Origin of the sequence: Cryobacterium sp. PH31-L1, assembly GCF_030063145.1 — a bacterium.
Classification (GTDB): domain Bacteria; phylum Actinomycetota; class Actinomycetes; order Actinomycetales; family Microbacteriaceae; genus Cryobacterium.
Genome location: NZ_JASISM010000006.1, coordinates 285968 through 343638, shown reverse-complemented (window position 1 = coordinate 343638; position 57671 = coordinate 285968). Strand labels below are relative to the sequence as shown.

General features: G+C 65.7%; 55 protein-coding genes and 2 tRNA genes (2 of these 57 running past the window's edge). 26 read left to right on the top strand and 31 right to left on the bottom strand.

All coding sequences use genetic code 11. The features are described from left to right. The 5 genes from QMF22_RS14140 to QMF22_RS14120 form a co-directional block, all read right to left on the bottom strand. Positions 1-1177: the 5' portion of a tyrosine-type recombinase/integrase gene (locus QMF22_RS14140; RefSeq protein ID WP_283454657.1), read on the bottom strand. Its footprint begins 29 nt before the window's first position; only the first 1177 of its 1206 coding nucleotides appear in the window; its start codon is at positions 1175-1177; the stop codon falls past the left edge of the window. Next, positions 1170-1298: a DNA-binding protein gene (locus QMF22_RS14135; RefSeq protein WP_283454655.1), complete on the bottom strand. Its 129-nt coding sequence runs from the start codon at positions 1296-1298 to the stop codon at positions 1170-1172. Before QMF22_RS14135 ends, QMF22_RS14140 begins: the two co-directional genes overlap by 8 nt. 262 nt (positions 1299-1560) lie before the next feature. Continuing rightward, a tRNA-Gln gene (locus QMF22_RS14130) sits at positions 1561-1632 on the bottom strand. Between the two features lie 104 nt (positions 1633-1736). Beyond that, positions 1737-3260, bottom strand: a complete 1524-nt coding sequence (gene gltX / locus QMF22_RS14125) for a glutamate--tRNA ligase (RefSeq protein ID WP_283454654.1) — start codon at positions 3258-3260, stop codon at positions 1737-1739. Positions 3261-3385: 125 nt separating this feature from the next. Beyond that, positions 3386-4327 (bottom strand): LysR family transcriptional regulator, encoded by a 942-nt coding sequence (locus QMF22_RS14120; protein WP_283454652.1) that lies wholly within the window; start codon positions 4325-4327, stop codon positions 3386-3388. Positions 4328-4409: 82 nt separating this feature from the next. On the opposite strand from QMF22_RS14120, the gene QMF22_RS14115 reads away from it, so the two are divergent. After that, the gene (locus QMF22_RS14115) at positions 4410-5549 is read left to right on the top strand and encodes an aminotransferase class V-fold PLP-dependent enzyme (protein ID WP_283454650.1); all 1140 of its coding nucleotides are present in this window, start codon (positions 4410-4412) and stop codon (positions 5547-5549) included. 53 nt (positions 5550-5602) lie between these two features. On the opposite strand, the gene QMF22_RS14110 is transcribed toward QMF22_RS14115, so the two are convergent. Both QMF22_RS14110 and QMF22_RS14105 read right to left on the bottom strand, forming a co-directional pair. After that, on the bottom strand, positions 5603-6310 hold the full coding sequence (locus tag QMF22_RS14110) for a type 1 glutamine amidotransferase domain-containing protein (protein ID WP_283454649.1): 708 nt from the start codon (positions 6308-6310) through the stop codon (positions 5603-5605). Positions 6311-6362: 52 nt separating this feature from the next. Further along, on the bottom strand, positions 6363-7397 hold the full coding sequence (locus QMF22_RS14105; protein WP_283454647.1) for an NADP-dependent oxidoreductase: 1035 nt from the start codon (positions 7395-7397) through the stop codon (positions 6363-6365). A gap of 101 nt (positions 7398-7498) precedes the next feature. Between QMF22_RS14105 and QMF22_RS14100 the strand changes: the two genes are divergently transcribed. Continuing rightward, positions 7499-8125 (top strand): TetR/AcrR family transcriptional regulator, encoded by a 627-nt coding sequence (locus QMF22_RS14100; RefSeq protein WP_283454645.1) that lies wholly within the window; start codon positions 7499-7501, stop codon positions 8123-8125. 115 nt (positions 8126-8240) lie between these two features. On the opposite strand, the gene QMF22_RS14095 is transcribed toward QMF22_RS14100, so the two are convergent. From QMF22_RS14095 to QMF22_RS14085, 3 genes are read right to left on the bottom strand one after another with little or no spacing between them, the layout of a single operon-like run. Further along, the gene (locus QMF22_RS14095; protein ID WP_349357098.1) at positions 8241-8981 is read right to left on the bottom strand and encodes a fumarylacetoacetate hydrolase family protein; all 741 of its coding nucleotides are present in this window, start codon (positions 8979-8981) and stop codon (positions 8241-8243) included. 25 nt (positions 8982-9006) lie between these two features. Then, positions 9007-10104 carry a branched-chain amino acid aminotransferase gene (locus QMF22_RS14090; protein ID WP_283454641.1) on the bottom strand — a complete coding sequence of 366 codons (1098 nt, stop codon included), beginning with the start codon at positions 10102-10104 and terminating at the stop codon, positions 9007-9009. Further along, positions 10101-11171, bottom strand: coding sequence for a 3-isopropylmalate dehydrogenase (locus tag QMF22_RS14085; RefSeq protein ID WP_283454638.1), 1071 nt, complete (start codon positions 11169-11171; stop codon positions 10101-10103). Before QMF22_RS14085 ends, QMF22_RS14090 begins: the two co-directional genes overlap by 4 nt. 112 nt (positions 11172-11283) lie before the next feature. On the opposite strand from QMF22_RS14085, the gene QMF22_RS14080 reads away from it, so the two are divergent. Further along, positions 11284-11535, top strand: coding sequence for a DUF6458 family protein (locus QMF22_RS14080; RefSeq protein WP_283454636.1), 252 nt, complete (start codon positions 11284-11286; stop codon positions 11533-11535). A 76-nt stretch (positions 11536-11611) separates the two neighbouring features. Here QMF22_RS14080 and QMF22_RS14075 read toward each other — a convergent pair whose 3' ends face one another. Further along, positions 11612-13099: an MFS transporter gene (locus tag QMF22_RS14075; protein WP_283454709.1), complete on the bottom strand. Its 1488-nt coding sequence runs from the start codon at positions 13097-13099 to the stop codon at positions 11612-11614. Positions 13100-13379: 280 nt separating this feature from the next. On the opposite strand from QMF22_RS14075, the gene QMF22_RS14070 reads away from it, so the two are divergent. Next, on the top strand, positions 13380-13943 hold the full coding sequence (locus QMF22_RS14070; protein ID WP_283454634.1) for a TetR family transcriptional regulator: 564 nt from the start codon (positions 13380-13382) through the stop codon (positions 13941-13943). Positions 13944-14018: 75 nt separating this feature from the next. Here the strand turns inward: QMF22_RS14070 and serA are convergent, their stop codons facing one another. Further along, entirely contained in the window at positions 14019-15611 is a 1593-nt protein-coding gene (serA, locus tag QMF22_RS14065; protein WP_283454631.1) for a phosphoglycerate dehydrogenase, read from the bottom strand. Positions 15612-15697: 86 nt separating this feature from the next. On the opposite strand from serA, the gene QMF22_RS14060 reads away from it, so the two are divergent. Then, entirely contained in the window at positions 15698-16093 is a 396-nt protein-coding gene (locus QMF22_RS14060) for a DoxX family protein (protein WP_283454629.1), read from the top strand. Here the strand turns inward: QMF22_RS14060 and QMF22_RS14055 are convergent, their stop codons facing one another. From QMF22_RS14055 to QMF22_RS14020, 8 genes are all read right to left on the bottom strand, one after another. Beyond that, positions 16094-16465, bottom strand: a complete 372-nt coding sequence (locus QMF22_RS14055; RefSeq protein WP_283454627.1) for a bacitracin resistance protein — start codon at positions 16463-16465, stop codon at positions 16094-16096. Beyond that, the gene (locus QMF22_RS14050; RefSeq protein WP_283454625.1) at positions 16462-16977 is read right to left on the bottom strand and encodes a DNA polymerase III subunit gamma/tau; all 516 of its coding nucleotides are present in this window, start codon (positions 16975-16977) and stop codon (positions 16462-16464) included. Before QMF22_RS14050 ends, QMF22_RS14055 begins: the two co-directional genes overlap by 4 nt. Further along, entirely contained in the window at positions 16974-17687 is a 714-nt protein-coding gene (locus QMF22_RS14045) for a DUF998 domain-containing protein (RefSeq protein ID WP_283454623.1), read from the bottom strand. Before QMF22_RS14045 ends, QMF22_RS14050 begins: the two co-directional genes overlap by 4 nt. An 81-nt stretch (positions 17688-17768) precedes the next feature. Then, complete coding sequence (gene ilvC, locus QMF22_RS14040) at positions 17769-18797, bottom strand: ketol-acid reductoisomerase (RefSeq protein WP_283454621.1); 1029 nt, start codon at positions 18795-18797, stop codon at positions 17769-17771. 46 nt (positions 18798-18843) lie between these two features. Beyond that, a complete protein-coding gene (gene ilvN / locus QMF22_RS14035; protein WP_283454619.1) occupies positions 18844-19353 on the bottom strand; it encodes an acetolactate synthase small subunit in 510 nt (169 codons plus the stop codon). 2 nt (positions 19354-19355) lie between these two features. Continuing rightward, positions 19356-21173: an acetolactate synthase large subunit gene (locus QMF22_RS14030; protein WP_502846963.1), complete on the bottom strand. Its 1818-nt coding sequence runs from the start codon at positions 21171-21173 to the stop codon at positions 19356-19358. 57 nt (positions 21174-21230) lie between these two features. Next, positions 21231-22925, bottom strand: coding sequence for a dihydroxy-acid dehydratase (gene ilvD, locus QMF22_RS14025; RefSeq protein WP_283454616.1), 1695 nt, complete (start codon positions 22923-22925; stop codon positions 21231-21233). Between the two features lie 31 nt (positions 22926-22956). Beyond that, complete coding sequence (locus tag QMF22_RS14020; RefSeq protein ID WP_502846962.1) at positions 22957-25236, bottom strand: bifunctional alpha,alpha-trehalose-phosphate synthase (UDP-forming)/trehalose-phosphatase; 2280 nt, start codon at positions 25234-25236, stop codon at positions 22957-22959. A gap of 105 nt (positions 25237-25341) precedes the next feature. On the opposite strand from QMF22_RS14020, the gene QMF22_RS14015 reads away from it, so the two are divergent. The 3 genes from QMF22_RS14015 to QMF22_RS14005 all read left to right on the top strand — a co-directional run bounded on the left by QMF22_RS14015 (position 25342) and on the right by QMF22_RS14005 (position 27957). Further along, on the top strand, positions 25342-25530 hold the full coding sequence (locus tag QMF22_RS14015; RefSeq protein ID WP_283454614.1) for a hypothetical protein: 189 nt from the start codon (positions 25342-25344) through the stop codon (positions 25528-25530). A 115-nt stretch (positions 25531-25645) separates the two neighbouring features. Continuing rightward, positions 25646-26080: a hypothetical protein gene (locus QMF22_RS14010; protein WP_283454612.1), complete on the top strand. Its 435-nt coding sequence runs from the start codon at positions 25646-25648 to the stop codon at positions 26078-26080. Positions 26081-26142: 62 nt separating this feature from the next. Further along, positions 26143-27957 carry a glycoside hydrolase family 15 protein gene (locus QMF22_RS14005; protein ID WP_283454610.1) on the top strand — a complete coding sequence of 605 codons (1815 nt, stop codon included), beginning with the start codon at positions 26143-26145 and terminating at the stop codon, positions 27955-27957. A 203-nt stretch (positions 27958-28160) separates the two neighbouring features. Here QMF22_RS14005 and QMF22_RS14000 read toward each other — a convergent pair whose 3' ends face one another. After that, positions 28161-30086: an HNH endonuclease signature motif containing protein gene (locus QMF22_RS14000; protein ID WP_283454608.1), complete on the bottom strand. Its 1926-nt coding sequence runs from the start codon at positions 30084-30086 to the stop codon at positions 28161-28163. Between the two features lie 811 nt (positions 30087-30897). Beyond that, a complete protein-coding gene (locus tag QMF22_RS13995) occupies positions 30898-31068 on the bottom strand; it encodes a hypothetical protein (protein WP_283454606.1) in 171 nt (56 codons plus the stop codon). A gap of 27 nt (positions 31069-31095) precedes the next feature. Here QMF22_RS13995 and QMF22_RS13990 point away from each other — a divergent pair, with 27 nt between their 5' ends. The 6 genes from QMF22_RS13990 (at position 31096) to QMF22_RS13965 (ending at position 35734) form a co-directional block, all read left to right on the top strand. After that, complete coding sequence (locus tag QMF22_RS13990) at positions 31096-31977, top strand: PKD domain-containing protein (RefSeq protein WP_283454604.1); 882 nt, start codon at positions 31096-31098, stop codon at positions 31975-31977. A 90-nt stretch (positions 31978-32067) separates the two neighbouring features. Next, entirely contained in the window at positions 32068-32676 is a 609-nt protein-coding gene (locus QMF22_RS13985) for a biotin transporter BioY (protein WP_283454602.1), read from the top strand. Continuing rightward, on the top strand, positions 32673-33353 hold the full coding sequence (locus tag QMF22_RS13980; protein WP_283454600.1) for an energy-coupling factor ABC transporter ATP-binding protein: 681 nt from the start codon (positions 32673-32675) through the stop codon (positions 33351-33353). The genes QMF22_RS13985 and QMF22_RS13980 overlap by 4 nt, the downstream gene beginning before the upstream one ends. Positions 33354-33378: 25 nt before the next feature. Next, entirely contained in the window at positions 33379-33972 is a 594-nt protein-coding gene (locus QMF22_RS13975) for an energy-coupling factor transporter transmembrane component T family protein (protein ID WP_283454598.1), read from the top strand. A gap of 139 nt (positions 33973-34111) precedes the next feature. Further along, positions 34112-35113, top strand: a complete 1002-nt coding sequence (locus QMF22_RS13970; protein WP_283454596.1) for an FKBP-type peptidyl-prolyl cis-trans isomerase — start codon at positions 34112-34114, stop codon at positions 35111-35113. Positions 35114-35380: 267 nt separating this feature from the next. After that, entirely contained in the window at positions 35381-35734 is a 354-nt protein-coding gene (locus QMF22_RS13965; RefSeq protein ID WP_283454594.1) for a DUF1801 domain-containing protein, read from the top strand. Between the two features lie 66 nt (positions 35735-35800). Here QMF22_RS13965 and QMF22_RS13960 read toward each other — a convergent pair whose 3' ends face one another. The 4 genes from QMF22_RS13960 to QMF22_RS13945 form a co-directional block, all read right to left on the bottom strand. Next, positions 35801-36700, bottom strand: coding sequence for a glycine betaine ABC transporter substrate-binding protein (locus QMF22_RS13960; RefSeq protein WP_283454592.1), 900 nt, complete (start codon positions 36698-36700; stop codon positions 35801-35803). Positions 36701-36814: 114 nt separating this feature from the next. Next, complete coding sequence (locus tag QMF22_RS13955) at positions 36815-37762, bottom strand: ABC transporter permease (protein WP_283454589.1); 948 nt, start codon at positions 37760-37762, stop codon at positions 36815-36817. Next, positions 37759-39075 carry a quaternary amine ABC transporter ATP-binding protein gene (locus tag QMF22_RS13950; RefSeq protein ID WP_283454587.1) on the bottom strand — a complete coding sequence of 439 codons (1317 nt, stop codon included), beginning with the start codon at positions 39073-39075 and terminating at the stop codon, positions 37759-37761. Before QMF22_RS13950 ends, QMF22_RS13955 begins: the two co-directional genes overlap by 4 nt. Before the next feature lie 346 nt (positions 39076-39421). Further along, entirely contained in the window at positions 39422-40828 is a 1407-nt protein-coding gene (locus QMF22_RS13945) for a cation:dicarboxylate symporter family transporter (RefSeq protein WP_283454584.1), read from the bottom strand. 152 nt (positions 40829-40980) lie between these two features. On the opposite strand from QMF22_RS13945, the gene QMF22_RS13940 reads away from it, so the two are divergent. Next, positions 40981-42651, top strand: coding sequence for a sensor histidine kinase (locus QMF22_RS13940; RefSeq protein WP_283454582.1), 1671 nt, complete (start codon positions 40981-40983; stop codon positions 42649-42651). After that, positions 42644-43357, top strand: a complete 714-nt coding sequence (locus QMF22_RS13935; protein WP_283454580.1) for a response regulator — start codon at positions 42644-42646, stop codon at positions 43355-43357. Before QMF22_RS13940 ends, QMF22_RS13935 begins: the two co-directional genes overlap by 8 nt. Here QMF22_RS13935 and QMF22_RS13930 read toward each other — a convergent pair. The 3 genes from QMF22_RS13930 to QMF22_RS13920 all read right to left on the bottom strand — a co-directional run bounded on the left by QMF22_RS13930 (position 43354) and on the right by QMF22_RS13920 (position 45632). Beyond that, entirely contained in the window at positions 43354-44172 is an 819-nt protein-coding gene (locus QMF22_RS13930) for an enoyl-CoA hydratase (RefSeq protein WP_283454578.1), read from the bottom strand. The two genes, QMF22_RS13935 and QMF22_RS13930, sit on opposite strands and share 4 nt — an antisense overlap. Next, positions 44169-45332 (bottom strand): enoyl-CoA hydratase/isomerase family protein, encoded by a 1164-nt coding sequence (locus QMF22_RS13925; RefSeq protein WP_283454576.1) that lies wholly within the window; start codon positions 45330-45332, stop codon positions 44169-44171. Before QMF22_RS13925 ends, QMF22_RS13930 begins: the two co-directional genes overlap by 4 nt. Before the next feature lie 224 nt (positions 45333-45556). Continuing rightward, a tRNA-Lys gene (locus QMF22_RS13920) sits at positions 45557-45632 on the bottom strand. Positions 45633-45757: 125 nt separating this feature from the next. On the opposite strand from QMF22_RS13920, the gene QMF22_RS13915 reads away from it, so the two are divergent. Continuing rightward, entirely contained in the window at positions 45758-46591 is an 834-nt protein-coding gene (locus QMF22_RS13915) for an inositol monophosphatase family protein (RefSeq protein WP_283454574.1), read from the top strand. Here the strand turns inward: QMF22_RS13915 and QMF22_RS13910 are convergent. Then, entirely contained in the window at positions 46588-47331 is a 744-nt protein-coding gene (locus QMF22_RS13910; protein WP_283454572.1) for a trimeric intracellular cation channel family protein, read from the bottom strand. The genes QMF22_RS13915 and QMF22_RS13910 overlap by 4 nt on opposite strands. Positions 47332-47386: 55 nt before the next feature. On the opposite strand from QMF22_RS13910, the gene QMF22_RS13905 reads away from it, so the two are divergent. The 3 genes from QMF22_RS13905 (at position 47387) to QMF22_RS13895 (ending at position 50683) form a co-directional block, all read left to right on the top strand. Continuing rightward, complete coding sequence (locus QMF22_RS13905; protein WP_283454570.1) at positions 47387-47830, top strand: RrF2 family transcriptional regulator; 444 nt, start codon at positions 47387-47389, stop codon at positions 47828-47830. 115 nt (positions 47831-47945) lie between these two features. Continuing rightward, positions 47946-49109 carry a globin domain-containing protein gene (locus QMF22_RS13900; protein ID WP_283454568.1) on the top strand — a complete coding sequence of 388 codons (1164 nt, stop codon included), beginning with the start codon at positions 47946-47948 and terminating at the stop codon, positions 49107-49109. A 56-nt stretch (positions 49110-49165) separates the two neighbouring features. Then, positions 49166-50683, top strand: coding sequence for a CYTH and CHAD domain-containing protein (locus QMF22_RS13895; RefSeq protein ID WP_283454565.1), 1518 nt, complete (start codon positions 49166-49168; stop codon positions 50681-50683). A gap of 10 nt (positions 50684-50693) precedes the next feature. Here the strand turns inward: QMF22_RS13895 and QMF22_RS13890 are convergent, their stop codons facing one another. Next, positions 50694-51668 (bottom strand): LysR family transcriptional regulator, encoded by a 975-nt coding sequence (locus QMF22_RS13890; RefSeq protein WP_283454563.1) that lies wholly within the window; start codon positions 51666-51668, stop codon positions 50694-50696. A gap of 63 nt (positions 51669-51731) precedes the next feature. On the opposite strand from QMF22_RS13890, the gene QMF22_RS13885 reads away from it, so the two are divergent. The 6 genes in view from QMF22_RS13885 to QMF22_RS13860 are tightly spaced (at most 30 nt apart) and all read left to right on the top strand, a layout consistent with a single transcriptional unit that may run on beyond the window. Further along, positions 51732-52685: an FAD binding domain-containing protein gene (locus QMF22_RS13885; RefSeq protein ID WP_283454561.1), complete on the top strand. Its 954-nt coding sequence runs from the start codon at positions 51732-51734 to the stop codon at positions 52683-52685. A 12-nt stretch (positions 52686-52697) separates the two neighbouring features. Then, a complete protein-coding gene (locus QMF22_RS13880) occupies positions 52698-53198 on the top strand; it encodes a (2Fe-2S)-binding protein (protein ID WP_283454559.1) in 501 nt (166 codons plus the stop codon). After that, a complete protein-coding gene (locus QMF22_RS13875) occupies positions 53195-55588 on the top strand; it encodes an aerobic carbon-monoxide dehydrogenase large subunit (protein ID WP_283454557.1) in 2394 nt (797 codons plus the stop codon). Before QMF22_RS13880 ends, QMF22_RS13875 begins: the two co-directional genes overlap by 4 nt. Positions 55589-55590: 2 nt before the next feature. Beyond that, positions 55591-56505: an XdhC family protein gene (locus QMF22_RS13870; RefSeq protein WP_283454555.1), complete on the top strand. Its 915-nt coding sequence runs from the start codon at positions 55591-55593 to the stop codon at positions 56503-56505. Between the two features lie 30 nt (positions 56506-56535). Continuing rightward, positions 56536-57438, top strand: coding sequence for an AAA family ATPase (locus QMF22_RS13865; RefSeq protein ID WP_283454553.1), 903 nt, complete (start codon positions 56536-56538; stop codon positions 57436-57438). Continuing rightward, on the top strand, positions 57431-57671 hold the 5' end (the start) of the coding sequence (locus QMF22_RS13860; RefSeq protein ID WP_283454551.1) for a vWA domain-containing protein. The gene runs 1034 nt beyond the window's last position; 241 of the gene's 1275 nt are visible here — the first part of the coding sequence; the start codon lies at positions 57431-57433; its stop codon lies beyond the right edge, outside the window. The genes QMF22_RS13865 and QMF22_RS13860 overlap by 8 nt, the downstream gene beginning before the upstream one ends.

Here is a 57671-nt window from a genome sequence, read left to right as displayed (position 1 = left end):
CGGCCGTCACCGGATCAACCATGTCGGCCGTGACCACGTAGCTGTTCCTGGTGGTCTGCTCGTTCGCGTGACCGAGGAGTCGTGAGGCCAGCGTGATGCCGGCCGCCCGCTGGATCAGCGTCGCGGCCGTGCGCCGGTAAATGTGCGTCGTGTACTCGTCCACGTCGACGCCCATCCTGACCAATTCGACGCGCTCGTCTTCCACGAATGCGCGGAGAAGGCGTTCGTAATTGCTGACGCTCAACGAGCGGCCGGTCTTCGTTGGGAACAGGAACGCCTCCGGATCCGCCTCGGCAAGTGCCAGCCGTCGCCGCACAGCTGCTGCTGCCATCGACGGCAGCGCAATGGTCCTCCGTTGCCGGGACCGCTTGGGCGAGTTCTTGCGATGCGTACCCTGCGCCTTGGTGCTGACGATCGTTCCGTTCACGATGAGGGTCGGCGGCAGCGTCGTCATGTCCACGTCGCAGCGCCGCAAACCGATGCATTCACCGACGCGCAGCGAGGTGCCGATCATGATGTCCATGCCGTCGATTAGCGCCCGATAGTTGGGGCGGGGCCCGTCGTCGCGGGTGAGCCTCCAAACCTGCATGCGCCCTCGAATGGCGGTGATTTGCACCGGCGAGAGTGCGGATTCTTTGCGCGGCGACATAGGCAGGCGTTGTACGTCGCGCACCGGGTTCTGCACCAGAGCGTCGTCGCGAACGGCGTAACCGCATACGAGACTAAGCACGGCACGTGCGCGCCGAGCCTTCGAGATCGTCTCCTCCTCCAGAATTCGCTGCAGGATGCGATCGCAGCGACCGACCGTCAGGTGTTCGAGCCGCACTCCCCCGCACCGTGGCACGATGATGACGCGGGCCGTGGTCTCGTACGATTCGTAGGTCGAGTACGACAGGCTGCCGGCCTTAGCCCGGGTGAGTACCTGTGACAGCCAGAGCTCAACCGCGTCGGCGACCGTGTTCGACGGTGAAAGTGCCCCCGCACCACCGGTAGCCAGCGCCCTCGCCTGTCGATGGATCTCGGCGATGGCTTCGTCGCGCGTATCGGCCGTCACGGCGTGGCGATGCCGGGTACCGCTATCGTCACGGCTGGTGCCGCGGGCGCGGTATCGGCCGCTCGCCAACTGTTGCACGTCGATTGAGCCCACTTCACCGGCTGCGATCTGTGGCCTAACCATGGCGGTGTTCGTGAACCCAGGTGAGCACGTCCTGCACGTCGTACCGCACGAGCCGGCCGAGCTTGATATAGGGCGGCCCGGTCTGCATCAGGCGCCAGTCTTCGAGAGTGCGTTCGGGCATTCGCAGCAACTCGGAAAGCTCGCGCTGCGTGAGAAACGAAGGAGTGGTTTGCGTCGTCGCGTCCATGCACAACAGGTGCACGGCGAATGCCGTGAGCAGCCCGCCTATGCCGCGACGAGGCCGTATTTGCCCGGGCAACAGAGCGCATAACCCACTACTGAAGGGGGTTATTGGTCTGTTTCTGGTCACAGAGCCTGTTTCAGGCCTGTCGGACAGGGTGGGCGATAAGTGATTTCGCCGCGGAATCCTGCGCCTGTTAGTGCTGGGGTACCTGGACTCGAACCAAGAACAAATGAACCAGAATCATCCGTGTTGCCAATTACACCATACCCCAATGCCTTATCCGAAGATCGGGCCGAGTAGTAGCCTAGCTCAATCGGGCCGGAGAGGCCAAACCGAGGCTTTCCTCGGCGCGTCCCCGGCCCGGTGGCGGTCAGGTCAGGCTGCCGAAATTGTAGCCAGGGCCCGATCCAGGCGGCCCAGGGTCTCGGCCTGACCGAGGATTTCCATGGATTCAAACAGCGGCGGCGAGATCTTACGGCCCGACAGCGCGACGCGCAGCGGTCCGAAAGCGACGCGAGGCTTGAGGCCCAGGCCCTCGATGAGGGTCTCTGCGAGCAGCGCGTGCACCCGGTCGGTAGTCCATTCCGCAGACGGAATACCTTCCAGTGCGGTGCGGCTTGCGCCGAGAATGTCTACGGCGTTCTGCGGGAGGGAGGTGAGAGCATCCGCTTCGAGAACCAGGTCGGCGCCGGTCACGAACAGAAAACCGAGCATGGCGGGCGCTTCGCCGAGCAGGGCGATGCGCTCCTGGATGAGCGGTGCGCCCTGGGCGAGCAGGGCCAGTTCGGCCTCGCTCGGAGTCTCGCCGAACACGCCGGCGGTCACCAGGTAGGGAACCAGGCGGGCGGCGAAGTCGGCAGCGTCGAGCTGGCGAATGTGGTCGCCGTTGATCGATTCGGCCTTCTTGAGGTCGAAGCGGGCCGGGTTGGGGTTGACGTTCACGACGTCGAAGGCGGCCGTGAACTCGTCGATCGAGAACACGTCACGGTCGTGAGAGAGCGACCAGCCCAGCAGGGCGAGGTAGTTGAGCAAACCCTCGGGGATGAATCCGCGGTCCCGGTGCAGGAACAGGTTCGCCTCGGCGTCACGCTTACTGAGCTTCTTGTTTTTATCGCCCATGACGTAGGGCAGGTGGCCAAAACGCGGCACGAACGTGGTCACGCCGATGTCGATGAGCGCGTGGTACAGCGCGATCTGGCGAGGGGTCGAGGAGAGCAGGTCCTCGCCGCGCAGCACGTGGGTGACTCCCATGAGCGCGTCGTCGACGGGGTTCACGAAGGGGTACAGCGGGTGACCGTTGGGGCGCACCACGACGAAGTCACTGAACGATCCGGCCGGGAAGGTGATCTCGCCGCGCACGAGGTCGTCGAAGGACAGCTCGGTATCGGGCACCCGCAGGCGTAGCGCCGGGGAGCGGCCCTCGGCCCGGTACGCCGCCTTCTGCTCGTCGGTGAGGTCGCGCTCGAAGTTGTCGTAGCCCATCTTGGGGTCGCGTCCGAGATCGCGGTTGCGCTTTTCGATCTCTTCGCCGGTGACGAAACTCTCGTAGATGTGGCCGCTGGCCTTGAGCTGCTCGATGACGCCGAGATAGATGTCATGGCGCTCGCTCTGGCGGTACGGCGCCTGGGGGCCGCCGACATCGACGCCTTCGTCCCAGTCCAGCTGGAGCCAGCGCATAGCGTCGACGAGCTGCAGAAAGCTCTCTTCGCTGTCACGGGCGGCGTCGGTGTCCTCGATGCGGAAGATCATCTTGCCGCCGTTGTGCCGGGCGTAGGCCCAGTTGAACATGGCGGTACGAATGAGGCCTACGTGCGGCGTTCCGGTCGGCGAGGGGCAGAACCGCACGCGAACGTCGGTTCCGGTGGCGGTAGAAAACGGGTGTGCAGTGGTGTCAGACATTACTCATGATTCTAGTTGCGCGATCCCTGACCCACTTCTTTCCGGGCCCGGGCCCGGAAAGCGGGACCATGATCAATCGTGGGCCTGCTTTCGTAAGGTGGGCCTGGGATCCGGGCGGGCGTCGCCTAACGTCTATCCACCGCGATGGCCGACAGCGCGCGCAACGCTGCGGCCAGCGCCGGTACGCGCTCGGCGCCAGCGGCCGTGACGGCGTGAAGGGTGCGATGGTCACGCCCGGTCGTGGCCCGTATCGAGACGCCTGAGCGCGCGCCAACCGACTCGATCGCGAGGGCGGGCAGCAGCGCCACGCCGATGCCCGCCTCGACCAGGCCGAACACGGCAGCGACGTTGTCGGTCTCGTAGGTGATCCGCGGGGCGAACCCACGGCGATCGCAGAGGTCGAGCAGGTGCCCGCGGCAGCGCGGGCAGCCGGCCACCCAGTTCTCATCGGCGAGGTCGCCCAGATCAATGGGGTCATTGCCGTCAAACGGATGCCCGACCGGCAGCACGAGCATCATCTCGTCTCGCCGTAAGGTCGCCACCCGTAACCCCTGCGCGCTTTCCCTGTGCGGATCCACTCGATCCCCCGGGTAGCTGAAGGTGATGGCCAGGTCGGCCCGGTTGTCACGAACGGCGGCGACAGCCTCGGGCGGTTCGGCCTCGAGGTAGGTGATGCTGATCTCGGAATGGCGGGCCTTCATGCGCGCCAGCAGATTCGGAACGAGCGTAGCGGATGCCGACGGGAACGCCACGAGACGCACGAGCCCGGATCTCAGCCCCTGAAGTTCGGCGATCTCCCCTGCCGCCGCATCCAGCGCGGTGGCCACCGTCACCGCGTGCCGCGCCAGCACGAGACCCGCTTCAGTGAGACGAACGCCACGGCCGACCCGCTCGACGACGGAGAGTCCGAGCCGCTGCTCGAGCCGTTTCAGCTGCTGGCTCACGGCGGGCTGGCTATAGCCCAGGGCGACCGCGGCGGCCGTGATGGACCCGGTCTCGTGCACCGCGCGCACGACGCGCAGGGCCTGCGCATCGAGGGCGGGGCTCGCCCCGGGGAGGTGGATCATGCGCTTAATCATAATCAACGGTTATGCATTACATCGGATACTGGCCGTTGTCGCATGAATGCTCGGTGATCACACTGGAATCATGAGCCCCGCAGCAACGAGCACCAGCCACACCACCACCCATTCGGCCCCCAACCCGGGCGCCAGCAGTAGCGTGGCCACGCGCGGGACGGCCCTCTCCCTCGCCGAAGCCCGCACCCGCTACACGTCCGGCCGCGGCTACCTCGCCGCCTGCACCCTCGGGCTGCCGACGATCGACACGATCGCTGCGATGCGAGCCGATACCGAGGTCTGGGCCCGCGGCGAGGCATGCGCCTCCCGCTACGGTGAGGTTGTCGAGCGGGTGCGCGTTGGATACGCCGATTTGGTCAATGTAACTCCCGACCGGGTGGCCATCGGCTCTCAGACCTCGGTAATGGCGGGCCTGGTCGCGGCGAGCATTCCCGATGGCGCCGAAGTCGTACTACCGCGCGGCGACTTCAGCTCGATGGTGTTCCCGTTCCTGGCCCAGGCCCACCGTGGCGTGACTGTTCGGCAGGTGGACCTCGCCGATCTGGCCGTGAGCCTCACCCCGAACACCTGGCTGGTGGCATTCTCGCTCGTGCAGTCCGCCACCGGAACCATCGCCGACAGTGCGGTTATCCGGGCCGCCGCGAGCGCAACGGGCACCTTCACGCTCTGCGACACGACCCAGGCCACCGGGTGGATGCCGGTCGACGCCTCGTTGTTCGACGCGACCATCTGCCACAGCTACAAGTGGCTCGGCGCCCCACGCGGCGTTGCGTTCTTCACTGTCGCTGAGTCGTTCGGCGCGCAACTGCACCCGATCAATGCCGGCTGGTACGCGGGAGACGACCTGTGGGCATCCTGTTACGGCCCGGCGATGGCGCTCGCTCCCGACGCCCGACGCTTCGACGTGTCGCCGGCCTGGCCTGCCTGGGTCGGTGCTGAACCGGCCATCGATCTGTTTCGCAGCCTGGACATGACCGAAGTGCGCGCTCACAATACCGGGCTCGGAAACGCGTTGTGTGACGGCCTAGGCCTGCCCCGGCTCGACCAGGCGATCGTCAGCTGGCCGGATGATGACGGCCGCGACCTCGCGCGCCTCACCACGGCGGGCCTCACCGCCTCAGGTCGGGCCGGTCGAGCGCGCGTCGCCTTCCATCTCTGGAACGATCGAGACGACGTGGACGCCGTGCTGGACGCGCTGCGCCACGGCTAGACAACGCCAGGCTGTCGGCGACGCCGGAACGACGGTCCCCACATCGCCCGACGTCATGCCTTGTCGGCGACGGCCGCGATGATCGCCTCGGCGAGGGCGCCCGATGATGCGGGGTTCTGTCCGGTGTAGAGGTTGCGGTCGATTTCCATGTGCGGTGCGAACGATTCACCCGCGATGAAGTCGGCACCCAGTTCGCTCAGTCGGCTCTGCACGAGCCAAGGCGCCTTGGGGGCCAGCCCGCCAAGAACTTCCTCAGCATCTGTGAAGCCGGTCATGCGGTAGCCGGAGAACGGCCAGCTGTCGTCGGCCCGCTTGGCGGCAAGCAGGGCGGCCGGGGCGTGGCAGAGCACACCGAGGATGCGACCGCTGTCGAGCGCTTCAGTGAGGATTCTCCCCGAGACGGCGTCGACCGCAAGGTCTTCCATTGGGCCGTGACCGCCGGGATAGAAGACCACATCGTAATCGCCAACGTTGATGTCATCGAGGCTGAGCGGCTCGTCGAGCTGACCGGAAATGGTTCCGATGTAGTCGATGATCTGCGCAACGCGCTCCTCTCCCCCGGCAGCGTCCGCCCGCAAGCTGACCGCATCGATGGTCGGGGCGATTCCGCCCGGCGTGCCGATGCTGATCTGCCAGCCCGCCGCGGTGAACAGGCGGTGCGGCTCAGCGAGCTCCTCAGCCCAGTAACCGGTGGGGTGCTGGGTGCCGTCGTTCAGGGTCCAGTGGTCAGCGGCGCTGACGACGAAAAGTACGTGGGTCATAGTGTCTCCGTTTTCAATGAATTCGTGTGCGGGATTGTGCGGGATGTTCGACTCAGACAGCCGGGGCGACCTCACTCGTGCGCACGACCATCTTGCCGGTGTTCTCGCCGCGCATGAGGCCGAGGAACGCGTCGACGGCGTTCTCGACGCCGTCGACGACGGTCTCGTCGAAGACGATCTGGCCGGAAGCGAGCCAGGCGGCCATCTCGCCGGAGAACGCCGGAAGGTGGCCCCAGAAGTTGCCGATCGTGAAGCCCGTGAGGGTCAGGCCGCGGGTGACGATGTTGGACATGTTGTTCGGCCCGGCGGGGGCATCCGTGCTGTTGTAGAGCGCGATGGCACCGCACAGGGCCGCGCGACCACCGTCGTTGAACGAGGCGAGAGCCGCCTCGAGGTGTTCGCCGCCGACGTTGTCGAAGTACACGTCGATGCCCTCGGGTGCCGCGGCGGCGAGCTGGTCTTTGATGGCACCGTCCTTGTAATTAAACGCGGCGTCGAAGCCGTACTTTCTCGTGAGCAAGGCCACCTTTTCGGCTGATCCAGCGGAGCCGATCACGCGCTTGGCGCCCTTGAGTCGCGCGATCTGGCCCACCATGCTGCCCACGGCACCAGCGGCGCCGGAGACGAATACGGTGTCGCCTTCCTTGAGCTTGGCGATCTCGAGCAGGCCCACGTACGCCGTGAGGGCAGTCATTCCGAGCACGCCGAGGTAGGCGGAGAGCGAGATTCCGGGGAGTTCAGGAACAACCCGGAATCCGGCGCCGTCTTCCTGAACCAGGTCGCGCCAGCCATAGCCGTGGGTAACGACATCGCCGACGGCGAAGGCATCGTCGGCGGAAGCGACGACGCGGCCGACAGCCCCGCCGCCCATGGTCTCGCCGAGAACGAACGGCGGCACGTAGCTCTTGACGTCATTCATGCGGCCGCGCATGTAGGGGTCGACGGAGATGAATTCGTTGGCGACTCGAACCTGGCCGGCCTCAAGTTCGGGCAGCTCGACGGTCACGCTGCGAAAGTCCGAATCCGTCGGCCAGCCAACCGGGCGATTCACGAGCTGGATCTGGGTACTAATGGTAGATGTCGCCATGGTGGGCTCCTCTGCTGGTTTTGTAACGATCGTTTTACTATATAGTGGACCTATCGGTACACAAAATTGACCGAGAGTTCGACACGAATCAAGGAGTGGACATGGGGCGGCTGCAGACCTTCGACCACGGCGTGGTCGTGCAAGCTGCACGGGACCTGTTCTGGAATAAGGGCTACGACGCGGCGTCCCTGGCCGATTTGGAAGCAGCCACGGGTCTCGGCCGCTCCAGCCTGTACCACGCCTTCGGCAGCAAGCGCGGTCTCTTCGATGCCGCAGTGACCGACTATCTCGAGACGATCATCCGGCCCCGGTTGTCCGGGCTGCGCTCCGGCGCAACGGATGCCTCGGCCCTGCTCGATTATTTCGGCAGCCTCGCCCGGGCGACGGCCGCGCAGGCGTCCGACTCGGTGCAAATTGGATGCCTGCTCGTCAATTGCGCCGCCGGTCTCGCCGCCCACGACGATCCAAGCCGAGCGGTCGTTGAGGGTTACCGCATCGAACTGTCGGCTGCCCTCCGGCACGCACTCGTGTCGGCCTCCGTCGCAGCGCCGGCTGCAGCGGCTGCCCCAATTGACGCGAATGCCGTGCTCGACGAGCGTGTGCGCACCCTGGCGTCCTTGTCAATGAGCGCCATGCTGATAGCCAGGGTCAACCGAACCGAAGCGATTGCCTTGCTGAACACCGCATCGAACCAGGTCAGAGTCTGGTTCCCTGGCCCCACGCACTGAGGCCAATTTACGCACGCGGGCCCGCTCACGCTCCCGGGGCCACCTTATGCAACTGGGCCCACGATCTATCACGGGCCCAGTTGCATACGGTGGGCCCCGCGCAGAGCCCTCAGACTTAGGCCGGGCGAACCACTGAGTTCACGAGGGTTCCGATGCCGGCGATCGACATCGTGACCGTGTCGCCGTCAACGACGGCCGCGGCGGTGTCCATCTGGCCGGCCAGAATTACGTCGCCAGGCAGCAGGGTGAACACGCTCGAGGCGAACGCGACGAGGGCCGCGACGGTGTCCTCTGTCGGGGTGGAGTCATCGTCACCGATCTCCGCAGCCTGAAATTCTTCGTCGTTGATCAGCCCGCGCAGCGGCGTCGCCGCGTCGTCGAAGTCGGTCTCGATGATGGGTCCGAGCGGCAGGAAGGTGTCAAAGGCCCCGGCCCGGGTGGCGTCACGGTCGGCGAGATCGGCCGCGGTGGCAACCGTCGCGACGGTGTAGCCGAAGACGCGGCTCACGGCATCCGCTGCGGTGACGTTTTTCGCGATCTTACCGATAATGATGGCCAGCTGGCCATCGACCTCGACCCGCTCGGCGGCGGCCGGCAGCACGATGGCGTCACCGGGGCCGACGACCGCGGTGTTGGGCCGAAGCACGAACGCGTCAGAAGACTGCATCGCCACGATCTTCGAGCGCGGAATCACCGGCGCCAGCAGCTTCACATCGCCCAGGGCAACCCGGTCGCCGGTGGTGTCGAATCCGGCGAACATCGGGTCACTCGTGAGCACGACCAGTTCGTCGTCGTCAACAATGCCGAACGCGATGGCGCCCTGGTAGCTGTAGCGTGCGATCTTCACGTGTCTCATTCCCGCCGATAAACGGCCAAAAGGTTCAGTTTAGCCGAGTGAGCCAGCCGTGGCGGTCGGGCACGCGGCCGTACTGAATGTCCGTGAGCTCCTGCCGCAGCGACAGTGTGATCGCGCCAGCGGGGGCATCCGCTTCGCCGATCGTGAAGTCGCGAGCCTTGAGCTGGCCGATCGGCGTGACCACGGCGGCGGTTCCGCAGGCGAAGACCTCGGTGATGGCACCGGATGCGACACCCTCACGCCACTCCCCCAGCGTCACCTCGCGCTCTTCCACGGTCATACCGCGGTCGCGGGCGAGCTGCATGATGCTGTCGCGGGTGACGCCCTCGAGGATGGATCCGGTCAGGCGCGGCGTGACGAGCGTGTCGGTGCCGTGCACGAAGAACACGTTCATGCCGCCCAGCTCGTCGATGTGGCTGCCGGTTTCACCGTCGAGAAAGAGCACCTGGGCGCAGCCGTTCTCGTACGCTTCCATCTGGGGCAGCAGTGAGGCAGCGTAATTGCCGCCACATTTGGCCGCACCGGTTCCACCGCGACCGGCGCGGGAGTACTCGGTGGAGAGCCAGATCTTCACTGGGGCAACGCCGTCGGCGAAGTAGGCGCCGGCCGGGCTGGCGATCACGTAGAAGCTCACCTTGTGGGCAGCCCGCACGCCCAGGAAGGTCTCGTTGGCGATCATGAACGGGCGCAGGTAGAGGCTGGTCTCGGGAGCGGACGGAACCCAACCGCCGTCAATGGCAACCATCTGCTTGACCGACTCGATGAAGTCCGCAACCGAGAGTTCGGGGAGCGCGAGGCGGTGCGCTGAGCGCTGCAGCCGCTCGGCGTTCTTCTCCGGCCGGAAGGTCCAGATCGAGTTGTCGGCGTGCCGGTAGGCCTTGAGGCCCTCGAAGATCTCCTGGCCGTAGTGCAATACCGACGACGCGGGGTCGAGCAGCAGCGGACCGTAGGGGGTGACGCGGGCGTCGTGCCAGCCGGCCTCGACCGACCAGTCGATCGTGACCATGTGGTCGGTGAAGTGCTTGCCGAATCCCGGGTCGGCCAGAATCTCCTCGCGTTCGGCCTCGGCGCGCGCGTCGGTCGACGGAGTGAGAGCAAAAGTCAGGGGAAAAGTCACGGTCATTTCAGTACCTTGTCTGTCAAAAGGGTCACGATGGCGTCTCCCACCTCAGCGGTGCTGCGTCGCCCGAGAGAGGAGCGGCGAGCAAGGTCGTCGGCGATCGCCTCGTTGACGCGAGCCGCGGCATCCGTCAGCCCGAGATGATCAAGCAACAGTGCCACCGAGAGGATGGCCGCGGTCGGGTCGGCGAGTTGCTGGCCGGCGATATCGGGAGCCGAGCCGTGCACCGGCTCGAACATGCTGGGAAAGCGACCCGTCGGGTTTATATTGCCGGAGGCCGCCAAACCGATGCCGCCGCTGATTGCCGCTGCCAGGTCGGTGAGAATGTCGCCAAAGAGGTTATCGGTGACGAGTACATCGAATCTACTCGGATTCGTGACGAAGAAAATGGTCGCCGCGTCGACGTGCAGGTAATCAACCGCAACCTGGGGGTACTCGGCGGCCACCTGGTTCACGATGCGCTGCCATAGGCTGCCGGCGAAAACGAGCACGTTGGTCTTGTGCACGAGAGTGAGGCGTTTGCGCTCACGACCCTGGGCCACCTCGAAGGCGTACCGCACGACGCGTTCTACCCCGTAGGCAGTGTTCACCGACACCTCGTTGGCGACTTCTTGTGGAGTGCCGCGACGGATGGCACCGCCGTTGCCCACGTAGGGGCCCTCTGTACCTTCGCGCACGACAACGAAATCGACCACGCCGGGCGCTGCGAGCGGGCTCGTGACGCCCGGGTAGATCGTGCAGGGCCGCAGGTTCACGTAGTGGTCGAGGGCGAAGCGCAAACCAAGCAGCAGCCCGCGTTCGATGTTCGCGTCTTTCAGGCGTGGGTCGCCGGGAACGCCGCCGACTGCACCGAGAAGAATGGCATCGTGCTCACTGATCGACGCGAGGTCGGCACCCGTGAGCACGTCACCGGTCTCAAGGAACCGCGCGGCGCCCAGCTGAAAGGTGCTCGTCTCAATCGTGACGTCATCGAGGGCAGTGACTGCGCCGAGCACTTTCACTGCCTCCGCGACAACTTCCGGTCCAATCCCGTCTCCGGGAATGACAGCGAGTTTGATAGTACGAGACATGCGGCTCCGAAACAGTCAATGATCACCTGAATTGCGTATAGTCAAACCTTACCTTTCTCACCGAAGTGCCTAGGCTTGTCCCTAGTGCACCACAAACGGAAAGCAGGAAATCATGAGTATCGGACTAGGAATCTTTCTGCTCGTCGTCGGCGCCATTCTGGTATGGGCCCTCGACGTGACCGTCACCGGCATTGATCTGACGCTCGTCGGCTACATTTTGCTCGCGGCCGGAGCGCTCGTGACGATCCTCGGCCTTGTGCTGATGACCCGTCGCCGCAACAGCGTGAGCACCACCCGCACGATCGCCGACCCGGCGAACGGCGAGCAGGTCACCCGCCGCGAGAACTCGATCGACGACCTCTAACCCACAGCTCGCGAAAGTGGGTGAACGGATGCTTCGCGACTACTGAAGCAACCGTTTACCCGCTTTCGCGGAATCGCTAGCGCGCGCGACGCAGCGACACCAGTGCCACTGCGGCCGCTCCGAGTACGAGCGCGACTCCGATCCACGCGGTCAGGCCCACGCCGCTGTCGAAGGCGTGCCGGGCCGACTGGAGCAGTTGCTGGGCGGCCGCGGGCGACAGGTGCCCGGCCACGGACACCGCACCGCCGAGAGTCTCTCCCGCCGCCAGCCGGTCGGCCGCGCTCAGGCCGTCGGGCAACAGCACCGCCGCCCGGTAGGAGACGGTGAGAATGGTGCCGAGAACGGCCGTTCCCAGCACCGCCCCCAGTTCGTAGGCTGTCTCTGACACAGCGGATGCCGCGCCCGCCTTGTCGGCCGGCGCTGTCGCCACGATGAGCTCGTTCGAGACGGTCTCGGCCGCGCCGATTCCGATGCCGAGCAGAACGAAGGCGACGCCGATCCAGAAAGCATCGATCGCTCCACCACGCAGCGCGATCGACGCGAATCCGGCCACCGACACGAGCAGGGCCACGGGCACCACCCGAGACGGCCGTACCCGGCGGGCAATCGGCACGATCAGAAGTCCGGCCACGATCATCGCGGCCAGGCCTGGTACAAGAACGAGTCCGGCATTCAACGGCGACAGCCCGAGCACCAGTTGCAGGTGCTGCGAGATGAAAAACAGGCAGCCGACAAGCGCTGTGACACTGAGCAGATTCACGCCAACGGCGCCGCTGAACGCGCCGCGCCGGAACAGGCCCATGTCGAGCATGGGGTTACCGACGCTCAGCTGTCGACGTACGAACCAGACGCCGAGCCCCACTCCGAGCGCGATCGGGGCGACCGTGAGCCAGGTCACACCGTGCTCGGCGATGCTTTTGATGCCATAGACGATCGGCAGCATGGTGCCGAGCGAGAGGGCAATGCTGAGCAGGTCGATGCGCCCGGGGTGCGGATCTCGCGATTCGGTCACCAGAATCGGCGCCAGCACGAGCAGCGGCAACAAAACGGGAACGGCGAGCAGAAACACCGAGCCCCAGGCGAAATGCTCGAGAAGAATACCGCCGACCACCGGGCCGAGGGCGCTGCCAGCCGCAAAGCCGGTGGCCCAAATCGCGATGGCAAGGCGACGCTGGTCGCGGTCGACGAAGGTGGAACGCAGCAGCGACAGAGTCGACGGCATGAGCATCGCGCCGAAGAATCCGAGCGCGGCGCGGGCGATGATGAGCCCCTCGATGCTCGGGGCGAAGGCGGCGAACACCGAGACCACGCCGAAGCCGGCCGATCCGATCATCAGCAGGCGGCGACGTCCGATGCGGTCGCCCAGGCTGCCCATGGCTACGAGCAGTCCGGCCAGCACGAGCGGGTAGATGTCAACCATCCAGAGCAGCTGCACACCGGTCGGCAAGGTAGCCGTGGAGATCGCCGGCAGAGCGAAGTTGAGCACGGTGTTGTCAATCGACACCAGCAGCACCGGAAGCATGAGTACTGCGAGGGCCCACCAGCGCCTGCGATCGTGCCGCACCGGCAGAGCGGATGCCGCGGTGCCGGCCGATCCTGCCGCACGCGTCTCGCTGCTGCGACTCTCTGCCGCACGGCTTTGGTCGGCATGGTTCGAGGCGATACCGGGCAGGGTAATGGAGTTGGTGGGAACAGCGGGGGCAGACACGATCTCGTTCACTTTCTGGGTTCATTCTCGACCGCCATGGGCGGAGCAACAAATTCGACTGTACCGGCTAGACGGTATAGTTGTCTAGTCCGCCCCTGCCCGACCGAGAGTTTGCGTGTTCGTTACCATGGCCCCTATGCCGAAAAATGCTGCCGCACCATCCGTTCCCACCCGGGATCGCCTGCTCGACGCCTTCGAAGACCTGCTGGTCGAGGGTGGCGAGCGGTCGGCGACGCTCGATGCCGTCTCGGCGGCCGCTGCGGTCTCCAAGGGCGGTCTGCTGTACCACTTCGCGTCGAAGGACGCCCTGGTCGACGGTGTTCTGACACGGTTGGATGCGCTCGCCCAGCAAGACGCCGAGAACATTCGCACCGCCCCGGCGGGACCCGTCGACTATCTCATTCGCACCTCGGTGCACACCGGCAGTCCCCTGGACCGTGCCTACATTGCCGGGTCGCGTCTCGCTCAGGGCCGGGATCCGCGTGCCATGCAGGTACTCACCGATATTCGCCGGCGCTGGCTCTCGGTGATCGAAGAGGCCGTACACGACCCGGATGTCGCCCAGACGATCATGCTGATCAGCGACGGCCTCTATGTGAACAGCTCGCTGGCCGAGAACGAGCTGGCAACGCAGGATCACACCGATGCGGCGATGACCCGACTGATCGCCCTGATCGGCCGGCTGCTGCCCGGCTCCTAGAAACACGAGTGGGCGCCTGCAGTGCAGGCGCCCACTCGCATCCGTGCAGCCGTTTTCAGTGAAACGACGCAGGTTTTACTCGGTGAGGTCGATCTCCACCATGATCTCGGCGTCGATCGCGGCGCGCACCGACGTGAGCAGTCCGGCCGGAACCTCGGAGTCGACGGTCAGCACGCTGAGCGCCTTGCCGCCGGCCACGTGGCGGGCAATCTGCATGCCGGCGATGTTGATGTTGGCCTCGCCGAATTCGCGACCGTACACCGCGACGATTCCGGGGCGATCGGCGTAGAGCATGACGATGAGGTTCTTGGCGAAGGGAACCTCCACGTCGTAGCCGTTGATCTCGACGATCTTCTCGATCTGCTTGGTGCCCGTGAGGGTACCCGAGACGGAGACCTGGGAGCCGTCAGCGAGGGCGCCGCGCAGCGTGATCACGTTGCGGTATTCGGGCGACTCGGCGTCGGTGAGCATGCGCACGGTGACGCCGCGCTGCTCAGCTAGCAGCGGTGCGTTGACGTAGGAGACGGTTTCGCTGACCACGTTGGTGAAGATTCCCTTGAGCGCAGCGAGCTTGAGCACGCTGACGTCGTACTCGACGAGTTCGCCGCGCACCTCGATGTCGACGCTCGTGAGCGGGCTGTGCGCGGCGAGGCCGGAGAAGACCTGGCCGAGCTTTTCGACCAGCGGGATTCCGGGGCGCACGTAGGGGTCGATGACGCCGCCGGCCACGTTGACCGCATCGGGAACGAGTTCGCCGGAGAGCGCCAGGCGCACGGACTTGGCGACAGAGACGCCGGCCTTTTCCTGGGCTTCGTCGGTCGAGGCGCCGAGGTGCGGGGTGGTGATGATGTTGTCGAGGCCAAGCAGCGGCGAACCGGTCGGCGGCTCGTTGACGAACACGTCAAGGCCGGCGCCGGCGATGGTGCCCGCGACGAGGGCTTCGTGCAGGGCTTCTTCATCGATGAGTCCGCCGCGGGCGACGTTGACGACGAATGCGGTGGGCTTCATCAGCCCCAGCTGCGCGGCACCGATCATGCCGGTCGTCTCGGGGGTCTTCGGCATGTGGATCGTGACGAAGTCGGACTGCGCGAGCAGTTCATCGAGGGTGACCGGGGTTACGCCGAGCTGCTGGGCGCGAGCCGAGGTGATGTAGGGGTCATAGGCGATGACGTTGGTGCCGAACGCCTGCATACGGGCGGTGATGAGCGCACCGATGCGGCCGAGGCCGATGATACCGATGGTCTTCTCGTACAGCTCGATGCCGGTGTACTTGGAGCGCTTCCAGGCTCCGTCGGCGAGGGCGCCTGACGCGGCAGGAATGTGCCGGGCCAGGCTCAGGATGTGACCCACGGTCAGCTCGGCGGCCGAGATGATGTTGGAGGTGGGAGCGTTGACGACCATCACACCCGCCGCGGTGGCGGCCTTGATGTCAACGTTGTCGAGGCCGACGCCGGCGCGGGCGATGACCTTCAGAAAGGGCGACGCCTTGATGGCTTCGTCATCCATCTTGGTGGCTGAGCGCACCAAAACGGCCTGCGCGGTGGCAAGCTCGGCGAACAGCGCGGAGCGATCCGTGCCGTCGACGTGGTGAATGTCAAAGTCGGGCCCCAGGGCATCGACGGTGGCGGGGGAAAGTTCTTCGGCGATCAGGACGACGGGCTTCGACAATAAAATCGGATCCTTAGATTGCATTTGTCGGTGGCGCGACAATGGGCGCTACTCGGTTTCCACCCTAGCGGCTGCACAATAGAGCAATGAGCAGCGACGTAATAGACGGACTCCAACTGGTTCTGCGAGTGATTCTTGCCGTGGCCTTCATCGGCGCCGGAATCACCCATTTTCTACCTGAGGTCAAGCGCACCATGGCGGCGATGATTCCGCCGAGCCTGCGCCGGGATGGTTTGGCCAGCCCGGTCAACCTCGTGCTCTTCACCGGAGTGTGCGAGATTGCCGGCGGCGTTGGCCTGCTCGTTCCCTCGAGCATGGTGCTCGCGGCCGGCGCACTCGTAATCTTTCTGGCCGCGGTGTTTCCGGCCAACGCCTACGCTGCGCGCCATCCGAAGCGCTTCGGGCGGGTGGCGATACCGTTCGTCCCGCGGCTCATCGCCCAGCTGGTACTGATGATTCTGATCGTTTTCTCGGTGCTCTGACTAGACGATCAATCGGGCCAAGCTGAATACGGCACCGAGGTCCAGCGATACAGCGGCAACCGCGCAGAGCCCGACCAACAGGGTCAGGGCCTGAACGCCGAAAGCCCGGTTGCGTCCGAGCCAGTAGGCCAGCGCGTAGACCAGAATCGGCAGGATCACCGCGAAAATCAGCACGGCCCAGCCGAAAGCGCTCAGCTGGGTGTCGAGGGACTGCGCCAGCAGGTTGAGCCCGACCAGGTTGCCGATGGCTTCCCACACGTCGTAGGCATAGAAGAGCCCGAAGAAGATCGCGATCGCGAGCAGCAGCCACCGCGGCGGTCGACGACGGATGGCCGTGGTCGCGTCGCCGGTGCGCTCGTCTGTGTCGCTCATGAGCCCACTCCTGATCCGATAATGAAGGGCAGTGGAGCCAGTACGACGACGCCGATCAGAAGCCAGAGCAGTCGGGCGCGTGGGCGGCTCGTGGTGAGCCAAAAGGTGACTCCGAACCAAACCAGTGGCGCTGCCACGGCGAGCCAGGCGCCGAGGGAGAACATGAATTCGGCGACGGGGTCGCTGATCGGCTTCTCGATGCGAGCGACCCCGATGAACCAGCCGATCGTGTACAGCAGGTACATGCCGGCTAGAATCCCCATGCCGACGAGGGCGACCGAACTGACCGCTAAACTTTTCGGTTCGGCAGGCGATTCGGCATCCGATTCAGTGCCGGCATCAGTCGGCCCGGTTTCGACCGCTCGCTGGGCTGACGCTGACACCTCGGGGATGGTCCAGCCCTCCGGCAAGCCGGTAGGTTCGGGCGCAGCCCGACCGCTTCCCGTCGGCACCAAGGTCGGGTCATCGTCGCCGGCCCAGTTCAGCGCATCGTCGTCGCGTGTCGGGTTCATTTTTCTAGAGTATCCGGTTGCCGCCGATGCTGACGGTTTGGCCGGCGACGGATGCCGGCGCTCACCGAAAAGGTCCACCCCAGAATCCCGACCAGGGCCACACGTTCAGCGAGACCGATGATGCCGGGCAGCCAAACACCGGCCGCGACGACCAACAACAGCCCGGCCAGGATGATGGCGGCGAACGCGGTCGCCCACGGCAGAACCCTCGGCAGCAGGCCTCGAACCCGCAGCCAGATCGTCAGCAGCACGATAGCGATGAGCGCCGTGACGAAGCCGAAGGATGCGACGGCGAGATGGATGACGCCGACCATGGTCGAGGTCTGCAGGGTGCTCACGTGGGAAGGGCTGACGTCGGTCGGAAAGAAGGCGAGTACCGCCGAGCTGGCTCCCCCGATGAGCAGCAGCGCGAGGCCCAGGCTGAGCAGCGGGTCGCGGCGCCGGGGCAGCAGCGCCCGCGCGGTCAGGGCAATCGCGACGACGGCAGCGACGCAGAACACCGCGCGGCCGAGAAAGTTGAGGTTCATGATCCACCCGTACCGGCCGACGGCGAGGTTGCTCTCGGCGTCGCTGATCGGGCTGTAATGCGGCGGCAGAAGCTGCAGCACCACGTCGATGAGTACGTACAGCACGACGCCGATCATGGCGACGGTCGCCAGGCCATGCCGCACCGCACTCATCCGGCGGGTGCCGGTGCCGGGAATTACCATACGGACCAGTCTTTCGTTGTGAACGCACGAAGGGACCCTCGCGAACGAGGGTCCCTTCGTGCTGCAGTTAAGCCGATGCCGCTAGCGCGACACCGATCCGTCGGTGTAGTCGTCGTCGGTCGACGCGTTCCACGCGAACAACTTGCGCAGGCTGCGGCCGGTGGCCTCGATCGGGTGCTCTTCGCCCTTCTTGCGCAGGGCGAGGAATTCGACTCCGCCGTTGTCCTGGTCGGCGATGAAACGCTCGGCGAACGCGCCGCTCTGGATGTCGGCGAGAACGGCCTTCATGTTCTCCTTGACGCTCGGGTCGATGACGCGCGGGCCGGAGACATAGTCGCCGTACTCGGCGGTGTCGGAGACGCTCCAACGCTGCTTCGCGATGCCGCCCTCCCACATGAGGTCGACGATGAGCTTGAGCTCGTGCAGCACCTCGAAGTAAGCGACCTGCGGCTGGTAGCCGGCTTCGGTGAGAACCTCGAAGCCGTACTGGATCAGCTGCGATGTACCACCGCAGAGCACGGCCTGCTCACCGAACAGGTCGGTTTCGGTCTCTTCGGTGAAGGTGGTCTTGATGCCGGCCGCACGCAGGCCACCGATCGCCTTGGCGTAGCTGAGCGTGAGCGGCCAGGCATTGCCCGAGGCATCCTTCTCGACGGCGACGATCACGGGAACGCCGCGACCGGCTTCGAATTCGCGGCGTACGGTGTGGCCGGGTCCCTTGGGGGCGACCATGACGACGTCGACGCCGTCGGGAGCGGTGATGTAGCCGAAACGGATGTTGAAGCCGTGGCCGAAGACGAGCGCCTTACCGCGGCTAAGGTTCGGAAGCACATCGTCCTTGTAGAGGTGACGCTGCACCTGGTCGGGGGCGAGGATGACGATGACGTCGGCCCAGGCAGCGGCATCCGCTGTGGACAGTACGGTGAAGCCGGCTTCTTCGGCCTTGGCCTTGCTCTTGGAGCCTTCTTTCAGGCCGATCTTGACCTCAACACCGGAGTCGCGCAGGTTCTGCGCGTGGGCGTGACCCTGCGAGCCGTAGCCGATGACGGCCACCTTCTTGCCCTGAATGATCGACAGGTCGGCGTCTTTGTCGTAGAAAATCTCAGACAATGTGTATCTCTCCTCGTGAATTAGTTGTTAGAAAAAGCTGAAAACGTTAGTTTTTGAAGACGCGCTCGGTGATCGACTTGCTACCGCGGCCGATGGCGAGCAGGCCCGACTGCGCGAGCTCGCGAATGCCGAACGGCTCGAGCACCCGCAGCAACGCCTGGGTCTTTCCGCTGTCGCCGGTGACCTCGATCACGACGGCATCCGTTGCCACGTCGACGACGCGGGCCCGAAACAGGTTCACAGCTTCGAGCACCTGCGACCGAGTGGTGTTGTCGACCTTGACTTTGATCAGCAGGTGTTCGCGCTGCACCGACTGGGCCGGGTCGAGCTCGACGATCTTGATGACGTTGATCAGTTTGTTCAGCTGCTTGGTCACCTGCTCGAGCGGTATGTCTTCGACGTCGACCAGAATCGTGATGCGCGACAGGCCGGAAATTTCGCTGTGGCCCACGGCGAGGCTTTCAATGTTGAAACCGCGACGCGCGAACAGGCCGGCGACGCGCGTGAGCAGGCCGGGCTTGTCCTCGACGAGCAGACTCAGAACGTGGCTCGTCACGGTTACTCTTCTCCCCAGGTCGGTGCGTGGTCTTTGGCGTACTGCACGAAGCTGTTGCTGACTCCCTGCGGAACCATCGGCCAGACCATGGCGCCGGGGCTCACGATGAAGTCGATCACGACCGGGCGGTCGTTGGTGGCGAGGGCCAGTTTGATGGCGTCATCAACCTGGTCCTTGCTGGTGACGCGAATGCCGAGCGCGCCGTAGGCATCCGCCATTTTGACGAAGTCCGGCACCATGGCGGTGCCGTGACCGGTGTTGAGGTCGGTAAAGGAGTGACGTCCGTCGTAGAACAGTGACTGCCACTGCCGCACCATGCCGAGTGAGGAGTTGTTGATGATCGCGACCTTGATCGGGATCTTGTTGATCGTGCAGGTCGCGAGTTCCTGATTTGTCATCTGGAAGCAGCCGTCACCGTCGATCGACCAGACCACGCGGTCGGGTTCGGCCACCTTGGCGCCCATGGCCGCGGGCACGGAGTAGCCCATGGTGCCGGCGCCGCCGGAGTTGAGCCAGGAGTTGGGGCGTTCGTACTTGATGTACTGCGCCGCCCACATCTGGTGCTGGCCGACGCCGGCCGCGTAGACGGCTTCGGGGCCGGTGAGCTCGCCGATGCGCTGGATCACATACTGCGGGGCCAGCAGTCCGTCGGTCGGTTCGGTGAAACCGAGCGGGAACTCTTCTTTCAGGCCGTGCAGATAGGTCCACCACTCGCTCGTGTCGGGGGCAGCACCCTGGGCAGCTTCGGCCCAGGCCAGAGTCAGGTCGGCAATGACATCCTTGGCATCGCCGACGATGGGTACATCGGCCAGGCGGATCTTTGAGATCTCAGCCGGGTCGACGTCAACGTGCACGATCTTGGCGTTGGGCGCGAACTCGCTGATCTTTCCGGTCACCCGGTCGTCGAAGCGTGCTCCGAGCGAAATGATGAGGTCACTTTCCTGCAGCGAGAGCACGGCCGGAACCGTGCCGTGCATGCCCGGCATGCCGAGGTGCTGCGGGTGCGAGTCGGGGAAGGCCCCGCGGGCCATGAGGGTGGTCACGACGGGTGCACCGGTCGCCTCGGCCAGAGCGAGGAGTTCAGCGGATGCGTGGGCGCGAATGACACCGCCGCCCACGTACAGCACGGGCTTCTTCGCGGCGAGCAGTAGCTGCGCTGCCGCCTGCACCTGCTTGCCGTGGGCCTTCACGATCGGCCGATATCCGGGCAGGTCGAGTTTGGGAGGCCAGATGAACGGCGCGAGGTTCTGCTGCGCGTCCTTGGTGATGTCCACTAGCACCGGGCCGGGGCGGCCGGTGGAAGCGATGTGATAGGCCGAGGCGATCGCGGCCGGAATCTCCTCAGCGGTACGAGCCAAAAAGGAGTGCTTGGTGATCGGCATGGTGATGCCGATGATGTCGGCCTCCTGGAAGGCGTCCGTTCCCATCGAGGTGGAGAAGACCTGGCCGGTGATCGCGAGTAGCGGAACGGAGTCCATGTAAGCATCCGCTATGGCGGTGACGAGGTTGGTGGCACCGGGGCCACTCGTGGCGATAGCGACACCCACGCGACCGGTGGCGGAGGCGTAGCCCTCAGCCGCGTGGCCGGCACCCTGCTCGTGGCGCACCAGGATATGCCGGATCTTGTCTTGCGTCATGAGCTCGTCGTAGAGCGGAATGACAGCGCCGCCGGGAATGCCGAAGACGTCGGTCACACCGAGCAGTTCGAGGGTGCGAATGATCGCGCCCGAGCCGGTGAGCATTTCCGGCTCCGCGGATGCGGGAGCTGAGGGCACGGGAGTGGTTTCCGTGGTCATGATCGTTGAATCCCTACTTCGAATCGATTGGTTGGGGTGCCGCTGAGCGAGGTCAGAAGGTGGTGTCACCAGTAGCGACTGCTAACCGGTAATGGCGCCTTCAGCTGCCGAGTGCACGAGCTTCGAGTACTTGGCGAGTACACCGCGGGTGTAGCGCGGGGGAAGGGGCGCCCAGCCATCTCGGCGGGCGGCCAGCTCTGCATCGGTAACCAGTAGGTCAAGCGTGCGAGCTGCGATATCGACCCGTATCAGATCCCCATCGCGCACGAAGGCGATTGGACCTGCGTCCACCGCTTCGGGTGCTATGTGGCCGATACACAGTCCGGTTGTGCCGCCTGAGAATCGACCGTCCGTTAACAGTAGTACATCGGAGCCGAGCCCTGCGCCCTTGATGGCGGCGGTGATCGAGAGCATTTCGCGCATGCCCGGCCCGCCCTTTGGGCCTTCATAACGGATGATGACCACGTCACCCTTGTAGATCTTGCCGTCGGTCAGGGCGTCCATCGCGGCACGTTCACGTTCGAACACGCGGGCCGGTCCTTCGAAGACGGCGGCGTCGAAGCCGGCGGTCTTGACGACGGCACCCTCGGGGGCGAAGGTGCCCTTGAGGATGGTGATGCCACCGCTCTTGTGAATGGGGTTGTCGAGGGTGCGCAGTACCTCACCGTCGAGGGCCGGCGGGTCGATCTCGGCGAGGTTCTCGGCCACGGTTTTGCCGGTGACGGTGAGCGCGTCGCCGTGGATGAGGCCGGCTTCGAGCAGAGCGCGCATGACGGCGGGAACGCCGCCCTGGCGGTCGACGTCGTTCATGACGTACTTGCCGAAGGGCTTGAGGTCGCCGATGTGCGGAACCTTGTCGCCGATGCGGTTGAAGTCGTCGAGAGTGAGTTCAACCTCGGCCTCGCGGGCGATGGCGAGTAGGTGCAGCACGACGTTGGTGGATCCGCCGAAGGCCATGGCCACGGCGATGGCGTTCTCGAACGCTTTGCGGGTGAGAATGTCGCGGGCGGTGATACCGAGGCGCAACATGTTGACCACGGCTTCGCCGGAACGGTGCGCGAAGTAGTCGCGGCGACGGTCAGCGGATGCCGGGCTCGCCGAGCCGGGCAGGCTCATTCCGAGGGCCTCAGCGACGCTGGCCATGGTGTTGGCCGTATACATACCGCCGCAGGCGCCCTCGCCGGGAGCGAATGCGCACTCGATGCGCTTCGCATCCGCTGCACTCATGCGCCCGGCCTTGACCGCGCCGACAGCTTCGAACGAGTCGATGATGGTGATGTCTTTTTCGGTACCGTCACTGAGCTTGACCCAGCCCGGTGCGATCGATCCGGCGTAGAGGAAAACGCTGGCGAGGTCCAGGCGGGCCGCGGCCATGAGCATGCCGGGCAGGGACTTGTCACAGCCTGCCAGCAGCACGCTGCCGTCGAGGCGTTCGGCCTGCATGACTACCTCGACCGAGTCGGCGATAACCTCGCGGGAAACCAGGGAGAAGTGCATTCCCTCGTGCCCCATTGAGATGCCGTCGGAGACGGAGATAGTGCCGAACTGCAGCGGGTAGCCGCCGCCGGAGTGCACGCCCTCTTTGGCGGCCTGGGCGAGGCGATCCAACGACAGGTTGCAGGGCGTGATCTCGTTCCACGAGCTCGCAATACCGATCTGGGGCTTGTCCCAGTCGGCGTCGCCCATGCCGACAGCACGGAGCATTCCGCGAGAGGTCGTGGCCTCGATCCCATCGGTGACGTCGCGGCTACGTGGTTTCACATCGATCTCAGACATGCTTCCGAGTCTAGAACCTTGGCGGGCCGGGTCAGAGCGCACGGCCAGAGCGCAGTGCGGCGATGCGCACCAGAACCTGCGTGACCTCCTGCGGGCTGCGTACCCGGTAGCCGGCGAGGGTTGCGCCCTGGCCGATTTTGAGGCCGACGTCGCCCTCGTCGAGGCCGGCGAAGGCATCCTCGTCGGTCACATCGTCGCCGGCGTAGAAGACTCGGTCGGCGCCGGTGTACTCGCGCAATTGCGTCAGGGCGTCACCCTTGGTGCTGGAGCGCACCGAGAATTCGAGCACGTTTTTACCCTCGCGAATCGTCAGCCCCGGCAACTGGTCACCGAGTTGGTCGCGTGCCTGACGCTGCGCGGTCTGACCGTCTTTCTCGGTGGCCAGCCGGGTGTGCAGGGCGAGTCCGGCGGGCTTGCGCTCAATCGTGGTGCCGGCGATCGACCCGGAGATGGTTTCGAGCACCCGGGCGAGGGTGTCGAGCTGCTCGAGTTCGGTGGAGAGCAGGTTGAGCTCGATCTCGGGGGTGTCCAGCTGCACCTCGATACCGTGCGAGCCGGTGAGCAGTACCGCGCTCTGCGGCTGGGCGACCTGTTGCAGGCTGACCAGTGCCCGACCGGAGACGAAGGCCACGCGCACACCGGGCAGATCGAGCAGGGCCTGCACGGCCTCCCGGGTGCCGGCGATAGCGCGCGCGTCTTCGGGATGGTCGACGTGCGGGGCGAGGGTGCCGTCGAAGTCGAGGGCGATGAGCAGGTTTTCGGCGCCGGCAATGCTCTGTAGGGCCTGATCGAGGTCGTCGGGGATTCCGGCCGGCACCGCTGCTCCCCCGGTGAGCGCGCGCAGGAACGAGGCCGACCATGCGGCGACATCGTTCTCGGCGACCTTGCGGCGTAGCGCTCGCATACGCCGGGTGCGCTCGCGCTTGGGCATCTCGACGGCGCGCACGATGGCATCCTTGGTTCCGTCGATGTCGTGCGGGTTGATCAGAATGGCCTGTTTGAGTTCGTCGGCAGCGCCGGCGAACTCGCTCAGAACGAGAACGCCGTCCACGTCGAAGCGCACGGCCACGTATTCCTTGGCGACGAGGTTCATGCCGTCGCGCAGTGCCGTGACCAGCATCACGTCGGCGGCGAGGTACATCGCGACCATTTCTTCGCGCGGGTAGCTGTGGTGGTGGTAGCTGATGGCGGTGTGGCTGATGGTGGAGAAGTCACCGTTGAGACGGCCGACGGCGAGCTCGATCTCGTCGCGCAGTGCCATGTAGGTGCTGACTCGTTCGCGGGACGGGCTGGCTACCTGCACCAGGGTGACGTCTTCGACGCTCAGGCGTCCGTCGGCGAGCAGTTCGCCGAAGGCCTTGATGCGGTGCCCGATGCCCTTGGTGTAGTCGAGTCGGTCGACGCCGAGCATGAGGGTTTTCGGGTTGCCGAGGTCTTCACGAATCTGCCGTGCGCGGGCCTGGATCTCGGGGCGCCGGGCGAGTTCTTCGTAGGCCGCGGCGTCGATCGAGATGGGAAAGTGCTTGGCGATGACCCGTCTGGTATCGCCACCCTGTCCCGTTGAGGCCTCACCGGTCGGCACGTCGATGACAACGCCGCGGGTCGGGTAGCCGTGAAGACGACGCACCGCGCGGGAGAAGTTGCCGGCATCCTCTTGTCGTTGAAATCCGATGACATCGGCGCCGAGCAGGCCGTGCAGAATTTGTTTACGCCAGGGCAGCTGAGCGTAGATGCCGTAGGACGGGAACGGAATGTGGTTGAAGAAGCCGATGATGAGGTCGGGGCGGGCTTCGCGCAGCATGCGGGGCACCAGTTGCAGTTGGTAGTCGTGCACCCAGACCGTAGCTCCGGGGGCGGCGACCGCTGCGGCGGCCGCCGCGAAACGGCGGTTGACGGACACGTAGGCGTCCCAGGTCTCGCGGTGGAAGCTCGGCGGCGCGATGACGTCGTGGTAGAGCGGCCAGAGAGTGTCGTTGGAGAAGCCCTCGTAGTAGTCCTCGATGTCTTCTTCATTCAGCCGCACCGGCACGAGCGAGATGCCGTCGTTCTCGAACGGTGCGAAATCGCGGTCGGCGACGCCCGGCCAGCCGACCCAGGCTCCGTGTGAAGAGCGCATCAGCGGTTCGAGTGCGGTGACCAGCCCGCCTGGTGAGGTACGCCAGGTGACGGCGCCGTCGGCACCCTCTTCATAATCCACCGGCAGGCGGTTCGAGACGACGACAAGCGTGTAGGTGCCGACCGGGGCATCGACGGGCACGATGGGCGATGCTGGGTCAGTCTGGGACCGTGTGGATTCGGCTGAAGAAGTAATGGATCATCCGTTCCGGGCACACCCGAGGTGCACACCTGTGTTGCCGTACCAAGGTTACCAGCCGGTCCGCGCCCATTCCCGGGTAACCTGATGCCGGAGGTTCACATGCGAAAGTTCGTATTCAATAGTGCGATGATCGGCGTGATTGCCGGCGGCTGGAACACCGTGCAGGCCACGCGGCACGGCCCCCGGGATTGGCGCCTCGTGATGCTTTGGCTCGGCTGGGCTCTCAGCGCTGCTGTCGCCGCCGGAACGGTCATCGAAGATGCCAATAAACGCAAGATTGAGAGTTGACTTCCGCTCGTAATCGGCGTGTCCCCCGCCTCACCGGCGTTCTATCACCGAAACTGGGGGAATTAGTTTATTGCTGGCTGCAGCAGAGTGATCGTGTGTTCGGAAGGGGCTTGTCATGTTTGGTCGTCGACGCCGACGTTTGGCAGCGAGCGCAGCGATGAGTGTCGCTCCGGCTCCGGTTCTGCGCGACGAGCAAATTTTCGAGCTGCTGCACGACAAGCTCAGTGCGCTGGTCGGCGAGCACGGCGCCTGGACCCTGGTGGCCCGCAGCGCGGACGACACCGAGGTCATCTTTCACGGGTTGAAAGCCCGGGAGATCGCAACCGAGCTCACCGAGGCCATTACGACCGAGCAAGCCGTCCTGCGCGGTGAGACCAGCGGTGAGCCGACCGCGCTGTCTTGGACTCCGGCGCCGATCACCACTTGGAGCGAACCGGCCGCAGCATTGCCAGTGCCTGCCCCGACGAGCGATGCCGAGGTGGCCGCGGCATCCGCTGCCTGGATCGACAAGGCGTCGGCAACGCTCGCCGCGGCTCGCCTGGTCGCCTGACCCGGCTGCCCGCCGCGCCGATCCGGAGCGAATTCTCACCCGGCTGCTGACAGGATGGTTTGATGGCACTCAATATCGAGGACTACGCACTCATCAGTGACTGCCACTCGGCTGCCCTCGTCGGACGAAACGGGAGCATCGACTGGCTCTGCCTGCCGCGCTACGACTCCGCCTCGCTGTTCGGTGCATTGCTCGGTGACGAGAACCACGGCCGGTGGCTGCTGGCCCCCGCGGATACGACAGCCACGGCGGTGCGCAGCTACCAGGGCGACACCTTCGTGCTGTCAACGGTGTGGACCACGGCCACCGGTCAGGTCGAGGTGCTCGATTTCATGCCGTACGGCGACGGTCGGGCCGACCTGGTGCGGCGCGTGCGGGGCATCAGCGGCACGGTGCAGATGAACCAGGACCTGCGGTTTCGTTTCGGTTACGCCACCACCGTGCCGTGGGTGCGGCAGCTGAAGGGAGAGCGGGTGCGCGGCCTCGTCGCGATCGCCGGGCCCGACGCGATCGTGGTGCGCGGCCCCCAGCTGCGCGCCTCGGATCATCGCCACGTGTCACACTTCGAGGTCACCGCCGATGAGACGGTCGACGCGCAGATGACTTGGTATCCCTCGCACCGTGAGGTTCCGCCGGCTATCGACATTGACGCTGTCCACGCCTCGACCTGCGCCTGGTGGCAGAACTGGGCGTCGAGTTGCAGCCACGAGGGTCCCCTGCGCGCCGAGGTCGTGCGCTCGCTGCTCGTGCTGCGCGCCCTCACCCACGAGCAGACCGGCGGCATCGTGGCGGCGGCGACGACGTCGCTGCCCGAGCAGGCCGGCGGCACTCGCAACTGGGACTACCGCTACGTGTGGCTCCGCGACGCCTCACTCACGCTCGAAGTACTGCTCAGCCACGGCTATGAGGTGGAAGCCGACGGCTGGCGCGCCTGGCTGCTGCGCGCCATCGCGGGCGACCCCGGAGATGTTCAGATCATGTATGGACTCTCCGGCGAGCGCTATCTGCCCGAGAGGGAACTGACCAGCCTGCCCGGCTACAACGGCGCCTCCCCCGTGCGCGTCGGCAACGGTGCCGTCGATCAGTTTCAGTCCGATGTGATCGGCGAGGTCATGGTGGCCCTGCACGCCGCCCGCGCCGCCGGGGTGCAGGAGAACGAGTTCTCCTGGCCGCTGCAGCGAGCCCTCATGAGTTTTCTGGAAAAAAACTGGCGTCGCGCCGACCAGGGCATCTGGGAGGTGCGCGGCCAAGCCCGCGAATTCACCCACTCGCGGGTGATGGTCTGGGCCGCCTTCGACCGTGCGGTGCGCGGCATCGAGGAGTGCGGCCTCGACGGCCCGCTCGACCGGTGGAAGACCCTGCGTGACGAGGTGCGCGCCGACATCGAGAGCCGCGGCTTTGACGTAAATCGAAACAGCTATGTGCAGTACTACGGCAGTTCCGAAGTGGATGCCTCCCTCCTCGTCCTCCCGCAGGTCGGCTTCTGCGCGCCGACCGATCCGCGCATGCTCGGCACCGTGGCCGCGATCGAGGCGGATCTCAGCCACAATGGCCTGCTCCTGCGCTACCGCACGCGCGCCACCGTGGACGGCCTGCCTCCGGGTGAGCATCCGTTTCTGGCCTGCTCGTTCTGGTTGGTCGAGCAATACGCCGCCTCGGGACGCCTCGACGACGCCACCGCGCTCATGGATACCCTGCTCGGCTTCGTGAACGATGTCGGCCTGCTCTCGGAAGAATACGACGTGACCAGCGGACACCAGATGGGCAACACTCCGCAGGCGCTCTCACACCTCGCCTTGGTGAGGGCAGCGGATGCGATCATGGCCGGTCGCACCGCACCGGCTCCCGTTCTCGCCGACACCCAGGCGAGCACGTAGGGCGCACCGTCTGACGGTGCCGGTAGAGCCCCTGGGCCGCCCCGCGCCCGTCGGCGCCTCAGGCGCGGAGCCCAGTCTCCGGTCGAGCTTGTCGACGCCAATCGTCCAACGCGACCGGTCTGCGCTGGCCGCAGCGCAACGCTATTGCGGCGATTCGAGCAGCGTGGGCTCCTGCATGAGCGGGTTCTTGCTGGGCAGCGCAATCAGCGTCTGCTCCGGGTCAATGTCGACGGCGGGCTGTAGCCAATACTCTCCGTCGAGGAACAGGATCTTCCAGTGCCGGTTGTGCAGCAGCAGGTGATGTAGAACACAGAGCAATATGGCCTGGTCGATGTTGGAAAACCCAGATCAGCCCAGTTTTCAACGTGGTGAGCTTCACTCCACGACGGTGGCTCATCACAGCCAGGCCAGCGACATCCGCCGTCACGCGCGGCGAGGGCACGGCGTTGCTCGCGGTTGAACAGGCGGGCATCCCGGCCAACATTGAGGGGTTGCCCGGTTTGGCTGAACAGAATACCCAGGTAGCCGGTGTCACACAGATGTCGGGCAATGGTCTCCTCCGATACCGGAGCCGGATTGCCCTCGATATAGCCGAACACCCCCGTTCTTGATACCTCCGGGGAAGGCCGCGTGCTCGGCGTGGCCTGCCCGGCCGTCTGTGCCGTCCCGGTGGACGGGGCCCGCGTGGCCGCGCTGCGATCGGCGATCCCGGTGACCTCGCCAGCCTCGGTCGTGCCTGTAGTTCCGATCGTCTCGACGATCTCGGTCATCCCGGTGGTCCCAACGGCCTCGATACCCTCCACCGGCTGGACTGTGTTTGTCGCGGTCGGCTCGACAGCCTTCGACGGCGTCAGTGCCGTCGAGCGGGAATCCGCTTCGGGGGCCGGCACTGCCTGCCCCGCCGGCGCGGGGATGGTGGTGGGGCGGTCGTAGTCAGTGACGATGACCTGCACCACCGGACGCCGACCACCGAACAAGGTGTTCGGGTCGGCCTCAGCGCCGAGCTTGAGCAGCTGGGTGAACGAATCCGCAGCGATCTGATCAACGGTACGCGGATCATCCCGCACGCTCTGCGCCCACAACGCCCGCTCCGGATCCACAAACCGCACCCCACCCCGCCGCGGACTGGTCAGCGCATCGTAGGTCGCGATCCACAACTCGCCCTGCTCCGGCGGCAGCAACGCATGCACCGTCACCATGCCATCAGCCCGCCGCCACAACGACCACGACGTGTCATCACGGGCCTGCTTCTCCCGCGCGAGAATACCCGCCACATCCAACTCATCCCGCAGCCGCCGAGCCCGTTTAAACGCCTGCTCCGTGTTCAGGCCCGGCGCCTCCACCAACACCACCCGCAGCGCCGCGGCGAGCTTCTCCGCGGTGACCGCCTGATCCACAGTGCCCAAGCCTCGCAGCAGGGCATCGCCCACGCCTGGTGAGAAAATGCCGGCTGCGACGGCATGCATGATCGGCGCCTGCCACGGCACCACCACGACCGGCACCACCACCGGCGCTGCCAGGGGCAGTGCCGGTGTGACCGGTGGCACGGCGATTACCGGCACGGGCCGGGGCTGACCCTTCGGAAGGGGCAGGCCGGGATACAACTCGGCCCACGCCGCCGCCCGATCGGCCTCCCGCGCCTCCCACTGCGCCGCCTCCCAGGCGAACGCCCGCTGCGCCTCCGCCGCCGCCTCGACAGCGGCAGCAGCGGCGGCCTGCGCCGCAGCATCCGCCGCGGCCTCCGCGACCCGCGCCGCCTCCCGGGCCGCCTCGCGCGCGGCGGCCGCCTCGCGTTCCGCCGTTTCGGTCTCGCTCATCAACACCCCGACCGCCAGCAGCCGGCCCGCCTCGATGCGGCTCAACCCGGTGGCGTGCTGCACCATCAGCGTGGGGGTGCCAAACCCGTGCCGGGCCGCCAACCCGGACTGGCCCAGCTGCCGCCGCGACCGCTCCGCAATCGTTCCCGCCAGCAACGCGGCCACCGTATTACTCAACCGCAGCAACGCGGCAATCGGCGCGCGCGCCGCCAGCACCTCCGCATCGGACAGACCCGCGAACTCCGCACTGGAACCACCCAACGCGGCCACAGCGGCCACCACCCGGGGGAGCTCCATCGCCATGCTGGTCATGATCTAAGACAACACCCACCCACCGACACGAGGAAATGTCACTCCTATAAGCACTAAATCTATAAGCACTAAACCGGCCAGATCCGCCAACAACCGCAACGCAATGTTTGACGGCCGGGTGCCACGGGTCTTTCCTCGCCGGCCGCTGGTCGACGGAGATGTCACAGCAGCGCCGAGCACGGCGGTCGTGCGCCTGGCGCGCGGGCCTGCGCAGTCGACCGGCCGCTGGTCGACGGAGATGTCATAGCGGCGCGGAGCACGTTGGTCGTGCGCTTGTTCAGCGGGCCCGACGTTGTCGACCCGTCACCACAACCGCCCACGGGAGCACATTCTGGCTGACCCGTAGCGCGATTTGAGCCTCGGCACCAGCCTGTGCATAACTTAAACGGGATTGTAGCAATCCGGTCTAGGGTGACCGCATGCGAACCCGACCGCGTCGTCACCCCCTGCACAAATCGGTGCTCATGACTGCAATGGTGCTTATCGCTGCCGGCACGCTCAGCGGATGCTCAGCCACCCCCGCTCCGTCCCCCAGCGACACCCCAAAGCCAGTCGCTGCGGCAACGGCAGCGCCGACCGCCACTCCACCAGTCTTCACCACAAGCGACGAGGCCCTGGCAGCCGCGGAGGCCGCCTATTCGACTTACCTTGCGGCTGGCGACAGAGCCGGTGCCATCGGTTCCGAGTCGTGGAATAGCTACCTATCGTTAACGACTGGCTCGGAACTCGCTGGCGTGGTCGCGGCCAGAGAGGATCTCGTCAGCAGAGGCCGCGCGTTGACAGGCACCACATCATTCGATTCCATGACCCTTCAGTCGTCAAGCGCAACACCCGGCGCGACCTGGGAGATCCACACGTATGTGTGCATCGACGTGAGCGGCAGCACCATGATCGATGCCGCCGGGCGCTCAGTCTCCACACCCGATCGACAAGTGCGATGGCCGATGGTTGTCGTGTTCGTCACTTCATCGAGCCATTCCAATCAACTTCTAGTTTCGGAGTCCCGAGTATGGTCCGGTTCAAATTTCTGCTCGCCGTAGGCGCCCTAATCGGTGTCACGTTGAGCGCAGCCTTCATCCCACCTTCATTCGCCAACGAGGAACTATGCACCCCCGCAACTCTGAGCGCGGAGACGTGCCCAACACGTGCAATTGTCGTAGGTCCGGGCGTTGACCTGACCGCGGAAGGTACTGGGACGTCGGGTGGCAAGTCTGGCGGGTCTGCCGGCCGCGCCGGGACCGGCCCGACGGTAGCCGAGATTTGCGCACACCCCGCCGGCCAACTGACCTCGGAGCAGGAGTGGACACTCTGTGGCTCCGGCGACTTCCCCGTTGTCTCACGGCACCCCGAGTGGCCAATCACCCTCGCCGCCCCGACCACACCCTGCACAGGCTGCTCGCCCGACACGATCATCCGGGTCACCGACCTGCAGAACTTTCCCGCGCCCGCTGCCGCGACGGGCATGGAGCCCAACGGCTGGGCCATCGTCGGACTGGCCGCCAATTTCTGGGCCGGAGCATCCGCTCAAATCGGCGACGGACTCCTGCTCGGCCAACCCGCCCAGGTTCTATTCACACCGATCGGCTACCGCTGGAACTACGGCGACGGCAGCACCGCGTCGAGCCCCACCGGCGGCGCCAGCTGGGCGAACCTCGGCCTGGCCGAATTCTCCACCACCCCCACCAGCCACAAATACACAGCCAAGGGCACCTATTCAGTCACCCTCACGGTCGACTACCGAGCCGCCTACAGCTTCGGTGACCAGGGCTGGCGCCCCGTCGAAGGAATCGTTACCGTGCCGTCCGCCCCATTCACCGTCGTCGCCGCGAAGGAATCCACCGTGCTCGTGGCCGAAGACTGCAACGCCAACCCTCACGGTCCCGGCTGCTGACGCGCTCAAATCACTACCTCTAGAGTTCGCGGCGTTTTGTTGTAGGTATTCTTCAGCGGCCGGTGCGCACGCAATTCTAGATTTGAAACCATGACCGACACCGTTCGCTCGAGCACCCGTACTCGACGTATTCTGCCCGCCCGCGATCTCGCCCAGATTGCCATTTTCGCCGCCCTCATCGCGGCGCTCGGCCTGGCGGGACCACTCAACATCGGGCCGGTACCGATCACCCTGCAGTCCCTCGGCGTGATGTTCGCTGGGGCCATCCTCGGCCCGCGCAAGGGAACCCTCGCCGTGCTGTTGTTTCTCGTGCTGACGGCCGTCGGACTCCCCCTGCTGGCCGGCGCGCGCGGCGGCATCGGCGTGTTCACGGTGAGCCCGGCGGCCGGCTATCTCTACGGCTGGCTGCTCGGCGCGTTCGTCACCGGTTACCTCACCGCCCGGCTGCTGCCGAAGTACCCGTTCTGGCTGGCCCTCGGTGCCACGATTCTGGGCGGAATCGTCGCCGTCTACCTGGTCGGCGTTCCTGTCATGGCCCTGAACCTCGGCCTGCCGCTGTGGACCACGTTGGGCCTGAACGTCGCGTTCATCCCCGGCGACCTGATCAAGGTCGTGCTGACCGTGCTCGTCGCCCGCCAGGTACACAAGGCATACCCCGGGCTCATCGCGAGGCCGTTGGGTCGTCAGGCCCGAGCGTGAGCATCATCCATTTCGAGCGGGTCGGGCAGTCCTTCGGCGACCGCACCGTGCTGCACGATGTGAACCTCAGCCTGACCGAGCATCGCATCGGTATCGTCGGCGCCAATGGTTCGGGCAAGTCCACGCTGGTGCGCATGATCAATGGACTCGTCACGCCGACCAGCGGCATCGTGACGGTGGATGGGCAGAATGTGGCCCGCCACGCCCGGGATGTGCGCCGTAAGGTCGGGTTCATCTTCACCAACCCGGACAATCAGATCGTCATGCCCACCGTGCAGGAAGACGTGGCATTCACCCTGCGCCGTCGCGGCCTGTCTGCCGCCGAGATCGCCGAGCGCACGGCGGTGGCCCTCGAACAGTTCGGGTTGAGCGAGCACGCCGACCATCCGGCGCACCGTCTCTCCGGCGGTCAGAAGCAGTTGCTCGCCCTCGCCGCCGTGCTGGTGGCGGAGCCGGCCACAATCGTGGCCGACGAACCGACTACCCTGCTCGACGCCCGCAATGCCCGACGCATCTCCGAACTGCTGCAGACGCTCCCCCAACAGGTCATCGTGGTCACCCACCATCTGCACCTGGTCGAGGAGTTCGACCGCGTTATCGTGATCGAAGACGGTGCGGTGGTCGCCGACGGCGAGGCCGCCGAGTCCCTCGCGGCCTACCGCGCCCTGTTGCAGTGAAAGCTGTTGCGGTGAAAAGCCGCGCATGATCGGCCTCTACAGCCCCGGAACCTCACTGATTCACCGGGCACCGACGCTGCTGAAGTTGCTTCTGCTCTCGCTCTGCGTGCTGCTGATCGGTACCTCGTCTGACCCGTGGGTCGCCAGCGGCGCTGCGGCAGGAGTCGTGCTGTTGTTCCTCATCGCCCAGGTGCCCCTGCGCGCGGCCGTCGCCCAGATCGCGCCGATTCTGCTGATTCTGTTGGTAGCCGTACCGATCCAGGGTCTGCTCTCGGGCTGGACCGTCGCCGCGCTGATGGCCGGCCGCCTGATCGTTGCCGTGGCTCTGGCCGCCCTGTTCACGATGACGACAACGGTCACCGCGGTGTTGGAAGCATTCCAAACCCTGCTCCGTCCATTCAATCGATTCATCGACGCCGACCGGGTGGGGCTGTTGGTGGCCCTGACCATCCGTTGCATTCCTCTCGTCTCCGACATCGTTCGCGAGGTGCTCGAGGCCCGCACGGCCCGCGGTACCCGGGGCTCACCGTTGTCGATCGCCGTTCCGGTGGTCGTGCGCTCGCTCTACGCAGCGGATGCCCTGGGCGAGGCGCTGATCGCCCGCGGTCTCGACGACTGACGTGCGCTGGGCGGCGCGCCGTCGCATCCACTCAGCCGGTTCATAGGCGAATAGTGGCAGAGTGGGCACTTGGCCGTCGCGCCACGAATACATTCATCAATCAGTGCTTGCCCACAGCTCCGTTCTCGAAAGAGGCCCCGTGTCGAAAATTCCTGCGCTCCTGACCATTGTGGGGCTCACGCTCGCTCTGACCGCCTGCGGAAGCAGCGACACTCCCGAGGCAACCAGTTCCACCCCCGCCGCGGATGCCGCCTTCAGCGAGTGCACCGCACCCGGCGCTGTGTCCGATGGTGTCGACGTGACCGGCGACTTCGGCGCCGTGCCCGCGTTCAAGTTCGCCGAGCCGTTGACTCCGGCGGCCACCCAGCGCACGGTGGCGATCAAGGGCACAGGAACCACCGAGGCCGGTGCGGGCTCGTTGGTCGGGGTGTCACTCTCCGTCTACAACGGCACGACCGGCGCGACCGTGCAGGAAACGACCTACCCGACTAGCGGTGCGAGCGAGACCATCACGGTGGGCGAAACGTTCCTTGCCGGTCTGGTGCGGGCCGTCAACTGTTCCGTTGAAGGCGACCGCATCGTAACCGTCAGCACGGCGGACGACGCGTTCGGCGCAGACGGAAATACCCAGCTCGGAATCGCCGCCGGGGACTCGGTCGTGTTCGTCACCGACGTCATCTCGATCACGAACCTCGCCGACCGGGCTGACGGCGCCGACCAGCCAGTCGTGGCTGGACTGCCCACCGTTGAACTCGCCGAGAACGGCGCTCCCACCATCACCATCCCCGATACCGACCCGCCGACGGCCCTGCAGATCGCCACGACGAAGCTGGGGGATGGCGCCGTCGTCGCCGACGGCGACACCGTGTCGGTCGAATACACCGGGGTTGTCTGGGCGACCGGCAAAACCTTCGACTCGTCCTGGACCACCGTTGGACCGGCCACCTTCGTCACCAGCCAGGTCGTCACGGGCTTTGGCGCCGCGCTCGTCGGCCAAACCGTCGGATCCCAGGTGATTGCGGTTCTGCCACCGAGCGAGGGCTATGGCGAAGCGGGCAACACCCAAGCCGGCATCAGCGGCACGGACACCCTCGTATTCGTCGTTGACATTGTCGGCACGGCGGCAACGCCGGCCGCGTAGCGCAGTCTCCAGACGCCGTCTGTCGACCTTCCAGTCGGCGGGCGGTGTTTTTTGTGCGGAACACGACCCATTTCCTGAGTGCCTGCCCAGCCGCACAGGGGCGCGCCGTGAGAGTGTGGAGTCAGACACACATTTCTGCCCGGCACCCCGTCGGGCTCGAGAATCCCCACGAAAGAGGCTATTCACCTGACATCCACACTCGCATCCACGTCGACCCCCACCGAATTCCATGTCGCCGCACCCTCCGTCGCTACTATCACCAGGGCCGTGAAGCCGGCGAACATTGACGAGTACGTTGCCGCTCCGGTCGAGCCGCTCGCGAGCGTCGTCACCCTGCTGCGCGACACGTTCGACTTGGCCCTGCCCGAGACATCGACGGAACTGTGGCACGGGCATCCGGTCTGGCTCGACGACGAACTGCCGATCGCCGGTTTCAAGGCGTACCCCACCTTTGTCACCGTGTTGTTCTGGCGCGGCCAGGCCATTAAGGATGACTCGGGCAAGCTCAATGCAAGCGGATCCGCCGAGATGAGCGAGTTCAAGCTTAAAAGTGTCGACGACTTCGACAGCGAACTGTTCGACGGCTGGCTGCAGCAGGTGCGTGAGCTCGAAGCCGCGTAACTCGCCAGCTTAAACAGAACGGCCCGCGTCCAAGGACGCGGGCCGTTCTTCGTGCAGAATCCGTGACTAGCTGGTGAGGCTGTCCACGTAGTCCTGGTTGTCTTCGATCCACTTGGCGACGATCGGTCCGAAGTCGTTGCCGTCATACTCAACGAACATGGCGTTCTCGAGCGAACCGAGCTGGTCGAGGTCCATGGTGAAGTTGGACAGCCACTTCGCGGCCTGGGGGTAGTCCGCCTCCATGGTTCCCTTACCGTAGGCGTGCAGGCCCTCAGCGTCGCCGAGGGTTCCCTCGGGGTCTGTCAGGTTCTTGAGTCCGATGGAGCTGTAGACCCAGTGCGGCTGCCACAGGGTGACAACAATGTTCTCGCCGGCCGACGTTGCGGCGGTGAGTTCGGTAAGCATGGCTGCCGTCGACGACGTCAGAAACTCCATGTCCTCCAGCCCGTAGGTCGGGATGACCTTGTCGGTCACGGCTGCAGTGAGCCCTGCGCCCGGCTCGATGCCCACAATCCGGTTACCGAACAGATCCGCGTTTGCCGCGAGCTCGGTCAGGGAGTCGATCGGGGCGTCTTCATTCACGGCGATGGTGAGCGACGCCTCATCGTTCCAGGAGCCGAGGTCGGTGAGGTCAGCCCCATATTCCTTGATGAAGTTCGCGTGGGTGCTGGGTGCCCACACGTCCAGGGTGAAGTCGTAGTCACCGCTGGAGAGACCGGAGAAGACCGGAGCGACATCCGCGTATTCGAGCTCGGCGGTGTAGCCCTTCTCATCGAGAATGGCCTTCCACAGCTCGGAAGTGGCGATGCCCTCATCCCAGCCATTGAACACTGCGATAGTGATGGCTTTCTGGTCATCGTTGCCGTTGCCGACCGTGGGGACTTCGTCGGTCGAAGCTGCGCATCCGCTCAGGGCGAGCGCTCCGACGGCTCCGAGGGCGAGAATGGACTTGTATCGGTTCTTCATATGTCTTCCTTTCGTGCCACCTGCTGTGGGTGACTGGGGTTGACTCGTGGTGCATACGACCGAGGCCGTACTGGTGAACGAATGCGGTTGCAATCGTAAATTTGTGGGAACGGTTCAGACGCGAGCGGGTTCGGCGGGCGCGGCAGTGGATGCACTGCCAGGCACCTCAGCGGCCGAGATATCCGGCTTTGTCTTGGCGCGCAGGACGAGGCGAATGGTGCCGAACATGCCCGTGGAATGCGTATCTCCGAGCGACGCAGTGATGCGGTCCAGGAAAATAGCGAGAATCACCACGGCCAGACCGGCTTCGAAGCCGAGTTTGATATCAATGCGATTCAGGCTCGTGACAACTTGCTGACCGAGCCCGCCCGCGCCAACCATGCCGGCGATAACAACCATAGACAACGACAACATGATGACTTGGTTGACACCAGCCATAATGGTCGGGGTAGCCAGCGGGAGCTGAATCTGCCGCAAAATGCGCATCGGGGAGGCGCCGAACGCCTGCCCAGCTTCCACAACTTCCTTGTCAACGCTGCGAATGCCGAGCTCAGTCAAACGAACGCCGGGTGCCATGGCGAAAATGATCGTCGCCACGATACCGGGTACCACTCCGACTCGAAATAGAATCAGCGCTGGAATGAGGTAGACGAAGGCCGGCATGGTCTGCATGAAGTCTAGGATCGGCCGAATGATGTTCGACGCGATGTCGAACTTGGCAGCGAGGATACCCAGCGGCAGGCTGATCGCGATCGCAATCACGCTGGCAACGAGAACGAGAGCCAGGGTATCCATGGCATTGGCCCACTGATCGACGCCGAGAATGACGACCAGGCCCGCAATCGTTCCGACGGCAAACTTCCAGCCACGAAGACCGAGAGCGAGCAGCGCCAGTACGATCATAATTGCCCAGAAGGGCGGTGCGCTGAGCACGAAATCTACCGCTTCGTAGGCGCCGTCGAAAATGTATTTAATGAAGTCAAACACAAAACCGAAGGTCGCCGTGATGTAGTCCACGAAGGACTCGACATAGGAACCAAGGGGTAGGCGAAAGTCAGTCATGCGCGGGCTCCTTCGGCATCGCTCGGCGTATCGTCGGCGGTCTCCGCCAGAATGTCGGTGATCTGGCTGATCGAGATGGTCGACGGCGGCATCACCACGGGCAGGGCGCCGGTGTTGGTGCTGACGTTGCCGATGGCAGCGAGCAAGGTAACGCGCGGAATAACACCGAGCAGTCGGTTCTTGTCATCGACGACGGCGATGGGCAGTTCGCTCTCGACCGAGGGTTCAACCAGGTCGACCAGGGCAGTTTCGGGCAAGACCGCCGTGGCGTCATCGCGGATGATGCCGCGCAGGTCGGTCTCACCGCTCTTGACAAGCTTCAGCACGTCACGGTCACGAACGATTCCGGCAAAACTGCGGTCACGGTTGAGCACAAAAGTGACGGATGTCTGCAGGTCGCGCATCGTGCGCAGCGCGGCCCGGGGGCCGGCCGTTTTGGTGATGACTGAACGCACAGGCTCCATCACGCTCGCGGCGGTGAGTACGCGGGCCCGGTCGACGTCCTGCACGAACTGGGCGACGTAGTCATTCGCCGGGTCGGTGAGGATCTCTTCGGGGGTGCCGATCTGCACGATGCGGCCGTCGCGCATCACGGCGATGCGGTCGCCGAGGAACATGGCCTCGTTGAGATCGTGGGTGATGAAGATGATCGTCTTACCGAGTGCGGCCTGCAGCTCAATGAGCTGCTCCTGCATTTCCCGGCGAATAAGCGGGTCGAGGGCCGAGAAGGCTTCGTCCATGAGCAGCACGTCGGTGTCGGCGGCGAGGGCTCGGCCGAGGCCGACTCGTTGTTGCATTCCCCCGGACAGTTCGGACGGCAGGTTGTCGGCCCAGCCGGCCAGGCCGACCAGATCGATGATGGTCTGCGCTTTCGCGAGACGATCTACGCGGTTCATGCCCTGAATCTCGAGACCGTAGGCCACGTTATCGATCACCGTGCGGTGCGGTAGCAGGGCGAAGTGCTGAAACACCATGGAGATGCTTTTTCGGCGAACGTCGCGCAGTTCCTTGGCGGACACGCCGGTAATGTCGGTGTCGCCGACGGTCACGATGCCGGAGGTGGTGTCCCACAGTCCGTTGAGCATGCGAATGAGGGTGGACTTGCCCGAGCCGGACAGGCCCATGACGACGAAGATCTCGCCCTTTTTCACCTCGAAGGAGGCGTCGATGACGGCGGCCACTCCCAGGGACGAGATCTCGGCGCGGCTCTTACCAGCCTTCAGCTTCTTGACGATTTCGTGCGGGCGACGCCCGAAGGCCTTGTAGAGGTGGTCTGCCTTGACGGCAATGGTATCGGTGGTGCTCTCGGTCACGCGTTCTCCGGTGCACGCCGAACGTAGCCGATTTTACGGCCGACACTGTGGCGTGCTCTCTTGTCGGACGGGTTGGCACCAATCGGCCCAAACGCGACAATCACGGTGACGTGATTCAGCGCGGACTGGAGCAATCATGGGATCGCATCCTTCGGCACCACACCATACGAAAGCGGCCGTTCCATCTCAAATGGTGGCTACGCCTGCGCGTCCTGGTGAAGGGTTATAAGACCGTCAACAATCCTAACACAGCCACTTTTCGGTCAGCCGAAAAACAGGCATGAAAAAGGGGTGCCGCCCGGGAGGATTCCTCCGGACGACACCCTTAGCGCGAGTCTAGTGCTCACTATTTCGCGCAGGCGCGCTCCAGCACGTCGGTCTGCGCGGCATTCTCGGTGCTGCGCTGGGTCTCCGCAGCGCTCACGTGGCCGTGTGTGAGCATGGTGCGCTCATCGAACGGTTCGAGCTTATCGAGGACACGGTCGACCTGCCCCCGGTCCATTTCCTTGGTCCAGGAGCCGATCATGACGGTCGCCACGGCGTTGCCGGTGAAGTTGGTCAGTGCGCGCGCCTCTGACATGAAGCGGTCGATGCCCACGATGAAGCCGACGCCGCCGACGAGTTGCGGGGCGTGTGCCTGCAGTCCGGCGGCCAGGGTAGCCAGACCCGCACCGGACACTCCGGCTGCGCCCTTGCTGGCGATGATCATGAAGACGAGCAGGCCGATCTGTTCGCCGAGGGCGAGCGGCTGGCCGAGCGCGTTCGCGATGAACAGAGACGCCATGGTGAGGTAGATCGCTGTGCCGTCGAGGTTGAACGAGTAGCCGGTGGGCACGGTGACACCGACCACGGGCTTGGAGATGCCGAGGTGTTCCATCTTCGCGATCAGGCGGGGTAGAGCTGCCTCGGATGACGAGGTCGAGAAGATCAGCAGGTATTCGCGGCCGAGGTAGCGCATGAGCTTGAAGATGTTCACACCGGTGACGATCTTGAGCAGACCACCGAGGATGACCACTATGAAGATGATGCACGTGATGTAGAAGGCGACCATGAGGGTGAACAGGCTGATCACAGCTTGAATGCCGGTGTCGCCGACGACCGCGGCGATGGCGCCGAAGGCACCGATCGGGGCCAGCCACATGACCATGATCAAAATGCGAAAGACCAGGGCCTGCACGTGCGCGATTCCCTCGAGAATCGGCTTACCGGCCTTGCCCATCTTCTGCAGTGCGAAACCGGCGATGAGTGCGACCAGCAGGGTCTGCAGAATGTTGCCGCTGGTCAGCGACGAGAACAGTGTGGCAGGCACGATTCCGAGCAAAAACGACTGGGTGTCGGCCGATTCGGTGGCCTTGAAAGTCGCATCCGTGAGGTTGATGCCCTCTCCCGGGTGGACCAAGTTGCCGACGACCAGGCCGATGCCGAGCGCGAAGGTCGACATGACCAGAAAGTAGCCGAGGGCCAGTCCACCGATCTTGCCGACGGTGGCGGCCTTGGCGATCGACCCGATGCCGAGGATGATCGTGCAGAAGATGATCGGGGCGATCATCATCTTTATCAGGGCGATGAACAGGGCACCAAGCGGCTTCAGCGAGACAGCGAAGCCATCGGGGCCGCCCCAGACCAGGCCGACGACGATGCCGAGCACGACGGCGACGATGACGGCCATATAGAGGTAGTGCGACGAGTCGAGCTTCTTCTTGGGCTTGGCGGATTTGCTAGGTTTGGTATGGGTTGATGGCGTCGATGCCATGTCAGACTCCTATGTCTAGGCTAAACCTCGCCCACCACGGGCTCCGGCTACTGCAATGCGTTCCACACTGGCCGATGTGCCCCGCGAGGTCACGGTTGCGGTCATATTGTTCATGAGTCCACGAGACTCCACAGACGAGAGGTGTCGGCAGAATGCGCAGGGAGTGGAGCATCGCAAAAAGGCTCTTTTTCGCGAACGCGCTGTTCATCGTCGTACTGACCGTCTTTGTCGCCACCGCATTCTTCGTCGATGCCCGCGACCGCGGCTACATCGAAACCAGCGACCGGATGCTCGCCGTCGCCACGGCAATCGCCGACAGTCCCCTGGTGCTCGCGGCGAGCGAGTCCGCCGACCCGAGTCCGACCCTGCAGCCCTATGCCCTGAAATTGACCCGAGACGCCGGCCTCGACTTCATCACGATCATGGCTCCGGACCGCACCCGCTGGACCCATCCCACGCAGACAGAGATCGGCAAGGAATACATCGGCGCGATCGAACCGGCACTCTCCGGAACAGCCTTCACGGAAATCAGCACGGGAACGCTCGGGCCATCCGTTCGCGCCGTGGTACCGGTAACGGATGCCGACGGCACTGTTCGCGCGCTGGTCGCAGTCGGTACCACCACCAGCAACGTCACGATCGCCCTGAATGCCCGACTGCCCTCGGTGCTCGGACTGGCGCTCGGGCTACTCGCGTCGGGATCCGTGGTCTCCTGGCTGCTCGGTCGCTACCTGCGCCGGGTAACGCTCGGGTGGGGTCCCGAACATCTTGCCCAATTGTTCGTCTATTACGACTCGGTGCTGCACTCGGTGCGGGAAGGGCTCGTGCTGGTGGACCTGCACGGCGATCTCGTGCTTTACAACGACCAAGCGGCGCGGCTGCTCGGTATTCCGTCGCGGCCGGCCGCTGACAGCGCCACTCCCCCGCCCACCCTGGCCGAACTGAGCCTGCCACCGAGCCTCGGTGCGCTGCTGCGCAGCGGTCGTTCCGCGCACGACGAGATTCATGTGACCGGCACGAGGGTGCTCGTGGTCAGCCAGGAGCCCGCGCTGGCTTCGGCGAGTCGCTCCCGGGCGACCCCGATGGGCTATGTGGCGACGATTCGTGACCATACCGATCTGCAGACGCTCGGCAGTGAGCTGCAGTCAATGCAGACCCTCTCCGATGCATTGCGGGCGCAGACCCACGAGCATTCCAACCGCTTGCACACGATCGTGTCGCTCATGGAACTCGGCCGCACCGATCAGGCTCTCGAATTCGCCACGAAAGATCTCGAGCTGAGTCAGCAGCTGGCCGACGAGATGGTCGGATCGGTCGATGAACCGGTGATCAGTGCCCTGATCATGGGCAAATCGGCACAGGCCAATGAGTTGGGGATCACCCTCACCGTCACCGCATCTGGCACGCTCGCCCAGTCGGGGCTGTCCATTCAGGATTTGGTGACCGTGCTCGGCAATTTGGTCGACAACGCCCTCGACGCGGCGGCCGCCGGCGCGGACCCTCGCCGGGTATCGGTTACCGTTTCGTCGACCGAGCAGGCCGTCACCATCGAGGTCGCTGACAGCGGAGCCGGTGTGGGGCCGGAGTTGATCGACGATGTACTGCTGCTCGGATTCAGCACTAAGGGCGGCGGCGCCGCGGGTCTGGGCGCCACGACGCCCGGTCGCTCGGTGGGTGGTCGGGGTCTCGGCCTGGCGCTGGTTCGGCAGGCTGTGACTCGCCTCGGCGGCACGCTCACGATCGGGCGACGCGAGGGTGCCGTCTTCACGGTCGTTATTCCCGCCGACATACGCGCAAGTCACGCCCAGGCCGACCATGTCTGAGACGGTACCGCCCATTCGTGTGCTCGTCGTCGAGGACGAACCGCTCGCGGCCGAGGCCCATGCCGTCTATGTCGGGCGGCTGGCCGGGTTCGAGCTCGTCGGAACGGCCGGTACCGGCCAGGACGCGTTTCGCCGGGTCGCGGCGGCCGCCTCGGCCGGCACTCCGATCGACCTCGTGCTCATGGACATGAACCTGCCCGACAGCCACGGGCTCGACGTGAGTCGGCGTATTCGGGCGGCCGGCCTGGCCACGGACATCATTGCCATCACCGCGGTGCGCGACCTGGACAATGTGCGCGGGGCGATCGCGGCCGGGGTCGTGCAGTACCTGATCAAGCCGTTCACCTACTCCACTTTTGCCACGAAACTGTCCAGCTACCGGGACTTTCGTGCGGAACTGAACGCGCAGGCATCCGTTGTGACGCAGTCAGCGGTCGACCATGCCTTCGCAAGTCTGCGGGCGCCGACCGATATCCCCAGGCCCAAGGGGCTGGCCGATTCGACTCTGACCCCGGTGGTCGCCTACCTGCAGGCGCAGGTCGCGCCGGTGTCGGCGAGCGAGCTGATGGAGCCGCTCGGGTTGTCACGGGTGACCGCCCGCCGCTATCTCGAGTACCTCGCCGACGCGGGCCTCGTTCAGCGCGCACCCCGCTACGGCACGCCGGGGCGCCCCGAGAACGAGTACAGCTGGAGGCGCGGGCGCTAGCGGTTGGTGAAGACCGGCTTGCGCTTTTCGACGAAGGCGGCCATCCCCTCGCTCTGGTCGTCGGTGGCGAACACGGAGTGAAACAGGCGACGTTCAAAGTGGACGCCCGCCCCCAACATCGTTTCGTAGGCCGCGTTCACGACCTCCTTGGCCAGCATGGCGATCGGCGCCGATTTCGCGGCGATCTCGGTCGCTGTGGCGAGGGCGTCGGCGAGGAGTTCGGCGGCCGGCACTATGCGGGCGACAAGGCCGGCGCGTTCGGCTTCAACGGCGTCGATGGTGCGGCCCGTGAGGATCATCTCCATCGCCTTGGCCTTGCCGACGGCGCGGGTGAGGCGTTGGGATCCGCCCATGCCGGGAATGACGCCGAGCTTGATCTCGGGCTGGCCGAAGGTGGCGGTGTCGGAGGCGATGATGAAGTCGCAGATCAGGGCGAGTTCGCAGCCGCCACCGAGGGCGTGGCCGGAGACCGCGGCGATGACCGGGGTGCGCACGGCGGCGAGGCAGTCCCAGCCGGCGAACCAGTCCCCCAGGTACATGTCCATGTAGCTCATGGTCGACATTTCCTTGATGTCGGCGCCGGCCGCGAAGGCCCGCTCAGAGCCGGTGATGATGATCGCGCCGATCTCGGGGTCCGCGTCGAGCCGGGTCGCGGCACCGACGACGTCCTGCATGGTGGCGAAGTTGAGGGCGTTGAGCGCCTTCGGGCGGTTGAGGGTGATCACGCCGACCCGGCCGTGGCGCTCGAGCAGAATGTTCTCGTAGCTGTCGGCGGTGTTGGTCTCGCTGGTGTTGGTCTTGGTGGTGTCGCTCACGCGGTGGCCTCTCGTTCGGTGGTCTGTCTGGTTTCGTTTATGAGACTGCGCGGCAAGCGCAGTTCGCGCTCTCCCAGCGGCGCGAAATAGGCCTGCACGTCGGCGTCGAAGACGTCGGCCAGCGTACGGGGCTGCCACGCCGGGTTGCGATCCTTGTCAATGACCTGAGCGCGAATACCCTCGATCACATCTGGGCCGTCCACCATGCGCAGCGATACCCGGTATTCCTGTTCCAGCACCTCTTCGAGTGTGGCGAGGTCGCCGGCGCGGCGGAGGGATGCGAGGGTGACACTGACGGCGGTCGGTGACTTGGCCAGGATCGCGTCGGCGGCTTGCCCGGCTGCCGTGACCGATGACTTCTGCAGGCGGTCGATGATCGTGGCCACATCGTTGCCGACGTAGCACTCGTCGATCCAGGTGCGCTCGATGAGCAGTGGTGCCGGGGGCGCCGGGGAGGCGAACTGCGCGATGGCGGCGGCAGCGGGCATCCGGGTGAGGGCATCGACCAGGGAATCGAGTTCGGCCGAATCGACGAAGCTGTCGGCGAGGCCGAGGGCGATGGCGTCGCCGCCGGTCATGGTTACGGCGGTGAGGGCGAGGTGGGTGCCGAGTTCGCCGGGGGTGCGCGAGTACAGGTAGGTTCCGCCGACGTCGGGCACGAAGCCGATGGTGGTTTCCGGCATGCCCAGTTTGGTACGTTCGGTCACGACGCGGTGCGAAGCGTGACCAGACAGGCCGACTCCCCCGCCGAGCACGATGCGATCCATCAGGGCGACGAACGGTTTGGGGTAGCGCTTGATCTGGGCGTTCAGGGTGTACTCGTCCGCCCAGAATCGGGCGTTCTCGTCGGGGTCGGTTCGTGCGTCGCGATAAATCGAGACGATGTCGCCGCCGGCGCAGAGCGCGCGGTCGCCGCTGCCGGTGAGCAGCACGGTCTGCACGGCGGGGTCATCGGCCCAGTCAGTGAGGGCTGCGGCGATGGTGCGGATCATGCCGTGCGTGAGAGCGTTGAGCGCTTTCGGCCGGTTCAAGATGATGCGGGCCAGACGGCCGTCACGCTGCAGGAGCACGTCCTTGTCATCAGAAACGGATGCGCCCGTCATCGACGCCGCTCTCGTGCTGTCATCGGAGGGTGCGTCGATCGAATCCGTGCGGGGCATAGAGACCTTTCCGCGTCGCTGCGGGTCGGAGGTGCGGTGCGGCCCAGTCTAACGAGGTGCGGTGGCCCGACATTCTTCATGGCGCGTATTGGAGAAGTTGGCACGTGTTCAAACCAGTGCCGCCTTCTCACGCACGTGCCACGAGAGCAGATCCGATGCGCAGGCTCGAGAAGGCCACAAAAAAAGCCCCGCCGCACTGCAAAAGACAGTGACAACGGGGCTGGTGGTGCACCCCCCCGGACTTGAACCGGGAACCCACTGATTAAGAGTCAGTTGCTCTGCCAATTGAGCTAGAGGTGCATATGAAAGCCGGGAATGACCCGCGGCAACGTGTAACCCTAACACCCCAAGAGGGCTCGATGCGAATCGAGGCGGGAAAGCGACCGTGACCGGCATCCGCTCACGAAATTACTATCCTTGGAAGGGTGACCGAACCGCGAATTTACGCCCTCTCCGACGACCTCCAGCTGGCCTTGACGCTGGCCGATGCCGCCGACGCCATCTCTAGCGCGCGCTTCACCGCGCTCGACCTCGTCGTGACGACCAAACCCGACCGCACCCCGGTGACGGATGCCGACCAGGCCGTCGAACGCGCCATCCGTGCCCTAATCGCCGCCGAGCGCCCCGACGACGGCATCCTCGGCGAGGAGTTCGGCACTGCCGGTTCGACCACCCGCCAGTGGATCATCGACCCGATCGACGGCACCGCCGGGTTCCTCCGCGGCATCCCGATCTGGGCCACCCTCATCTCCCTCGCCATCGACGGCGTGCCCGTTCTCGGCGTGGTCAGCGCCCCCGCCCTCGGTAAACGCTGGTGGGCCGCGGCCGGCAGCGGCGCCTGGTCGAGCGACACGCTCCCAGCAAGCGCCGGCCAAGCGGATGCCGCCCCCACTCGCCTGCACGTCTCCGGCATCGAAACCCTCGCCGAAGCATCCATCAGCTACGGCAGCCTGCAGCAGTGGGACGCGGCCGGGCACCTCGACGAGCTCGTCACGCTATCCCGCCAGGTTTGGCGCACCCGTGCCTACGGCGATATGTGGTCGTACATGCTGCTGGCCGAGGGCCACCTGGACGCGGCCGGGGAATTCGACCTGCAGCCCTACGACATGGCCGCCCTCGCCCCGATCGTGCAGGAGGCCGGCGGCACGTTCACCTCGGTCGACGGACGGCCCGGTCCGTGGCACGGCAGCGCCCTGGCTACGAATGGCCTGCTGCACGCGGCGACGCTCGCGGTGCTGAACCCAGCACCGCCGAGTTAGACCGACGCACCCGGATCGTCGGGGAAGATGCCGTTGCGGGCATTGCGCGCGTCGAGCCGACGTTGCCGCCAGGCCCGGGGGTTCAGCAGCAGAATGGGCTTCGGAATGCGCAGCGCGTAGCCGGTCGGCAGGATCCAGCCGTAGCGCTTGGCGAGCAGTGACAGCCCCGCGCCGCTGAGGATGGCCACGGCGGTGCCGATCGCCACAAACCCGAGCTTGCTCAGGATGACCATCTCTGTACTCGCCAGCAGGGCGCTCGTGGCATAGAGCGTGTTACCACCGAAAATCGTCGGCACCTTAAGCAGCATGATGTCCCGCACCATGCCACCACCGACCGCCGTGATGATGCCGAGCAGAATGGCCGGTAGCCAGCCGAGGCCCGCCTCAAGCGCTTTCTGCGCGCCGACTGCCGACCAGCAGCCCACGGCGAGCGCGTCGAGCAGCAGCAGCACGCGGCGAGTCCAGCGTCCGTTGAACGTCACGAAATAGGCGATGACCCCGCCCAGAATGGCACAGATCAGGTAGGCCGGGTCGACCAGCGCCGCCGGCGTTCCCTGCTGCAGCAGGGTGTCGCGGATCATTCCACCGCCGAGCCCGCTCATGATCGCCAGCACCACAAAACCGACAATGTCGAGACGGGCGGTGCGAGCAGCCACACCACCGAGAACGGCATTGGCGAGCACGCCAGCCAGGTCCACGAAGCGGATTACCTCAAACAGCGTCTCCGACTCAGTGTTCACTTGCCCCATTCTCTCTCATATCCGCCCGGGCCACTGGCGCACCTACAGTTAAGACATGAGGATCAACGCTTTTTCCGACGTCTGCCTGCGGGTTGTCATGCTGCTCTGTGCGGCGCCGGAGAGCGTCACCTGCACCTCGCGGGTCGTTGCCGCCGAGGTCGGCACGCCCTACAACCACGTCAGCAAAGCGCTGCTAAAACTGCGCGAGCTCGGCCTGGTCGAGGCACAGCGCGGCCGGAACGGCGGCGTGCGCATCAGCGCGCTCGGCCGAGAGGTCACCGTCGGTGCGCTCCTGCGCACACTCGACACGCGCACCGACTTGGCAGCCTGCGACTCCATAAGCGGCCCCTGCCCTCTGATCAGCGGATGCGGCCTCCGCGGCGCCCTGCGCCGCGCCCGGGAAGCCTTCTACCGCGAACTGGATGACCTCGTCATCGCCAGCCTCCCGCACGGCAAACCGGGTGGCCCGATGCTGGTCGAACTGGGTTTGGCGCGGTAGGACTAAAGTCCCTAATTTCTACGACTTGTAGAAAGCATCCGTTTAATTGGTATATGAAATGCTACTTTTGATGAAGGCCCCCACAAACGGGTGCCGACACGCAGAAGGAGTATTCATGCTTTCGCCCCAGTCCACTCCCCTCATCGAAGCCACCCTGCCGCTGGTCGGCGAGCGGATGCCCCAGATCGCGAAAAACTTCTACCACCGCATGCTCACCGCCCACCCCAAATTGTTCGACGGGCTGTTCAGCCGGTCCAATCAAAAGAACGGCTCGCAGCAGCAGGCGCTGGCCGGCAGCATCGCCGTCTTCGCAACCCACCTGGTGAAGAACCCCGACACCACGCCGGAGGCAATGCTCTCCCGCATCGCCCACAAGCACGTCTCACTCGATATTCAGCCCGAGCAGTACGACATCGTCTACAAGTACCTGTTCGAAGCCATCGCCGAGGAACTCAGCGACGTGATCACCGCCGAGATCGCCGCCGCCTGGACCGAGGTCTACTGGCTGATGGCCCACGCCCTGATCAAGATGGAGAAGGGCCTCTACTCCGGACTCGCCAGCGACAAGCCGCTCGCCCCGTGGATCGTCGTGAAGAAGGAAGCGGCCGGAACCGACGCCATCACGTTCACCCTCGAACCCGCCGACGACACCCCCGTCACGCCCGCACTGCCGGGCCAGTACGTCAGCGTCACCGCGGTCATGCCCGACGGGATCCGACAGGTGCGTCAGTACTCCCTCTCAGCCGGCACCAACACGACTCGCGTCTTCACCACCAAGCTCGACGCTGACGGCGAGGTCTCCCCCGTGCTGCACCGCGACGTTCAGGTCGGCGACACCCTCATTCTCTCCGTTCCGTGCGGCGACATCACCCTCGACCACGGCACCGGCCCGCTGATCCTGGCCTCGGCCGGCATCGGCTGTACGCCCAGCGCTTCCATCCTGCGTTCCCTGGTGGACACCGGCTCAAAGCGCGCGGTTCGAGTGCTCCACGCCGAGAGCAACCTCGAGCGCTGGGCCCTGCGCGACCAGATGACCGAGGACGTCGCCCTGCTCGAGGCGGCCGAACTCGAGCTCTGGCTGGAGATCCCGAGCGTTGGCCACCACGAGGGCTTCATGTCGCTGGCGAACGTGACGATCCCGGAGGATGCCTCTGTGTACCTTTGTGGTCCGCTCCCGTTCATGCGCAGCCTGCGCGCCCAGGCGCTGGAATCCGGCGTGCCGGCCGATCGCATCCACTACGAGATCTTCGGCCCCGACCTGTGGCTCGCGGGCGTCTGACGCTTCCGACACCGCCGCACGGTTCAAGCCTGGCGCGACCGCGCTAGGTTTGAACCGTGGACGCTACCGGTGGTATTGAGATAGAACGCAAGTTTGACGTCGACGAGCTGGCCCTGCTGCCGCGCTTGAACGATCTACCCGGCGTGCAGGCCATCGCCGAGCCCGTCACCCACGACCTCGAGGCCGTCTACTTCGACACGAGTGCCCTCGTCCTCGCCCGCGCGCACATTACCCTACGCCGCCGCACCGGCGGCGACGACGCCGGCTGGCATCTCAAACGGCCGCTCGATGCCGGACGCCGACGCGAAATCCACGCTCCTCTCGGCAAACACGTCCACGGCGAAGCGGATGCCGTCCCTGAGTCGCTCGCCCAGCTCGTGCGGGTCTACACCCGCGATTCCCCGCTCGTTCCCGTCGTGCACCTCGGCACCACCCGCGTCGTGCACGCCCTGATCGGCGTTGGCGGCGAAACCCTCGCCGTGCTCTGCGACGACCGGGTCGAGGCCCAACGGCTCATCCACGAACCCGCCTCGGCCGCCTGGCGCGAATGGGAGATCGAACTCGTCGACGGACCGGAGGACCTGCTCGACGCGGGCCAGTCGGTGCTCGCGAGCGGCGGCATCCTCGTGTCGCAGCACGTTTCGAAGCTTGCCCGCGCGCTCGGCGACCGGTTCCCGGCAGGGAGCAGCACCAAACCGCGCCGTCCCACCCCGAACGGCCCGGCGGGCCATGTTCTGCTGGCCAGCCTGACCGAGCAGATCGGTGCCATTCGCCGGCACGACCCGCGGATTCGTCAGAACACTGCCGGTTCCGTGCACGCGATGCGCGTCGCCACCCGCCGGCTGCGCTCGGTGCTGGCCACCTATCGTTCGCTCGTCGATCCCTCGGTCGTGCAGCATCTCCGTACCGAACTCGGCTGGCTCGCCGCCGTGCTCGGCGGCTCCCGGGACGAAGAAGTACTGCAGCGGCGCGTGGTCGGCCTGCTCGACCGAGAAACCCCCGCGCTGCTCCTCGGCCCCATTCGCGAACGCCTCGAAAGCCGTTCCGAAACAGATGCCCACTCCGCGCAACTCACGCTCATCACCGCCCTCGACACCCACCGCTACTTTCGGCTGCTGGACGCTCTTGATGCCCTCGTCGCCACTCGGCCGCTCACGGCCGCGGCCGACCAGGATGCCCGGGTCGTTGTACCGGCCCTGGTCACCAGAGAGTGGAAGAAATTGCGCCGAGCCGCGCGCCTGGCGGCCAAGACCGTACCGGGTGCGGAACGAGACCTCGCCCTGCACGCCGCTCGCAAGCGCGCCAAACGACTGCGCTACGCGGCCGAGACGGCGCATCCGCTCAGCCCCAAGCGATCGGCCCGGGTGAGCCGCTTCGCCCAGAAACTCCAGACCATTCTCGGCGACCAGCACGACAGCGTCATCGCCCGCGATCGCCTGCTCAAGCGCGGCGGAGTCGAGGCCTACCTGCGCGGCGAGAATACCTTCAGCTACGGCCGGCTGCACGCCCTGGAACAGCAGAAAGCAGCAGCAGCAGAATCGAATTTTTGGAAGTCCTGGAGCCGTCGCCCCTAACCGGTTCCAGTCAGCTCCAGAGGGCCACGTGCACCTTGCTGCCGCGACGCGCGACCCCGCGGGAACCGCCGGGTGCGAGCATCGCAGCGGTGGCCTCCGCGGTCGTCACGAACCGCTGCAGGGTGCGCGCGGCGGCCGGCGCGCGACCGTGATCGAGGGTGCTTGCACACCACAACCCGGCAATCGGCGTGTTCGGCACAGGTACCACCACGAGCGACCGGGCCGCAACCTCGGCCCGCACGATGTGCATGAACGCGAGCATGATGCCCTCGCCGTCGCGAACCGCGGCGAGGGCATCCGTTTCGCTGCTGAGCGGCACGATCTCTGGCACGCCGAGCGCTGAGGCGAGAAAGGTTGCCGCCAGCCAGCTGCTCTCGGCGGTGAACTCCTCCACCCCGGCCGGACCGCTGAACCACAGTTCTCCCAGCAGTGCGGTGAGCGACGGTGGCTGCCGGGTGAGCGGATGCTCCTGCGCGGCCACCAGCACCCGCTGGTAGCGCAGAAAGGGCACCACTTCCAACTGGTTTCCCTGCGGAGGACGAGCGCCGAGCGCCACATCGTAAGCGTGGTCCTGCAGCAGCGACCCCACATCGTCGGCGGACTCGACCACCACGTCGATGCCGCCAAAATGACCGGGCACCCGACGGGTGAACGCGTCGAGCAGCCGACCGGCCGCGTGCTCGGCGAACCCGGCCGTGGCGACGACCCGCAGGTTCGCGGTGGATTCCTCGGCGTGCGACACCTCCCAGCGCACCTGGTCGGCCAGGCCCACGATCTCCTGGGCGTGATCGGCGAGCGCCCGACCACCGGCGGTCAGGGCGATGCCGGCGCCGGCTCGCACGAACAGGGCGTCACCGAGGTCGAGGCGCAGCGCGGCGAGCGACGACGAGACCGCCGGTTCGCTGATGTTCAGGGCGGCCGCGGCAGCGCGGAGCGACCCGAGCCGGGCCACCAGGGCAAAGGCCCTCAGCTGATTCAGCGTCATTGCCACAGCTCATAACCTTTCGCTTAGGTCGATATTGACAGTCTCGGCGGCCGGGAGCAAGCTGTGGCACACAACAGTGTCGCGCAACGATGCGCGGTGCCGTGGAACCTTCTCAGTGAGGAGAAGCCCGTGCAGATTCCGGCTCCGTTCGACTATGTTCGCGCCAGTTCGGTCGACAATGCTCTCGCCCTGCTCGACCGTCACGGGGCCGAATCCCGGGTCGTCGCCGGCGGCCACAGCCTGCTTCCCATGATGAAACTGCGCCTGGCCCGCCCGGACTGGCTGATCGACATCAACGACCTGTTCGAGCTGGATTATCTGCTCGTCGATAAGGACGTGCTGCGCATCGGCGCGATGACCCGGCACACGACCCTGCTGGAATCCGACGACATCAAGCGCCTGTTTCCCATCATCACCGACGCCGAACGGGTCATCGCCGACCCGATCGTGCGCAACCGCGGCACCATCGGCGGTTCGCTCTGCCAGGCCGACCCGGCCGAAGATCTCTCCACGGTCTGCCACGTTCTCGAAGCGATGGCCGTCGTGCGCGGTCCGGCCGGCGAGCGGATGCTGTCGATGGCCGACTTCCACCGCGGCCCCTACGAGACGGCCGTCGCCCAAAACGAACTGCTGATCGAGGTTCGCATACCCATTCGCACCGGCTCGAGCAGCGCCTACGAGAAGGTCGAGCGCCGCGTCGGCGACTGGGCCGTCGCCGCGGCCGGCGCTTCGGTCAGCCTCGACTCCGCCGGCACAATCAGCCGGGTGGCCGTCGGCCTCACCGCCGTCGGACTCGACCGTAATGTCACCGAGGTCGAGGCCGTGCTGGTCGGTCAGGCTCCGACCGAGGAACTGTTCACCGAGGCCGGGCGCCTTGCGTCCCTCGCCTGCGATCCCCTCGCCGACCAGCGCGGCCCGATCGACTATAAGCGGCACCTCGCCGACGAACTGACCCGTCGGGTCGTGCGGGCGGCCTGTCGCCGCGCCGCGGCATCCGTTTCCGAGATCACGATTTAGGAGTTGAGCTCAATGCAGATCAGCATGACCATCAACGGCACTTTCGTCACCCGTGAGATCGAACCCCGGGTGCTGCTCGTGCACTTCATTCGCGACGACCTGCGGCTTACCGGAACGCACTGGGGCTGCGACACCACCAACTGCGGCACCTGCGTGGTGCTGATGGACGGCCAGCCGGTGAAATCCTGCACGGTACTGGCCGCCATGGCCGACGGGCATGCGATCACGACCGTGGAGGGACTCGCCAACGGCGCCACCCTCGACCCGGTGCAGCAGGGCTTCATGGAGGAGCACGGCTTGCAGTGCGGTTTTTGCACTCCCGGCATGATGCTCACCGCCCGCGCGCTGCTCGACCATAACCCGCACCCCGAACCGCTCGAGATTCGCGAGGCCATCTCCGGCCAGATCTGCCGCTGCACCGGCTACGCCACCATCGTGCGGTCCATTCAGTGGGCGGCCGAGCATCCGGTCGGTGCCACCACGGAAACAACAGATGAAGAGGTGCACGCATGACCATTCTCGAGGACCGCCCATCGAACCCTGCCGCCGGCGACCACGATCGGCCCGTCGGCCACGGCCGCATGCAGCGCAAGGAAGACCCGCGCTTCGTGCGTGGCAAGGGCCACTACGTCGACGACATCGTGCTGCCCGGCATGCTGCACGGTGCCATTCTGCGCGCTCCCGTCGCCCACGCCCGGCTGGTCTCGATCGACACGACCGAGGCCCTCGCGCACCCCAAGGTGCTCGCCGTCATCACCGGTAGCGACCTGCAGGCACTCGGGCTGGCCTGGGCGCCGACCCTGTCGATGGACGTTCAGGCCGTTCTCGTCACCGACAAGGTGCGCTTTCAGGGCCAGGAGGTGGCGTTCGTCGTCGCCGAAGACCGATACGCGGCCCGCGACGCCCTCGAACTGATCCAGGTCGAGTACGACGTGCTGCCGCCGGTCGTCGACGCCCGCAAAGCAATGGATCCGGGCGCTCCCGTCATTCGCGACGACCTCGAAGGCCGCACCGACAACCACATCTTCGACTGGGAAGCCGGCAACAAGGCCGAAACGGATGCCGTCTTCGCCAGCGCCGATGTCGTGGTCACCCAGGAGATCGTCTACCCGCGCGTGCACCCGGCGCCGATGGAAACCTGCGGCGCCGTCGCCGACTTCGACCCCATAGACGGTCGTCTCACCCTGTACGAAACCACGCAGGCCCCGCACGCCCACCGCACCCTGTTCGCGATGGTCTCCGGCATTCCTGAGCACAAGATTCGCGTGGTCTCCCCCGATATCGGCGGCGGATTCGGCAACAAGGTCGGCATCTACCCGGGCTATATTCTCGCCGTGGTCGGCTCCATCGTCACCGGCAAACCGGTGAAATGGGTCGAGGACCGCTCCGAAAACCTCATGAGCACATCGTTCGCCCGCGACTACATCATGCAGGGCGAGATCGCGGCGACCAAGGACGGCAAGATTTTGGCGCTGCGCACCAGCGTGCTCGCCGACCACGGTGCCTTCAACGCCACCGCCCAGCCCACCAAGTATCCGGCCGGCTTCTTTCACATCTTCACCGGCAGCTACGACCTCGCCGCCGCGCACTGCACCGTCACCGGCGTGTACACCAACAAGGCACCCGGCGGCGTGGCCTACGCCTGCTCGTTCCGGGTCACCGAGGCGGTCTACCTGGTCGAGCGGATGGTCGATATCCTGGCCCGCAAACTCGAGATGGACCCGGCGGAGTTGCGGCTGAAAAACTTCATCAAGAAGGAGCAGTTTCCCTACGCCAACAAGACCGGCTGGGAGTACGACTCGGGCGATTACGAACCCACCATGCGACTGTCGATGAAGATGGCCGGCTACGACGAACTCCGCCGCGAACAGAAGGAGAAGCGCGAGCGCGGCGAACTGATGGGCATCGGCATCTCGTTCTTCACCGAAACTGTCGGTGCCGGCCCCCGTAAGGACATGGACATCCTCGGCCTCGGCATGGCGGACGGCGCCGAACTGCGCATCCACCCCACCGGTAAGGCCGTCGTGCGCATCTCGGTGCAGAGCCAGGGGCAAGGGCACGAGACCACGTTCGCGCAGATCGTGGCGGAGGAGATCGGCATCCCGCCGGAGGATATCGACGTCGTGCACGGCGACACCGACCAGACGCCGTTCGGCCTCGGCACCTACGGCAGCCGGTCCACCCCGGTCAGTGGCGCCGCCGTGGCCCTCGTGGCCCGCAAGGTGCGGGAGAAGGCCAGGTTCATCGCCGCGGCGATGCTCGAAACCCGGCCGGAAGACCTCGAATGGGAGAAGGGCCGTTGGTTCGTCAAGGGCGACCCGAGCGTTGGCAAGACCATCGCCGAGATCGCGATGGGTGCGCACGGAACGGTCGCGCTGCCAGAGGGCATCGACGGCAACCTCGACGCCGAGGTCACCTACGATCCACCGAACCTCACGTTTCCGTTCGGCGCCTATATCTGCGTCGTCGACGTCGATCCGGGCACCGGGCACGTCAAGGTGCGCCGCTTCATCGCGGTCGACGATTGCGGCACCCGCATCAACCCGATGATCATCGAGGGCCAGATCCACGGCGGGCTCACCGACGGTGTCGGCATGGCGCTGATGGAATTCATCGAATTCGACCAAGAGGGCAACTGCCTCGGCGGCTCGTTCATGGACTACCTCATTCCCACTGCGATGGAGGTGCCCGATTGGGAGACCGGCTTCACCGTGACCCCGTCGCCGCACCACCCGATCGGTGCCAAGGGAATCGGAGAGTCGGCCACGGTCGGGTCTCCCCCGGCGGTCGTCAACGCCGTCGTCGACGCCCTCGCCCCGTTCGGCGTCGTGCACATGGACATGCCGTGCACGCCGGCCCGGGTCTGGGAGGCCATGCAGGGCCGTACGAGACCGCCGGTGTAGCCGTGGGCCAGGCAACCCTGGAGCGGGAGCTCGTTGAACGCCGTGAGGCCTTCGTACACGCGACGGTCGTGCGCGCCCAACGCCCCACGAGCGCGCACGCTGGCGACACGGCGCTCGTGCGCGCGACCGGCGAGATCGACGGGTTCGTCGGGGGAACGTGCGTGGAGGCATCCGTTCGCCTGTACAGCCTGCAGGTACTCGAAAGCCGCCAGCCGCTGCTTCTCAAAGTGGTCGCCGGGATGCCGTCGAGCATTGTGGAAGACGGCGCGGTTGAGGTCTCCAACCCCTGCGTGAGCAATGGTGCGATCGAGATCTTTCTCGAGCCGCGCATTCCGCTGCCGCGCCTGGTCGTGGTCGGGTCAACCCCCGACGCCGAGGCGCTCGCCGCCCTGGCACCGCTCGTGGGTTTCGACCTCGTTCAAGCGGATGGCGCGACCGCCGCCCTCGAGGCCGGCGACGCCGCTCTCATCGTCGCGTCCCACGGCCGCGACGAAGAGGCAGCGCTGCTCACCGCCCTGGCTGCGGGGGCGCCCTATATCGCGCTCGTGGCCAGTCCTAGGCGCGGCGCCGCGGTGCTCGCCTCGCTCGACGTGTCACCAGAGCAGCGCGCGCGGGTGTTCAGTCCGGCCGGGCTCGACCTCGGGGCGCGCACGCCCGGCGAGATTGCGGTGTCGATTTTCGCGCAGCTGGTGCAGGAACGGGCCGGGCGTGGGCATCCGTCTCATGCTGCTGCAGTTGAAGCGGCGAGCGCCGCTGAACCGGCTGGCAGCGCGATCGACCCGGTCTGCGGCATGTCCGTGGCGGCGCTGCCCTCATCACTGCAGGTGGAGTCTGGCGGCGAGACGGTCTATTTCTGCTCAGCGGGCTGCCGTGCGTCTTTTCTGAAGAATCCGGAGCAGTATGCGACCCCGCGCTAGAGCCCTGGCCTGCCGCCACTGGTGCGAGCAATGAGTGCGGAGGCCGTGGCCGAACTTGTGCCCTCCGTCGCTGCGCTGCAGAGCGCCCTCGACGCCGAGGACTACCTGGCCGATGAGGGTCTCGCGACGGCGGTGTTTCTGGCCGTGCGCATGCGGCAGCCGCTGCTGCTCGAGGGCGAGCCCGGGGTCGGCAAGACCGAGATTGCGAAGGCGCTGGCCCGGCTGCTCGATACCGAACTGTTTCGGCTGCAGTGCTACGAGGGCATCAGCGCCGGGGAGGCCCTGTACGAGTGGAACTACCCGCGGCAGCTGCTCGGCATCCGTTTGGCGGAGGCGCGCGGCGCTGAACTGGCCGAAACTGAATTGTTCGGCCGGGACTACCTGCTGCGCCGCCCGCTGTTACGGGCGATCGAGCATGCCGGCCCGCGCCCGGCGGTGCTGCTGCTCGACGAAATCGACCGGGCCGACGCCGAATTCGAAGCCTTCACCTTCGAACTACTCGCGGAGGCGGCCGTGACCATTCCCGAGCTCGGAACCGTCGAGGCCACCCACCCGCCGATCGTGATTCTCACCAGCAATCGCACCCGCGACCTGCACGATGCCCTCACCCGGCGCTGCCTGTACCACTGGATCGACTACCCCGGTCCGGAGCGGATCGCGCAGATCGTGCGGCGTCGGGTGCCGAACAGCTCGCAGGCAATCGCGACGGATGCTGCGGCCGCGATCACCCGGTTGCGCTCGCTCGACCTGGTCAAACCGCCCGGAATCGCCGAGGCAATCGACTGGGTGAGCGCCCTCGGCGTGCTCGGAATCGAGCAGCTCAGCGCCCGCGCTGTCGAGCAGACCTGGGGTTCCGTGCTGAAGAACCGGGACGATCAGGGCCTGGCAGCGTCCCGCGGTTCCGCGTGGGTCGCCGAGGCCGCCGGTGCCTGAACGCGTGCGGTACCCACCGATCGAAGCGGCGGCCCTTGCCGCCGGCTTCAGCACCGCCCTGCACCGCGCCGGATTGCCGGTATCACCCGACCGGGCCGCACGGCTGGCCGAGGCGCTGCGACTCATCCCCCCGACCGACCGGGCCGCCCTGTACTGGGCCTGCCGCATCGTGTTCGTCTCCCAGCAGCAGCACCTCGATCGCTTCGACGCGGTGTTCAACGCCGTGTTCGACG

Coding starts and splice junctions, on each gene's coding strand:
- QMF22_RS14015 (WP_283454614.1), top strand. CDS start 25,342: ATGCGAAAGTTCGTATTCAATAGTGCGATGATCGGCGTGATTGCCGGC.
- QMF22_RS14135 (WP_283454655.1), bottom strand. CDS start 1,298: ATGCCCGAACGCACTCTCGAAGACTGGCGCCTGATGCAGACCGGGCCG.
- QMF22_RS13990 (WP_283454604.1), top strand. CDS start 31,096: ATGGTCCGGTTCAAATTTCTGCTCGCCGTAGGCGCCCTAATCGGTGTC.
- QMF22_RS14045 (WP_283454623.1), bottom strand. CDS start 17,687: ATGGTAATTCCCGGCACCGGCACCCGCCGGATGAGTGCGGTGCGGCAT.
- QMF22_RS14070 (WP_283454634.1), top strand. CDS start 13,380: ATGCCGAAAAATGCTGCCGCACCATCCGTTCCCACCCGGGATCGCCTG.
- QMF22_RS14005 (WP_283454610.1), top strand. CDS start 26,143: ATGGCACTCAATATCGAGGACTACGCACTCATCAGTGACTGCCACTCG.
- QMF22_RS13960 (WP_283454592.1), bottom strand. CDS start 36,700: ATGAAGAACCGATACAAGTCCATTCTCGCCCTCGGAGCCGTCGGAGCG.
- QMF22_RS13880 (WP_283454559.1), top strand. CDS start 52,698: ATGCAGATCAGCATGACCATCAACGGCACTTTCGTCACCCGTGAGATC.
- QMF22_RS13985 (WP_283454602.1), top strand. CDS start 32,068: ATGACCGACACCGTTCGCTCGAGCACCCGTACTCGACGTATTCTGCCC.
- QMF22_RS14105 (WP_283454647.1), bottom strand. CDS start 7,397: ATGGCGACATCTACCATTAGTACCCAGATCCAGCTCGTGAATCGCCCG.
- QMF22_RS13975 (WP_283454598.1), top strand. CDS start 33,379: ATGATCGGCCTCTACAGCCCCGGAACCTCACTGATTCACCGGGCACCG.
- QMF22_RS14110 (WP_283454649.1), bottom strand. CDS start 6,310: ATGACCCACGTACTTTTCGTCGTCAGCGCCGCTGACCACTGGACCCTG.
- QMF22_RS14055 (WP_283454627.1), bottom strand. CDS start 16,465: ATGAGCGACACAGACGAGCGCACCGGCGACGCGACCACGGCCATCCGT.
- QMF22_RS13890 (WP_283454563.1), bottom strand. CDS start 51,668: ATGACGCTGAATCAGCTGAGGGCCTTTGCCCTGGTGGCCCGGCTCGGG.
- QMF22_RS13940 (WP_283454582.1), top strand. CDS start 40,981: ATGCGCAGGGAGTGGAGCATCGCAAAAAGGCTCTTTTTCGCGAACGCG.
- QMF22_RS13900 (WP_283454568.1), top strand. CDS start 47,946: ATGCTTTCGCCCCAGTCCACTCCCCTCATCGAAGCCACCCTGCCGCTG.
- QMF22_RS14050 (WP_283454625.1), bottom strand. CDS start 16,977: ATGAACCCGACACGCGACGACGATGCGCTGAACTGGGCCGGCGACGAT.
- QMF22_RS14090 (WP_283454641.1), bottom strand. CDS start 10,104: ATGACCGTGACTTTTCCCCTGACTTTTGCTCTCACTCCGTCGACCGAC.
- QMF22_RS14100 (WP_283454645.1), top strand. CDS start 7,499: ATGGGGCGGCTGCAGACCTTCGACCACGGCGTGGTCGTGCAAGCTGCA.
- QMF22_RS14115 (WP_283454650.1), top strand. CDS start 4,410: ATGAGCCCCGCAGCAACGAGCACCAGCCACACCACCACCCATTCGGCC.
- QMF22_RS14080 (WP_283454636.1), top strand. CDS start 11,284: ATGAGTATCGGACTAGGAATCTTTCTGCTCGTCGTCGGCGCCATTCTG.
- ilvD (WP_283454616.1), bottom strand. CDS start 22,925: ATGTCTGAGATCGATGTGAAACCACGTAGCCGCGACGTCACCGATGGG.
- QMF22_RS14120 (WP_283454652.1), bottom strand. CDS start 4,327: ATGATCCACCTCCCCGGGGCGAGCCCCGCCCTCGATGCGCAGGCCCTG.
- QMF22_RS13875 (WP_283454557.1), top strand. CDS start 53,195: ATGACCATTCTCGAGGACCGCCCATCGAACCCTGCCGCCGGCGACCAC.
- QMF22_RS13905 (WP_283454570.1), top strand. CDS start 47,387: ATGAGGATCAACGCTTTTTCCGACGTCTGCCTGCGGGTTGTCATGCTG.
- QMF22_RS13925 (WP_283454576.1), bottom strand. CDS start 45,332: ATGCCCCGCACGGATTCGATCGACGCACCCTCCGATGACAGCACGAGA.
- QMF22_RS13955 (WP_283454589.1), bottom strand. CDS start 37,762: ATGACTGACTTTCGCCTACCCCTTGGTTCCTATGTCGAGTCCTTCGTG.
- QMF22_RS13935 (WP_283454580.1), top strand. CDS start 42,644: ATGTCTGAGACGGTACCGCCCATTCGTGTGCTCGTCGTCGAGGACGAA.
- QMF22_RS13865 (WP_283454553.1), top strand. CDS start 56,536: ATGAGTGCGGAGGCCGTGGCCGAACTTGTGCCCTCCGTCGCTGCGCTG.
- QMF22_RS13945 (WP_283454584.1), bottom strand. CDS start 40,828: ATGGCATCGACGCCATCAACCCATACCAAACCTAGCAAATCCGCCAAG.
- gltX (WP_283454654.1), bottom strand. CDS start 3,260: ATGTCTGACACCACTGCACACCCGTTTTCTACCGCCACCGGAACCGAC.
- QMF22_RS14060 (WP_283454629.1), top strand. CDS start 15,698: ATGAGCAGCGACGTAATAGACGGACTCCAACTGGTTCTGCGAGTGATT.
- QMF22_RS14095 (WP_349357098.1), bottom strand. CDS start 8,981: ATGAGACACGTGAAGATCGCACGCTACAGCTACCAGGGCGCCATCGCG.
- QMF22_RS14010 (WP_283454612.1), top strand. CDS start 25,646: ATGTTTGGTCGTCGACGCCGACGTTTGGCAGCGAGCGCAGCGATGAGT.
- QMF22_RS14000 (WP_283454608.1), bottom strand. CDS start 30,086: ATGACCAGCATGGCGATGGAGCTCCCCCGGGTGGTGGCCGCTGTGGCC.
- QMF22_RS14085 (WP_283454638.1), bottom strand. CDS start 11,171: ATGTCTCGTACTATCAAACTCGCTGTCATTCCCGGAGACGGGATTGGA.